The sequence below is a fragment of the Paraburkholderia diazotrophica genome (assembly GCF_900108945.1).
GTDB classification, from domain to species: domain Bacteria; phylum Pseudomonadota; class Gammaproteobacteria; order Burkholderiales; family Burkholderiaceae; genus Paraburkholderia; species Paraburkholderia diazotrophica.
The window spans coordinates 1-44,532 of record NZ_FNYE01000053.1 but is presented as its reverse complement, the minus strand read 5'-3'; the positions used below and the strand labels follow the sequence as shown (position 1 = coordinate 44,532).

Sequence of the window (44,532 nt, the reverse complement as noted above, 5' to 3'; positions counted from 1 at the left end):
GTCTGCTGCTTCATTGCCTTTTGCCTTTCTCGTTGCTTGTGCACTCTATAACGCTTGATGCGCACAAGCGGTGGACTTAATCAGCATTGCCTTAACGTATTGGTCGCGCAACTCGGAATATCGGTTCTCTTTGGCGTGCTCGTTCCCGCCACACTTGCATGGTCGACAGAGGCGACGCTCCAGCAAACCACCGAGGCACCGCCCGGTCCCGACGTTCACGTCAGGATCACGGAGCAATATGCCCGGCTGGTGGCCCGCGATGCGTACTTTTGGGCATGGCCGATGGTCAACATCTACAATCGGCGTCTCGCGTTCAAGAAGGCGACCGAACCGGGACTGATCGGCGGAGTTCTTCCATTCGCGCCCCTCAACCGCATGGCAATGCTGAGCGACTATATCGAGCCGAAGCAACGCTGGGGCGCGTGTCCCAATCAGGATGTCGTGTACGGCGCCGGAATATTCGCACTCGATTTAAGTCCTGTGATCGTTCAGGTGCCTGATTTCGGAAAGCGCTTCTGGGTTTATCAATTGACGGACACTCGCACCGACGACTTCGCGCAATTGGGCGCAATGTACGGTAGCAAGCCGGGCTTCTATATGGTGGTGGGGCCGAACTGGAAGGGAGACGTTCCAAAGGGCATCGTACGTGTGTTCCGCGCGAGCACCGATACCGCGATCATCGTGCCGCGTATCTTTCAGGACGATACATCCGAGGACAGGCAGGCCATTCAAGCTGAGATCCGGAACATTGACGCTTATCCGCTTGCCGAATACGACGGCAAAATGAAGAGCCATGACTGGCGCTCGCTGCCCAAATTCCCGAGTCCAGCGGGTTCGGGCAAGGGCGAGACGCGCTGGGTTCGTCCTGAGAACTTCTTCGACGAATTGCCTGCCGTACTGGCGGATGCGCCGCCTCTCCCTGGTGAGCAGGAACGCTACGCCCGGGTACTCGCAGTGATCGCAGCAACCCGACAAGATCCTGAACAGAAGAAGGCGATGATCGACGAGGCGCGAAAGGCAGACGAGGAACTGATTGATCCTCTGCTGCAGTTTCGCAACTGGGGCGTTCAATTGCCGTACAACTGGAGCACTGTCCACAACGGTGCGCGCTTTGGCACGGACTACTTCACGCGGACGGCAGTGGCGAGGTCAAACATTCTTGTCAACGCGCCGAACGAAACAGCGTACTTCTATCAGGACCTTGACGCGTCGGGTGCGCGCCTGAACGGAAGCAATGCGTATACCGTCACCTTCGAGAATGGCCGTTTGCCGCCCACACGCGGTTTCTGGTCGATGACACTCTACGATGAGCATCACTTTTTCGCCCCCAATGTATTGAACCGGTATTCGCTCGGCACGAAGAACAAGGGGTTGAAATACAACGTAGATGGATCGCTGACGATTTATGTGCAGGCCGATTCGCCGGGCGCAGACAAGGAAGCCAACTGGCTGCCCGCGCCGAAAGATCAGGATTTCTCGCTGTTCCTGAGAAACTACTGGCCAGGTGATGCCGCCATGCAAGGCCAATGGTCGCCGCCAGCCGTTGTCAGGATGCCTTGACGATCAACATTTTCATAGCCGCTCATCGGAGCGTGCCTTGGGTTTGAGCGGTTGATCTTCTCCACAAGGGAAAAGGCCGCTGCAAACCTGGCAGTCAACTACAGTAGCACTTTCACTGTGACGCGACTAAACCCCGCGCTGCTCAATATCGAAGACACGCCCTGGATTGAGCACGCCTTTCGGATCGAGCGCTTGCTTGAGCGAACGCATCACGTTCACTTCGGCAGGCGATCGAGACACACCGAGCCACGGCTTCTTTTCGATCCCGATGCCGTGCTCAGCCGACACCGCACTGCGCAACGCCCGCAACGGTGCATAGACGAGCGCGTCGAGTTCGGCTCGCCGTTGAGCGTCCAAATCGGGAACATTCACCGCGAGATGCACGTTGCCATCGCCGAGATGCCCGAAGGCCCACAATCGCGCGCCGGGCCAACGCTCGGCGATCATCGAGCGGACGGTTTCGACGAAATGTCCTGTGTCGGCGAGACGCAGCGAAATGTCATATGCGACGAGCGGTCCAAATCGGCGCAACTGCGCGACGTCATCGCGTAGCGCCCACAACGCCGCACATTCGCGTTCGTTCTTGCAGAATGCCGCGTCGACTACGATACCCGTGTCCAGCGCCGCACCGAGCGTGTCTTCGAATGGATCAGCCCGGCGATCGTCGCCGACACTCGCCTCCACCAGCACATAGAACGGATAGTGCTGCGGCAATGGCGCTCTTGCGAGTGCCGGTGGCGTCGTCACCGCATGGTAAAAGTCCTGCCACATGACTTCGAATGCGAGGAGCCGGCCGTCCATTGCATGATCGATCTGGCGCAGCACCGTACAGACAGCTGCGAAGTCGGGAACCGCAACGAGCGCCACCCGTCGTCCCGCAGGACGCTCGCACAGATGCAGCACGACTCGGGTCACGATGCCGAGCGTGCCTTCGGAACCGATGAAAAGGTGCTTCAGGTCGTAGCCCGAATTGTTCTTGACCAGCGTGTTCATCGAGTCCAGAACAGTGCCGTCCGCCAATACGACTTCGAGACCCCGCAGGTTGTCGCGCATCATCCCGTAGCGGATCACCCGATTGCCTCCCGCATTGGTCGCTACCATGCCGCCCAGCGTTGCGCTGCCGCGTGCGCCGATGTCGACGGGCAACAACAGCCCCGCCGCCGCGACCGCGTCCTGCGCTTGCTCGAGTATCGCGCCCGCTTCGGCGACCAGTACGCGCTGCGTCGTATCAACCGCCTCGATGCGCTGCATGCGCTCCAGCGACAAAATCACTTCATGTGCTCGCGCATCGGTGCCGTGCACGAGACCCGTTAGCCCGCCGTGCGCAATGACGGACACCCCGGCTGCGTGACAGGCGGCCAGCACGGCACGACCTCGGCCGTGCTGGCGGGACGCACGAGGACGTGTGCCTGTATCGATGCCCGGCTACCCATACCGACATGGCGGGCGCGCACATCGTCTTCCAGCAAAAGGCCAGATGTACCGACGATTTCCCGCAGTACATCGATCAGCGTGGCGAGCGCCGCGCTGGCGTCAGCGCGCGGCTGTTCATTACCCAGCGTTCCCATGGTCGATCGCCCTCGCATCAGGTGATCAGTTCGATCAGGAATGGACCCTTGCGCGCATTGGCCATCGTGAAAAGCTCGTCGAACTGCGCCAGCGTGCCGGCGCGCGCCGCTTCCACGCCCATGCCGTTAGCAATCTTGACCCAATCGAGATCGGGACGCCCGATGCTGAGCATGTCCAGAGCGACCTGACCCGGTGTCGCGCCGACGCTCGCCAGTTCGCCGAGCAGAATCGCGTATTTCCGGTTCGAGAGCAGCACCACGGTCACATCGAGATCTTCGCGGGCGATGCTCCATAGCGCTTGCGGCGTGTACATCGCGGAGCCGTCGGCCTGCAATGCAACGACGCGGCGACCGGGCGCGGCAACCGCCGCGCCGAGCGCGAGCGGAAGGCCATCGCCGATCGCACCGCCCGTCACCTGCAACCAGTCGTGCGGCGCCGCGTGCATCGTGCCTGGGTAGAAGGCATGACCGAACGTGACACTCTCGTCAACGACGATCGCCTGCTCGGGAAGTCGCGCGCACAGGATCTGCGCGGCCGACTGTGAGGTAATCGGCCCGTCAGGAAGCGCGTCGCTCGTGGGGGCTGAGTCAGGCGCCGGGATTCTCGGCACGTCGAGTTGTGCCGCCAGCTGCGCCAGCGCATCAGCGAGGTCCTGCTCTGCCCTCGCGAGCACGTGGACTACGGCATCGTCGGGATAGGGGCGCGAGGACTTGCCCGGATACGCGAAAAACGTCGCCGGCGCAGGCGTGCCGACAAGGATCAAATGGCGGATGCCATCGGTCCTGGCCCGTGCGGGATCGCCATAGTACGGCAGCCGTTCGATCGGAAAGCGTCCACGGCCGCGCGCTACGCGCGCATTGGCTGTCGTACACAAGAGGCGTGCCCCGGTGGCGGCAGCAATGCTGTGCGCGTCGGCAAGCGCGGCCTCATCGAGCGCACGACCCGCAAGCAACAGCAAGGCTGGCTCGCCGGAGCGCAGCACGCGAGCAACTTGCTCCACGATATCCGGCGCTACCTTCGGCGCCGGCAACGGAGCCAGCGGAGCAGCCACCCGGCCGCCGTCGTTCCAGCAGACGTCGGAAGGCAATATCAGACTCGCCACCCCGCGCGGTTCTGCACAGGCGGCCTGCACCGCGGCGGCCGCTGCTGCGCCGACGGAAGCGGCTTCCGTGACCGTGCGCGTCCACACTGAGACGGGACGCGCCCAGCCCTCCGTATCCGAGGTAAGGGGAGCATCAAGCGGCCGATGATAAGTCGCCTGATCGCCGATGATATTGATCACCGGCGATTGGGCGCGGCGTGCATTGTGCAGGTTGGCGAGGCCGTTGGCCAAGCCAGGCCCGCAATGCAATAGCGTGGCGGCGGGCTTCTCCGCGATGCGCGCGTAGCCATCGGCGGCACCCGTCGCCACGCCCTCGAATAGGCCCAGCACACAACGCATTCCAGGAATCCGGTCGAGTGCCGCCACGAAGTGCATCTCGCTTGTACCCGGATTGGCGAAACAGGTGTCGACGCCACATGCGAGCAGCGTTCTCACGAGGCTCTCCGCGCCGTTCATCGTCGCAGCCGTGTCGGTCGGCTGCGTGTTCGACATATGCATGTTGTCCTCAGGATGTTTTCAGCGGTCGGCATTGATGCTGTGCCGTACATCGACGATGCGAAGCTGACTGTGAAACGCCCATTCCGGATGGGGCACGGCATGTCGATGTTCAATAAATCCAAATGCCCCAATCCCATAAGCGTTCGCTCCGTAGCAGCAAGGCCATTCGCGGGAGCCAGCTCTGGTACTCGCCGACCTTACTAAGAATGGCTATTCAATGCCTGCGGTAAATCTCGGGCGGTCGAGCACTCCGCTACAAAGCGGCTCACATGCGCGGCAACGGTTTCCGGAATCTCTATCGGCACGAAGTGGCCAATTCCGGGCAATTCCAGATATTGCGCGTCGGGCATCAGCGCGTGCAGCGCTCGTCCCATCGCGATATTGGCGATGGGGTCGGCGTCGCCCCAAAGAAACTGAACCCGCGCACCCTCCGTCTGGATCGCTCCGACCCAGCGGTCTGTGTGCAGATACCGTTCGCGCACATAGCTGTAGATGTTCGGTATGCGAAGGTTGCCGTTCTTATGGACGAGAAGTTCGGTCATGACCTGCGCATCCTCTGCGCTGATTGCCTCGGCTTTGCCCATATACCGCTTCAGATGTTCAACGTATCCGGATGCGAAGTTGGCCATCATCCGCTTGCCCTCTTCGAGAGTGGCGGGGTTCTCCAGTGTCTTCTGGGTAGCCGTGAGTGTCGCCATCCCTTTGAGGATGCTTCCGTTCAGAAGCGTCGAACTATGAATAGCAAAGGAAAGGCGCCCCTCTTTCTTTCGCGCAAGCAACTCCGCATGAACGCTTGTGCCAACGTCGTGGCTGACCACATGAACCGCCGTCACGCCGAGTTGCTTGAGCAATGCTTCGACGACATCGGCTTGCTGAAAGAGCGAGTATCCCCACGCCTCCGGCTTGTCGGATAGCCCATATCCGACTTGATCGAATGCGATGCAGTCAAAGCGGTTCGCGAGACCGGCAACTGTGTTTCGCCAATCGAAGCACGAAGTGGGGAAGCCGTGGATGAAAAGAACCGACTCACCTACGCCACGCCGATGAATGAAGACCCTATGCTCATCGACCTGAACGAAGTTGCCGGCGCTTTGCCATGCCGTGGTTGCGGCTGAGAAGGAAGATTCAGTGGTCATTTTGTGTTTCCGGGTGTGAGAAGACATTGTCCGTTTCGTGCTGGTCGCATCCCGTGACCGTGCGTTGCCGAACGTGTAAGGGGACAGCGATCACGCAACCAAGGATCATCAGCGCGCCAGCCATGCTCAAAGCCAGCGAAAAACTCCCTGTTTGAGTCCGCACGAGGCCGAACAAATACGGTCCGACTACACCACCCAGGCTGCCCACCCCATGAATCACGCCGATACCCACTCCGAGCCATGTCGGAGGCAATGCCTCCGACGGTAACGCCCACAGCGGTCCAAAACGGCCAGCCAACGCCCCTGTTGCCACCGCAAACAGACATATCGTCGCCAATATGTTTCCGCCATCGAACCGTATCAGCAGCAGCGCGCAACCCGAGATCATCGTCGCGCCAATCATGTGCCACTTGCGCTCACGTCGGAGGTCGGAGCTTCGGGCAACCAACGTCATCGTGAGCATGCCAAGGACAGCCGGCAAAGCGGCCACCAGTCCGACTACTCCGATAGGAAGCCCGGCTTCTTTGAGGACAGTGGGATACCAGACGTGAATCCCCCACTCGCCTACCAGGGCAAAAAAGTTGTAGAGCGAAAGCAGGATGACAAATGGATGCGAGACGACCGACAGGAGGGATGCCTTCACCGGAACAATGTCGCAAACTTCCGCCTCCAGGGTTCCGACGAGTTGTTCACGCTCCGCGCTATTCATCCAGGCTGCTTGTCGTGGATGGTCATCGATGGCGCACCACCATACGATCAGCCATACCAGGCCCGGTATCCCTTCGATGATGAACATCCAGCGCCAGGTCGAGTGCGTCAGAATGAGCCCGGAAAGCGGACCTGTGATGATCGGCGCGATCACGAGGCCCAGCAGAATAATGGCATTGGCACGCGCGCGTTCCGTACGAGTAAACCAGGCACGGATCAGGACCAGCACACTCGTCAGCAAACCGCCTTCCGCGAGCCCCAACATGAACCGGTTGATCGCCAATTCGCGTTCGGTCGTGACGGAGGCCGTGGTCAGCGCAATCACGCTCCACAGCAGCATCAAGATGAAGATGACTTTCTTCGGGCTCCACAGATTGACGATTCGCCCGATCGGCACCTGCATGACGAGATAGCCCCAGAAATAGGCGCCTGCAGCGCGCCCCATGGCGGTTGGCGTCATGCCAAGCTCCTCTCGCATCGAGGGAATGGCCATGCCCAGGTTGCTCCGGTCGATAATCGCGAGGGTGTACATCACCATCGCGACACCGAGGATGCGGACCCAGCGGTTGCCAAACGAAATACCAGGACTCACGACGGACATGATCTCTCCACTTGAGCCGGATTCAGGTGCCATTCTCTGCCCGGCGACCGACGACGAAAACCGGGCCATATGCGCGCTTCGCCGCACTTTTCCGGCCACGACGCTGACTTGACGGCTTAGCGATTCGAACGCGCGAATTGCGATGCGATGTTTTCAGGTACAGGCGTATAAGGTTTTTCAGCAACCATATCGGCCATCACCTTTTCGGGACCGCCGAGGCTCTGGATCAATTCACGCTGCGCGAGGTTGGCGCGTTTGTCGGCGTCCTCGGGGTCAACGATGCTGCGCAAGATCCGCTTGAGTTCCGCGACCACTGATGCGTAGCTCGGGTCATCAGCGAGGTTAGTGCTCTCTTCCGGATCGGTCTCGAGGTCGAACAGTTCCGAAGAAAAGCCGACGTAATAGATGAGCTTGAAGCGTCCGTTGCGGACCATGTAGGAGGCGGACGGCGACCCGCCGGCATGGTATTCGCTGAAGGCGACACGCTCGATGTCGTCCGGCAAGGATGCAAGGTCGAAAAGCGATTGCCCGCGTGTCACCTCCTTACCTTCGAGGGACAACCCCGCGGCTTGAAGGATGGACGGATATGCGTCGATCAGCGTGACAGGCGTATTGCACACTCTTCCAACAGGAACATCCGGGCCCGCCACGATGAGCGGTATAGCGGCGGCTTCCTCGTAGTGATTCGATTTGCCCCAGAGGCCGCGAGCGCCGGCGCTTTCGCCGTGGTCCGAGGTATAGATGATCCGGGTCGAATCCGTGAGGCCGGCCTGTTGCAGCGCGCTCAGCACGCGCCCGATCTGCGCATCCATGAAGCTGCAGAGTGCCAGATAGGCCGCGAAGGCCTTTTTCTGCTGCTCGACTGTCGCGCGCCCGGAAGCAGCGAAGCGTTGCAGCCACGGATGAAGCTGGAAGCCTGATCCTGCCGCACGTTTTCCCTCAGGCATCTCGACCGTCCGATAGAGGTCGAGAAATTCCTTCGGTGCGCATAGTGGATAGTGCGGCGTAACGAAGCTCACAAACAGCACCCAGTTGCCATCTTCGTTTGCGGCACGCTGCAGCCAGTCACATGCGGCGTCGGCGATACGCCTGTCGTATCTTGTGTATTCGCTCTCGCCTTCGGCTGCGGACATTGGAATGCTCGCAACATGGCGAGCCTCCGTCACGAAATCGGGAAATTGCCGGCGGATAGAGAGGTGCACCATGCCTATGCCATCCTTGATATGCATAGGCAAATGCTGACGGTCAAGTCCAACCGGATCGCTCTGCTTGCGATAGTGGAGCTTTCCAATGGACTCGACGGGAATCTTTGCAGCCTGGAGACGATGCCCCCAGCTTTGCACGCGGCCATCGTAGGCGATGGAATTGTCCCAGTACCCGATTTCGTTAACGTAACGACCCGTCGCGAAACTCGCGCGCGCCGGGACACAGATCGGACAATTCGTGTAGGCGTTGGTGAAACGGGTTCCGCGTGCTGCAAGCGCATCGAGATTCGGCGTTTTTGCCAACGGATGACCTGCGCATCCAAGCATCCTTGCGTTGTGCTCGTCTGCCATCAATATCAGTACGTTGCTCGGCTTCATGCTGGCGTCACCTCCGTTTCTGGTGTATTGCTGAAGCCGAGTCTGTCTGATCCGATCCGTGGCAACAATGCCACGTTCGGCATAAAGTCATTACCATCAGGAATGGGCAATGGAAACCCGTGACCTCGAATTTATCCTCGCCATCCACGCTCACGGCGGAATCGGTCGCGCCGCCGCAGCTCTGGGAATCACTCAGCCTGCGCTGACAAAAGCAGTGAAGCGCCTCGAGGCGGAAGTGGGCTTGCGCCTGTTCGAGCGTAGTGCACGGGGTATGAGTCCGACTTCAGCGGGCGCGCTCTTTATTGAACGGATCCGCGCTATCCATCGTGACTATGAAGATGTGCTCACGCAAATGCGGGCGATCCAATCGGGGACGCAGGGCATTTTGAGCCTGGGTTATTCACCCTCTGTTTCCGACGCGATCGTGTTGGACGCCTGTCGGCAGTTGATACTCGATCGTCCAGCAGCCCAGATTCGTCTCCGACGCATGCTAGCGCCTGATCTTCTTGATTTACTCACGGAAGGATCGCTTGATCTCGTGGTGGCGCCCGTGCCAAAACAGCGCGCAGAAGAGTTCGTTGTGCGTGAGCTTTTTACCGACGTACTCACCGTCATCGCTGACGAGAAGCATCCGCTGCTGCGCAAGCGAAAGCCAAAGCTCGCCGATCTGATTGGACATGACTGGCTTTTACCAGGCTCTCATGTCGCCGTGCGGCAACATGTGGAAGCCGCGTTTCGCAAACAGAACCTACCGCCCCCCGTCTTGCGGATCGAGACAGACTTCAGCAGCCGCTCGTTCATTCATCTCGTTAGGAATACAAAGCTTCTGAGCATCGCAAGTGCCGCGCCGAAGCTGATGACGGAGGGCATTCGGTCGATCAGGCTGGACCCGCAGGAACTGGATCTGCGAAGGCAGATCGCGATTATGTCGAGAGCGGGAGCCTATATGTCACCATTGGCGCAGCGGATGATCTCCATCGTGGAACAGCATTCAAGGAGAGTCCGCCCCACTTGGCGAGGTCGGTCAGAATGAACCGTGTCGTGGGGCCCGAGGCGATTTGGGCCCTATGAAAATGAGGGCCGGCCGGCCCGGAGTGTCGGGCCCATTCGAGAGTGATGTGCGGCGAACGGATGCCTGTGGGCACAACACTAAAGTCCTGATTTGGCATTGAACTGGCCACAAGCGGCTTTGCGCCGCCTTGGCCGGATGCTCGTGTTCGCCACAGCTGCAAACACTCGACAACAAACAAACTCAAACGTCAATATTCCCTGCCCGCAACGCATTGCTCTCGATAAACGCCCGACGCGGCTCCACTTCATCGCCCATCAGCGTCGTAAAGATTCCATCCGCCGCAATCGCGTCCTCGATCTGCACGCGCAACAGACGTCGCACGTTCGGATCCATCGTCGTTTCCCAAAGCTGTCCGGGATTCATCTCACCGAGTCCCTTGTAGCGCTGCTTCGACACGTTCCGTTCTGCATCGGCGATCAGCCACTTCATCGCGCTCTTGAAGTCGCCCACGGCCATGCTGCGCTCGCCGCGCTTGATCACTGCGCCCTCGCCGATCAAGCCCTTGAACGTGTTCGCGGTATTGACCAGTTGCTGATAGTCGGCCGTCAGCTGGAATTCCTCGTCGATGACGGTGACCTTCACATTGCCATGATGACGGCGCTCGACGCGCAGCGATCGCAGTTCGCGCACCGGGTCGTACATCGCGATCACGTTGATCTCCGGCTTGAGCGGATCGTCGCGCAATTTGGCTTCGAGCGCGCGCGCTGACGCTTCCGTCGATTCCTCGCTCGACAAATCGATCGTCGCGCCATCCATCACGGCTTCGAGCGCAGCTTCGTCGTAAAGCTTGCTCAGACGGTCTACGACAGCCTGCGCCAGCAGATAAGAACGAGCCAGTTCGCCCAACGCATCGCCTGCAATCGGCGTTGCGCCTTCGGCCGCTATCAGTTCAGATCCGTTCAGAGCCAGGCGCAGCATATGCGCGTTCAACTCCGCGGTGTCCTTAAGATAACGCTCGTCCTTGCCCGCCTTCACCTTGTACAGCGGCGGCTGCGCGATGTAGATGTACCCGCGCTCGATCATCTCCGGCATCTGACGATAGAAGAACGTCAGCAGCAGCGTGCGGATGTGCGCGCCGTCAACGTCAGCATCGGTCATGATGATGATGCGGTGGTAACGCAGCTTGTCGAGGTTGTAGTCGTCCTTGCCAATACCGCAACCGAGCGCGGTAATCAGCGTCACAATCTGCTCCGACGACAGCAGCTTGTCGTAACGCGCCTTCTCGACATTCAGCACCTTGCCACGCAACGGCAGAATGGCCTGGAATTTTCTGTCGCGACCTTGCTTTGCCGAACCGCCCGCCGAGTCACCCTCGACGATATAAATCTCAGACTTGGCAGGATCTTTCTCCTGGCAGTCTGCTAGCTTGCCCGGCAGACCGACGCCGTCCAGCACGCCCTTGCGACGCGTCATCTCGCGCGCCTTGCGTGCTGCGTCGCGAGCACGCGCCGCATCGACGATCTTGCCGCAGATGATCTTCGCGTCGATCGGCGTTTCCAGCAGGAATTCTTCGAGCGCTTTCGCGACCACTTCTTCCACGGGCGCGCGCACTTCGGACGAGACGAGCTTGTCCTTCGTCTGCGAACTGAACTTCGGCTCCGGCACCTTCACCGACAGTACGCACGACAGCCCTTCGCGCATGTCGTCGCCGGACGTCTCGACCTTCGCCTTCTTCGCGATTTCGTGATCGGCGATGTACTTGTTGATCACGCGCGTCATCGCCGCGCGCAGGCCCGTCAAGTGGGTGCCGCCGTCGCGCTGCGGAATGTTGTTCGTGAAGCACAGCACGTTTTCGTTGTAGCTGTCGTTCCACTGCATCGCAACTTCGACGCCCACGCCGTCCTTCTCGCCGACGATATGGAAAATCGTCGGATGCAGCACGGTCTTCGTCTTGTTGATGAACTCGACGAAGCCCTTCACGCCGCCGACGAACGCGAAATCGTCTTCCTTGCCCGAGCGTTGATCGGTGAGACGAATCCGCACGCCGTTGTTCAGGAACGAGAGTTCGCGGATACGCTTTGCCAGAATGTCGTAGTGGTATTCAACGTTGCCGAAGATCTTCTCATCGGCCATGAAGTGCACTTCGGTGCCGCGATTTTCCGTGTCGCCGACGACGGGAATCGGCGACAGACGCTCGCCGTCCACTTCTTCGATCACGCGGTTCTGCGGCACGCCACGATGAAATTCCATGAAGTGCTTCTTGCCGTCGCGGCGCACGGTGAGGCGCAGCCACGACGACAGCGCGTTGACGCACGACACGCCCACGCCGTGCAGGCCGCCCGACACCTTATAGCTGTTCTGGTCGAACTTGCCGCCCGCATGCAGTTCGGTCATCACGATTTCGGCGGCGCTGCGCTTTGGATCGTGCTTGTCGTCGCGCTTGATGCCCGTCGGAATGCCACGGCCGTTGTCGGTCACGGAAATCGAGTTGTCGGCGTGGATGATGACCTGAATGTCGTCGCAATGACCGGCGAGCGCCTCGTCGATCGAATTGTCGAGCACCTCGAACACGAGGTGATGCAGACCGGTCCCGTCCGACGTATCGCCGATATACATACCCGGCCGCTTGCGCACGGCCTCCAGACCTTCGAGGATCTGAATGGACGAGGCGCCGTAGCTGTTATCGGGTTGCGAATTGTTCAGTTCAGTCATGGATTTCTTCCGGTTCTGCGTTACTGCTTCGTTGCTGCTCGAGGCTTTTCAAAACACCATAAAAACACCAAAGGGGCGCTGCGCCCCTTGGTGTGTTCTTCGTGTTGGACGCGTCAGATGCGCATCGGCATCACCACGTATTTGAACTGGTCGTTCTCGGGAATCGTGATCAGCGCGCTCGAACTGGCGTCGCCGAGGCTCACTTCCAGCATGTCGACCTTCAGGTTCGCGAGCACGTCGAGCAGATACGTGACGTTGAAACCGATGTCGATGCTGTCGCCCTGGTAGGCGATTTCGAGTTCTTCCTGTGCTTCTTCCTGGTCCGCGTTGGTGGACATGATCTTCAGCTGGCCCGGCTCGACGATGCAGCGCACGCCTTTGAACTTGTCCGAGGTCAGAATGGCCGCGCGTTGCAGCGAGCGCTGCAACTCTTCGCGGCCGATCACGAACGTGTTCTTGTGCGACTTGGGAATCACGCGCTGGAAGTCCGGGAACTTGCCTTCGACCAGCTTCGACACCAGCTCGACGCCGCCGAACGTGAATTTGACCTGCGTCGGCGCAATGTCGATCTTGAGTACGTCGTCGATGTCTTCCAGCAGGCGTTGCAGTTCGAGAATCGTCTTACGCGGAATGATCACTTCCTGGCGCGCGAACGAGCCTTCGATCTTCATCGACGAAAAAGCGAGACGGTGACCGTCCGTCGCGACAGCCATCAGCTGGTCCCCATCGACCACCAGCAGCATGCCGTTCAGGTAGTAACGGATGTCCTGCTGCGCCATCGCGAAGTGAACCATGCCGAGCAGCTGGCGGAACGTCTTTTGGGGAACCGCGAGGTTCGCGCCGAAGTCTTTAGCTTGAGCGACCGTCGGGAACTCGTCTGCCGCGAGCGTTTGCAGCGCGAAACGGCTCTTGCCGGACTGCACCGTCAGACGCTTGTCGTTCAAGGTGAGCGTGACCTGCCCGTCGGGCATCGCGCGCAGAATGTCGAGGAGCTTTCGCGCCGCCACGGTCGTAGCCACCGACTCGCCGCCGACGCCGAAATCGGCATGCGTGGTGATTTGCAGTTCGAGGTCGGTGGACAGGAACGAGACGTCCGGGCCGTTCTTGGTAATCAGCAAATTGGCGAGGATCGGCAACGTATGACGGCGTTCGACAATGCCGCTCACGGTTTGCAGCGGCCTGAGGAGGTTATCGCGTTCGGTCTTGACCAGTTGCATAGAGTTCCTTCGTTGATGTGTCGGCCTGCGCGCCTTACCCGGCAATGTTGAAGCGCGCGGCCCCGGCCCCCCGCCGGCGCCGTACTGCGCCAGTCACGGCGTGAAATCCCGCCCGCTTTTGCCGGGCGGTTAAACCTGTATTGTGCCTGAAAATGGAAGCACTTCCCTAAATTGGGGGTGACTCGCGCAATAAACAGATCAAATTTTCCGACAGGTTCGGGGAACCCTTCGGTCAGATCCGGCCCCTCAGCCCGTTCAGCCTTTCAGCGTCTGTTCCAGCACGTGCAGCTCGTGGTTCAGCTGCGCGTCCTTGCCGCGTTCGTCGGCGATCTTGCGCACCGCGTGCAGCACCGTCGTATGGTCGCGCCCGCCGAACAGCTCGCCGATTTCCGGCAGGCTCTTCTGCGTCAGCTCCTTCGCGAGATACATCGCGATCTGGCGCGGTCGCGCGATGTTGGCCGGCCGCTTCTTCGAATACATGTCGGCGACCTTGATGCTGTAGAAGTCGGCGACCGTCTTCTGGATGTTTTCCACCGAAATCTGCCGGTTCTGCACGGTCAGCAGGTCTTTCAGCGCTTCCTTGGTCAGCTCGATCGTGATTTCGCGGCCGTGGAACTTCGAATACGCGAGAATCTTGCGCAGCGCGCCTTCCAGTTCGCGGACGTTCGAACGCAAATGCTTCGCAACGAAGAACGCAACGTCCTCGTTCAGACTCACGCCCTCCGACTGTGCCTTGCGCATCAGAATCGCGACGCGCATCTCAAGCTCAGGCGGCTCGATTGCGACGGTCAGCCCGGAATCAAAACGCGAGATCAGACGGTCATCGATACCTGAGATTTCCTTTGGATACGTATCGCTGGTGATGATCACCTGCGCCTTGTTGGCGACCAGCGCTTCGAACGCGTAGAAAAACTCTTCCTGCGTGCGGGATTTGCCTGAGAAGAACTGAATATCGTCGATCAGCAGCAGGTCGAGCGAGTGGTAGTAGCGCTTGAAATCGTCGAACGCCTTGCGCTGGTACGCCTTCACCACGTCCGACACGTACTGCTCCGCGTGGATGTAGCGGATGCGCGCGCCGGGCTTGTCCATCAGCAACTGGTTGCCGATCGCGTGAATCAGGTGCGTCTTGCCGAGGCCCACGCCGCCGTAGAGAAACAGCGGGTTGTACGAGATGCCCGGGTTGTCGGCGACCTGGATCGCGGCCGCGCGGGCCAGCTGGTTCGCCTTGCCGGTCACGAAGTTGTCGAAGGTGAGCACGGGGTTCAGCTTCGAGCGCTCGTACATCGAGTCGCTTTCGCTGCTCGCCGCTGGCGCGGCCACACCTGGACGCCACGTGCGGCGCCCCGCCGCGGCCTCGTTGGCGTCGAGGCTGGGCAGATCGAGGTCGGCGGCATCATCGGTCAACTGGGCTGCGTTCGTGGGTGCACCGAGGCCGCCCATGCCGCCCGCGCGGGCCGACTGGGCCGCTTGCACCGCGCCGACAGCGGCATCGACGGCCGCGGCGGCGCCGTTCGCGCCGACCGTCGACGGTCGCGGCGGCGCGACAGGCGCCGTGCGCACGCCGACCTTCGGATCGAGGACGAACTGGACGTCGACGGGGGAATGCCAGAAGTCGCGCGCGAGGTCGGTGATGCGACCGGAAAACTGGCTCTTGACCCAATCCAGCTTGAAACGGTTCGGCGCGGCGATGCTCAGAGTATTCGCATCGGCGTCGAAGGCGACCGGGGCCAACGGTTTGATCCACGTCACGTACTGCTGGGGCGTCAATTCGCGCTCCAGCAGTGCGGAACAGTGTTGCCAGAATTCGTTCATCAAGTTGCTATCGTTATGTTTGCGACGCTTTTCCGCCGGCGCTCTGATCGCGGGATACGCGACGAGGCCCGAAGCTGCCAGGCGGAAAAGCCCCAGACGCTTGTGCCACAAAGGTTTGCGGGGTCAAGCGGGCCGGGGCGGCGTGCAGGATTCTTGGGAAGTAAGGCGAGATTCTACCGCCAAAACGACAGGCCAAGTGAGTTATCCACAGGGCCTGATCATACAACGCGAAATGACGCCGCCTGTGGATCATCCGCCTAAGCTATTGACGAGTCAGAGAAAACCGGTTTAAATAGCGGGTTCCGCGAAAACCAATTTTCGAACCTCCGGCCATTGCACTTTCAGCGATGCTCGCGCGGTTATTTCTCAAACAAGTGAGAGCAACATGAAACGTACTTACCAACCTTCCGTGACGCGCCGTAAGCGCACCCATGGCTTCCGCGTTCGCATGAAGACCGCTGGCGGCCGCAAGGTCATCAACGCACGCCGCGCAAAGGGCCGCAAGCGCCTCGCCATCTAAGGCAGGCGGAAACGCGGTCAAGCCGAGTGCGCGCTGTGTCCGACACCCGCGACGCTGCGGGAACGGCAGACGCGCCGCATCAGAACATCGTTCCGGTGCAGGCGTCCGCAGCCTTTCCCAAAGCCGCAAGGCTGCTGAAAACGGATGAATTTTCATCCGTTTTTCGTTTGCGCCCGTGGCGCCGCACTGCACATTTTGTCGTGTATGCGCGGCCGACAGGCAATGAAGCGCGCCTCGGCCTCGTGATCGGCAAGAAGTACGCGCCGCGCGCGGTCACGCGTAATCTGGTGAAGCGTCTCGCGCGCGAGGCATTTCGCATGCGTCGCGCGGAATTTGGCGGCTGGGACGTGCTGCTGCGTCTACATACGAAATTCGACCGGAAGGCGATGCCCAGCGGATCGTCGCCGCCGCTGAAAGCGTTGTGCCGTAATGAAATCGACGCGCTGCTCGACAAGGTGGCACGCGAAATCGCCCGGCGGGAGGGGGCGGCAACCGGGTCGGCAACGCAACGGGCCGACACGCCGCCCACCACGCCATGACATCCGCACAGCCTCGAAGCGCCGCTGCCGTCCAGCGCTTCACAACGGGCGGTGCAGTCCCGCCGCACTGGTCATGCAAACGGTACTGATCGCTTTACTGCGTTTCTACAAGATTGCCGTGAGTCCCATGCTCGGCAATCGGTGCCGCTTTTATCCCTCCTGTTCGGATTACGCGCGCGAAGCAATCCAGTATCATGGCGCCGCGCGTGGTACTTACCTCGCCGCAAGGCGCCTGTGCCGCTGTCACCCGTTTTCGGCGGGCGGCATCGATCTTGTCCCGCCTCCAACTCCTAAGAAGCGCTGACGCGCTGTGCCATCGACACTGAGACAACGCATGGATATCAAACGCACCGTCCTATGGGTCATCTTCTTCATGTCAGCTGTCATGCTGTTCGACAACTGGCAGCGCGACCATGGACGCCAGTCGATGTTCTTCCCGAGCGCGACGCAGACCAAGACGGCGAGCACCGCAGCACCGGGCTCGTCGACAACGGGAACCCAACCCGCTGAGCTGCCGCAGTCGAACACCGCAGCGCCGGAATCGACCGCATCCGCCGCGCAGCAGGCGCAACTGGTTTCGTTCACCACTGACGTTTACCGCGGCCAGATCGACACGCGTGGCGGCACGCTGTCGAAGCTCACGCTGTACAAGCCGGGCGAGGACAAGCAGCCGGCTCAGGTGATCACGCTGTTCGACCATACCGCCGATCACACGTATCTGGCGCGCACCGGCCTGCTCGGCGGCGACTTCCCGAACCACACCGATGTGTTCACGCCCGTTGCCGGTCAGCCGACCGACATGACGGGCAACACGCTGAAACTGTCGTTCGAATCGCCCGTAAAGGGCGGCGTGAAGGTCGTGAAGACGTACACATTCACGCGCGGCAGCTATGTGATCAACGTCGACACGAAGATCCAGAACGTCGGCTCGACGCCCGTCACGCCGACCGCCTACATGGAACTCGTGCGCGACAGCCAGCCCGTCGAGACGCCGCGCTTCTCGCACACGTTCATCGGGCCGGCTGTCTACACGGAGCAGCATCACTTCCAGAAGCTGACCTTCGAAGACATCGACAAGCACAAGCAGGACTATGCGAACGCCGCCGACAACGGCTGGATCGCGATGGTGCAGCACTATTTCGCGTCGGCCTGGATTCCGCAGCAGGGCGTCAAGCGTGACATCTACGTCGAGAAGATCGATCCGTCGCTGTATCGCATTGGCGTCAAGCAGCCGCTGCAGACCATCGCGCCGGGACAGTCGGTCGACGTGTCCTCCCGCCTGTTCGCCGGTCCGGAAGAAGAGCGCATGCTCGAAGGCATCGCGCCGGGTCTGGAACTGGTGAAGGACTATGGCTGGGTGACGATCATCGCGAAGCCGCTCTTCTGGCTGCTCGAAAAGATCCACAGCTATGTCGGCAACTGGGGATGGGCGATCGTCCTGTTGACGCTGCTGATCAAGGCCGTGTTCTTCCCGCTGTCGGCGGCAAGCTACAAGTCGATGGCGCGCATGAAGGAAATCACGCCGCGCATGCAGGCGCTGCGCGAACGCTTCAAGGGCGATCCGCAGAAGATGAACGCGGCTCTGATGGAGCTGTACAAGACTGAGAAGGTGAATCCGTTCGGCGGCTGTCTGCCCGTCGTGATTCAGATTCCGGTGTTTATCTCGCTGTACTGGGTGCTGCTGTCGTCGGTGGAAATGCGCGGCGCACCGTGGGTTCTGTGGATTCACGATCTGTCGCAACAAGATCCGTATTTCATCCTGCCGGTGCTGATGGCCGTCTCGATGTTCGTTCAGACGAAGCTCAACCCGACGCCGCCGGACCCGGTCCAGGCCAAGATGATGATGTTCATGCCGATCGCGTTTTCGGTGATGTTCTTCTTCTTCCCGGCGGGTCTCGTGCTGTACTACGTCGTGAACAACGTGCTGTCGATTGCCCAGCAGTACTACATCACGCGCATGATGGGGCAGAAGAAAAAGGCTGCCTGATCGGAAGTTGGGATCGGATGTCCGACAGTCCGATCCAATGCCTGCGAAAAAAGAAAACCGCCCGGTTAGCGCCGGGCGTAATGAGATGGTCCCCTCCACCCTACATGCAGATACGCTGTAGGGTGTTTTTACATCTGAGCCGGGAGAACCATCATGCAGGACGTGACGCTGGTAGGTATCGATCGGGGCAAGCACTCGTTTCACCTTCATGGTCAGGATCGTCGAGGCAAGGCGCTGTTTTCCAGGAAGGTGAGCGGCAAACAGCTTTATGAGTTCTTCGCCAGGTTCCATGCTTGCACGGTGATCATGGAATCCTGCGCGGGAGCGCATTACCTGGCGCGCAAGCTGGCCGACTTCGGTCATCAGGTCAAGCTCATCTCACCACAGTTCGTGAAGCCGTTCGTCAAAAGCAACAAAAACGAGTGGATGCCGAGGCGATTTGCGAAGCGGCCTCGCGCCCATCGATGCGCTTCGTGACACCCAGGACGGAATCGCAGCAGACCTTGTCGGTGTTGCATCGGCTTCGGGAGTCGTTGGTGCGCGACCGAACCAGGACGGTCAACCAGATGCACGGCTTCCTGCTGGAATCCGGTATCAGCCTGCCGATCGGGATGGCAGTTATCAAGCACGGGTGGCCGAGCAAATCTGCGGGGTATCAGCAAACGCGGGGACAAGAATCTCCGGCGTCTGCTGGTGCAGTGTGCCAGGGCCTATATGCAACGCCTGGATCGGCAGACCGGACGTTTGGCCGACTGGGTGCGCTCAATGCTCACGCGCCGACATTCCAACGTGGTGGCTTGCGCGCTGGCCAACAAGCTGGCACGAACCGCCTGGGCGCTGGCGACACATCACTCGGTTTTCGAGGCAGGTTACTCTGACCTACCGGTCTGAACCTCCTACCTATTGCAGTACCGACGTATCCATCTGGTTTGCGACGACTGAAATTTGATGACGTGAACGGTACAACGGCCTGATCGACAGCCTGTCAAAAAAATCGACTCTCCAAAGCCGAGGGCGTTTTAAGGACGATCAGGCGCGACTCTCATCGTGGCGCGGGGAGCTATCCCCTCAACGACGCCGGATAGATTTGGGCAAGCCAACCAGTCCATCGAAAATCAGGGTTGCAAAAACGGAGGGGACCATAGATTTTTTATGTCTGGGTTTTTCTTATGAATTGTCGGCGTCGCCGTATAGCTGCGCGATCAATTCCTGTACAAGATACCGATGATGCGGTGTCAGCGATTCGATCTTCGACGCCAATTCGAGCGTCTCCGGCGAAAGCGGATATTTCTCGCCGCGAACCAGAGGCTTCGGAACCGTTCTCGTCGATCCGCTCGGCGAAGGTCCGTAGTGCAGCCAATGGATGTCCACTTCGAACCATTCGGCGAGCGTCCGAAGCTTGTCGTCGGTTGGAATCGTGCGGCCGCTCAGCCATTTGTGTACCGTCTGTGGCGAGACGGGCTGGTCGCCGTGATGGCGCAGATTGAAATGCAGCGCGAGATCGGTCCCGCCCTTGAGCTTTTCCGGGGCGCGTCTCATCGCGAACTTCAGTCGCTCGGCAAAGGCCGCTTTTTCTTCGAGGGTTGGCATCCACAAATTGTGCAGTCCGACGCGCCACAGGTAGACAACCGTACACGCTACATTTAGCGCGTCCTAGATTTGCCTATCTCATGGCAGCACGCGATCGGACTCGTCCCTTTGAAGATCTGCAGACCCGTAAGGCCTTTAACTGTAAGGATGAGACTACATGAAGAGTCGGAATTTTTCTATATGACGCTGAATGTGGCTTATCTCATTTGAGATAAGCTCCGGATCGCGATTTGAGCGGGTGCGGCGGCAAGTGCAGCGCATGTCTGCGCGAGGCCACTTGAGGCGCGCGTTACAATGCCAGGCGTTCGGCGCACCGTCCGCGCACGTTTTCCAGCAGATTTCTCCCGCTTCCTCGCGTTTTTCACCATGCTCGCCACCGATTCCGATCCCATCGTCGCCATTGCTACTGCCCCCGGCCGAGGCGGGATAGGCGTCGTGCGGATTTCGTTCGGCCGCGCAGGAGAAGCGGCCGCGCAACCGATGATGCAGGCGCTGACGGGACAAACGCTCGCACCACGTCATGCCAGCTACGTGCCGTTTCTCGACGACGGCGGCAACGCACTCGACCGCGGGATCGCGCTGTATTTCCCTGCGCCGCATTCGTACACAGGCGAGCATGTGCTGGAACTGCAGGGGCACGGCGGTCCCATCGTGCTTCAGCTGATTCTGCAACGATGCATCGACGCGGGTCGCGCATTCGGCCTGCGTCTCGCGGAGCCGGGCGAATTCACGCGGCGGGCGTTCCTCAATGACAAGCTGGACTTGGCGCAAGCCGAGGCCGTCGCCGATCTGATCGAGGCGAGCACGGAAGCCGCCGTGCGCTCGGCAGGGCGCTCGCTGGAAGGCGCGTTCTCGCGCGACATTCACGCGCTCGTCGAAGAGGTGATCACGCTGCGAATGCTCGTCGAGGCGACCCTCGATTTCCCCGAAGAGGAAATCGATTTTCTCGAAGCGGCAGACGCGCGCGGCAAGCTCGCGCGCATCCGCGAGCGTCTTGCGCTCGTGCTAAGCGAAGCGCGACAAGGGGCGCTGCTGCGCGAAGGGTTGTCGGTCGTGCTGGCCGGGCAGCCGAACGTCGGCAAATCGTCGCTGCTCAACGCGCTCGCCGGCGCCGAGCTAGCAATCGTCACGCCGATCGCGGGCACCACGCGTGACAAGGTTGCGCAGACGATCCAGGTCGAAGGCATTCCGCTGCATGTGATCGACACGGCTGGCTTGCGCGAGACGGAAGACGAAGTGGAAAAGATCGGCATCGAGCGAACCTGGGGCGAGATCCAGCGCGCCGATGTCGTGCTGCATCTGCTCGACGCGCGCTCGGGCGTGACGCGCGACGACGAATCGATCGCCGCACGTTTTCCGTCAGGCGTGCCTATCGTACGCGTGCTCAACAAGACGGATCTGACGGACGTCGCGCCGGGCGTGATTGGACTGAACGGCATCGGCGATGCCGACTTGTGCGAGGTTCGTCTCTCGGCAAAGACGGGGAACGGAATCCACCTGCTGCGCGGCGAACTGTTGCGCATTGCGGGTTGGCAGGCTGGCGCCGAGAGCGTCTATCTGGCACGGGAACGACATCTGATCGCGCTTCGAGCGGCGCAGGAAAATTTGAGACTGGCCGCAGAACATGCCGATCAGAATTCGCAGGCGCTCGATCTTTTCGCGGAAGAGCTGCGGCTGGCTCAGGAGCAGTTGAACTCGATTACCGGCGAGTTCACGTCGGATGATTTGCTCGGTGTGATTTTCAGCAGGTTCTGCATCGGCAAGTAGACCGAGACGCGCGTATTCGTTGGCACTGGGCGTTATGGTGACCTTCCGATCAGCTGTAACGCGGCGCGTAAGCGCCTCACGGACCACATTTTTGAGTACACAAACAGGTAAACTGCGTTTTGAAAATGCCCTGTGTACCCAAATAAGATCGATGCCGAAACTCGCGACACCACTCAGCGAATCCCAGATCCGTGCCTTGCAGCCACGCGAGACACGCTACAGCGTGGCCGACGGCAAAGGACTCATCCTTGAAATCATGTCGACCGGGAAGAAGGTCTGGCGTTTCCGCTACACACTGAACGGGCGCCGGCAACCGATGGTGACAATAGGCGACTACCAGTTGATGTCGCTGCGCGTCGCCCGGGCGCGGGCGCAAAAGTACGCGGAGATGGTTGCGAAAGGTCTTTCGCCCGTATCGATGGCGAGACAGGATCGAGGCGCCGAAAAGCGTGTCGACATATTGCGCGATGCTGCCGAGCTTTACGTAGCATCCGACATCGCCCGCAAGTCCGAAGAGTATCGGCGAACCACGCAGCGCGCGCTCGACAAGGACATCCTGCCCGCGATCGGGCACAAGCCGATCGCACAGGTCACGACGGAGGATATCCAGTCGATTTGCGACGCCGTCAAGCGCCGAGGCGCGCCACAGATGGCGCTACACATACGCAACGTCGTCAAGCGCCTGTACGCATTCCTGATCGCGCGGCACCTCGCCGACGCCAATCCTGCCGAGTCCATTCCGGCCCGGACGGTCGCCAGCCAGGACGGCCGTACTCGCGTGCTTTCCGCCAACGAGATCGGCGTCTTGCTGCGCGCCATTTACACCTCGGACATACGACGGCCGCTGAAGCTAGCCCTGCATCTGCTTGTGCTGACAATGGCCAGCAAATCGGAATTGATCGAAGCGATATGGCGCGAAATCGATCTCGATGCCAGTACCTGGACGATTTCCGCCGCGCGCGCCAGCAACGGTCGCGAACGCCGCATTTATCTCTCGGCGCAAGCGGTGACAATGCTGCGCGAACTGCGTGAATCGAAGGCGAGCCGCACCTACGTCTTCCCGTCGACTCGCGGAGACAAGGATCGTCCGATTGCAAAGGGGACATTGAATCAGGCGGTCAAGACGCTGGGATTGCAGGGCGAGCATTTCGTGCTGCACGATTTTCGCCGCACCGCTGCGAGCCATCTTCGTGCTCTGGTGCAATCGACAGTGCGCGATCAGAGCCAATCGGCTGACGTTTCAACGCAAGAGCGCAATGTTAGCGATCCGAGTCAACAGGAGATGCAACTGTGGGCGGATTTCGTGGATGCGCAGTTCGCCGGAAAAACGCATGCGTCGGTGGGACTGCTTCGGGCGGCGCCGGGCGTCGAATAGTTGCGCGGTGCTATTGGTACACAAAATGCGCGGCTAGGTATGGTGAGTGCCGTGTGGAGGCGGAAGCGCCAAACTGGGCGTGGTTCTAACCCGGGCGGCTCTAGTTGGGAGCTAGAAATTGAAACGCCGCCAACGTAGCCGCACTTTAGGTACACAAGTAAACGAATATACGGCTGAGTTCCCTGATCTATAACAATTAGCGCGCTGCATGCGAGGTTTCGCAATCAACCAAAGGGCTCGCCGAATTGTCGACGTCCTTCATTCCTGAACGGCGACCGGCTCGGAGCCCTGCTCCTCGCGGGCGTCCGTCGACTGGTCGGTGACTGGTGCCGAATACGCGCGAAGGGATCGCCGCTCGTAATCGTCAAGTTGGAGCAGCAGGCTATCGAGGGCGCAAAGCTGAGCTTTGCTAATCGCGGGAGCGTCCAGCAGTGCATGCAGACGCTTGCGCCAGTAGTCGGAAGAAAGGATGGGGCCGCCCAGATCGCCCAGCAGCGCCGGCCACATGACGCGCGAAATATGTGCGATTTCCTGATCGATTAGTCGGTTCATGCTGTCCCCCGGCAAGGTCCGGACAAGGAGAAGATTTACTTACATCTGATTATTTACTGTAGCCGCATTTTAGCCAGTCGTTGCCTACGAAAACAAATAGGGTTTGACGCGATGTCGAGCGCAAAAAAGGCGACGTCGCATAAGCGTACGCATGCGCGTCGCATGAGAATCGGGCGAACAGAGCGATGTTTTGGCGTCTTTCCGAGTACGCGCGGCAAAAGGACGGTAGGCCATGCCGCGGATCGACGGCGCTCACACAGCTGCGAGGGGAGAAGAGGTAGAGCGCGCGCTCAAGGGATCAGGCTACGTATCGTCATCATGCGGTTCCGGCGCGCGCGGCACCGAACCGCACAGGGCAGTCAGCACGACGCTGATCAGAATCAGCGCGAGCATGAACAACCAGTACTCCGTCCACGAAAAGGTGAAGGTCAGCATGACAGCCTTCTTCCGCTCGCGTCGCCCGTGATCCGATCAATGGTGAAGCAGGCTGCGTATCGGATGCCGCCAGTCCATCCGCCGGTGGTGCTCCTCGTCGTGCAGCGCCTGGCGATGCTCCTGCCAAAGCTCGTCGGAAAACAGAAAGGCGGCGATGAGAAGCGGCACGATGAGGAACGCGCCCAGAATCAGATGCTCGATCACAGTGTCCTCCAGATCGATGGAACAGCGACCACGATTTCATTGTAGGCGTGTTGCGCGCCGCTGCGTGTGATCCACCGCGCACACCATGTGCGCGCTTCTCGCCGCGCAAGACGCGCGCCCGCTTCATCCCTTTCGCGCATCAGGTTGCGCTCAGGCAGTCGCTTTTTTCCACGCAGCCGCCAGGAGTCCAGCGCCGATCAGCAGCGTTCCGCCCGTACAGTTGACGCCGCGTTGCACGCGCGGGCTGCGAATCGCGCGCCGCGCCGCCGATGCGAGCAGCGCATACCCGAGCGCATTCAATGTCGCGATCGCGACGAAAGTGGCCTCGAAAATCGCGATCTGGGACCACGTAGCGACCTGCGTATCGATGAACTGGGGAACGAAGGCCACGAAGAACACAATGCTCTTCGGATTGAGCGCCGTCACCGCGTATGCGTGCGCGAAGATGCGGCCCGTACGCGTTTCTCCCGTGGGCCAAGCCTCGCCCGTTGCGACGGGTGCGCGCCATAGCTTGATGCCGAGATAGATCAGATACGCGGCGCCAATCCACTTGAGCGCCGTAAAGAGCGTCGCCGATGCAGCGAGCACGACGCCGAGTCCGAGCATCGACGCGGTCATCGACGTCAGATCGCCCAGTGCGACGCCCGCCGTCGTGACCAACGCATAACGCCGGCCGTGGCCGAGCGCGTAAGAAATTACAAGCAGCACCGTTGGCCCGGGAATCGCAACCAGGATCGCGGACGCGATGGCGAAGGGAAGCCAGTGAGCGAGTGTCATGAAAAGTCTCCTGTGTGGCCGTCGATTTATCCACGAACGTCGCGTCTGCGCAAGTCGCCGCCATTACGTTTGCCTGCATGTGCTTTTGAATGTGCGAAAACGCATCCAGGCATCCTTTTTATTCTGCAGTCGCTTCAATCCGTCACAGCATTTGATGAATTAGACGAATGACTTTGTGTGCAATGCATCAACATGCAAAATGCCTCATCGCGAATCGCTTAAAACCCTTTAAGCGTAAACGCGAACTCCACCTGCAAATGGTTATCCAAAGACGCTCTCCGCTCACCATTTCTATCTGCCATCCGCTGAATATTTGCCTCATAGCCGCATGGGGACGGCATTCAAACGGCCGCTCGACCGCTGCGACAATTCGCCGCTGCTGCGAGCGCACACAAGATGTGCTTGCCCTTCAAAGCAGTTCTCCTAGATTTTTAGCTGTGCGTCTTTTTCGGCAGTTAAACACATAGCTAACCGAGCAGTAACCCGCGGAGATAACCATGAAAAAGCGAGTCGCCATTCTTTTCGCATTGACGGGTTTAGTCGTGGCAGCAGGCGCGCAGGCACAGGATGTCGTGATCAAGCCCCTGCAAACGGTGCAATTCAAGGCGAATGCGTACGGCTGCCTGTCAAAGGATAAGCTCGACGCCGTCACCCAGCACGCACAGGCGGGCGAGCAGCAGCAAATGCAGGAGTTCTTCTCGGGTTATCAATGCATCTCCACGCCGGAGAATTCGGATTTCCGCGTCGTTCGTGTAGTCGGCCATGACGTCGAATTCGTGAATGCCGGCAATAGCGACACCCAGGGTCTTTGGACTAACGATCGCTTTATCAAGCAATAGGGCATTGAAGTTGGATTTCACCCGACATTGATTGTCGGGTCATAGCAGACATCTGAACGAAAGAACGTCTTTCGTGATTTAACATGGCCAGACTTTTGTCTGGCCATTTTCATTTTTTCGCCGCTTTGAGCCGGCTTCTCGCTCTCTCCCGCTCCCGTCTATTCGGCGCAAAGCCATTCGTCTCTCCGCTTCAAGACATCGCGGGCGCTGCCTAGGCGCGCCTCATCAGACTGTCATACCGCCCCAGCATATTCGGTATCATCACGGTCCCACCTTGCGGCAGGCCGCATTGCTCGCCCGACGGATCAACGGCACGTCGGTTCGGCACACATGTTGCTGCTTTCAATGTGAAGCGAAAGCAGTAGCGCGGTTGACGCGACAAGGCCTTGTAGTTCGGCCCAGCGGCAACCGCCAGTGTGTTCAACGGCGAGACGCGCGAACCGAGGCGTGACCGCTGCAAGGCAGGGAACGATCATGGCAAGGTACGCAGACTCTCTATTCACTATCCGGTCCGCTTTCGCTGGACCAGGTTGCAGCATGGCTCTGAAATCGACAATTTATAAGGCTGAACTCCAGATCGCCGATATGGACCGGCACTACTACGCCGACCATTCGCTGACGATCGCGCTACATCCGTCGGAAACCAACGAGCGGATGATGGTCCGCGTGGCCGCGTTCGCGCTGTTTGCGCAGGAACGCCTCGAATTCTGCAAGGGCCTGTCGGATATCGACGAACCCGACCTGTGGGCCAAAGACCTGACGGGCGCGATCGACACATGGATCGAAGTCGGTCAGCCGGACGAGCGCCGGATCGCCAAGGCGAGCAGCCGTGCAAACGAAGTGATCGTGATCGCCTACGGCGGCAAGACCTCCGACATCTGGTGGCAGGGCGTACGCAACAAGGTCGAGCGTCTGCGGAACGTGACGGTGTGGTCACTGGGAGAGAACGTCGCGCCAGAGCTTGCTGCGCTGGCCGAACGGACGATGCGCCTGCAATGCACCGTGCAGGACAACGCCGCGTGGCTCGGCAGCGAAACCGCCGATGCCGTGCCGGTCGAATGGACGGTTCTCAAAGCCGGCGCCGACGCACGCCCCGCCGCGCACGGCGGACGCTGAGCCGATTGGCCGCTCTGTGTACCTAAAAATCCCGTCTTCCGCTCATGCCGTCGCGTCCGGTGGCCCTTTGAGCTCGACCATGTTGCCCTCGGGATCGAACAGATACAGCGACGGACCATAACCATCCGCACCGTAGCGCGTCGCCTGTTCGCCGATCCGGACACCCTGCTCGATCAGCCATGTTTTCAGCGCATCTGCGTCGAAGGGCTCCACGCGCAGGCAGACGTGATCCATGTTTCTTCCTACGCCGGGCACACCGCTTTCCGGCCGATCGATCTTCCCGCCGACCTGCAACAGATCGATCAGCGAGCGTCCCGCCCGAAGCTGGATCAAGCCGAGGTCGCGCTGTTCCTTCTCCAGCGCGCAGCCCAGCACCTCGCGGTAGAAGCGCGTCATCGCCTCCAGATTGGCGGCGCGGATGACGACGTGGTCAATATCGAGAATCTGGAATTTCATGGCACGGCGTCCGTTCTTGCAGTTCGTGTCGAAGAACCCAGTTTAGAAGGAAACGCGTGTAAGGGCTGAGGCCCGGGCGACTCTTACGGCCCAGCAAGGGACCAAGAGTGAAAAATCGCGGACGAAAAAAAGCCCGCTCTTGGAGCGGGCTGAATCCATATCAGGAGGAGACATGGAGGAGACAGAAACCACTATACACGCCGGCTTGATGCGACGCAATAATTTTTTAGGGGAAAACCCGAATTTTTTCGCCGGCCTGTTTTGTCCCGAAATCTGGGAATTCACCCGCCGCAGCCGACCACGAGCCAAATGACAGAGCAAGAACCGGAGCGTAGTGTGTAAGCGTGCTCGCTAAAGTGGTAACCATCGAAACCGTCCCTCGGGGCAAACGATGAACACAGCTTTCTCCAAAGCCGCTCCCGCCGCATTCGCCACTGACGACGAACGCTGGGCGGCCGTTCTGAACCGCGACGTATCCGCCGACGGCGCCTTCTTCTACGGCGTCCGGACGACGGGCGTATTCTGCCGTCCGTCGTGCGCGTCGCGGCTGCCGCGGCGGGACAACGTCGACTTTTTCGACTCGACCGACGAAGCGCGCGCCGCCGGCTATCGCGAATGCAAGCGCTGTCAGCCGGGTGGCTTGCCGCGCGAACTCGACATCGTCAATCGCGCGTGCGCCGCGCTCGACGCCGATCCGCAGCAGCGCCTCACGCTCGCGCAGTTGGGCGAGGCCGTGCACGTCAGCCCGTTTCACTTGCAGCGGCTCTTCAAGCGCGTAGTCGGCGTGTCGCCGCGCCAGTATCAGGCGGCGCAACGCGGCGCCGCGCTGCGCGACGCGTTGCAGCGCGGCGCGGACGTCACCCGCGCGACCGTCGATGCGGGTTTCGGCTCGCCATCGCGCATGTACGATACGGCGGCAGCCGAGCTCGGCATGGCGCCCTCAGAATATCGGCGCAAGGGCGCCGGACTGCGCGTCCACTACGCCAGCGCGCAGACTTCGCTCGGCCTCGTGCTGGTCGCGACGACCGACAAGGGCATCTGCAAGATCGCCTTTGGCGACGACGAAGCGCCGCTCGCGGACGCCCTGCGCAAGGAATTCGCGAGCGCGGAACTGATCGCCGACCCCGCGCGGCTCGCGCCGTTTATCGAACAGATCGATGCGTATTTGCGCGGCAAGCGTCAGCGCTTCGATCTCCCGCTCGACATTGCCGCGACCGCCTTCCAGCAGCGCGTGTGGGAAGCGCTGCGACGCATCCCCTACGGCGAGACGCGCAGCTACTCGCAGATCGCCGAAGCGGTCGGCTCGCCACGCGCAGTACGGGCCGTCGCAAGCGCTTGCGCATCGAATCCCGTCGCGCTCGCGATACCATGCCACCGCGTCGTGCAGAAAGGCGGCGCGCTGGCGGGCTATCGCTGGGGCGTCGCGCGCAAGGCGATGCTGCTCGACGCGGAAGCGCGCGGCGAAGCGAAAGCCGACCACGAAGCGAAAGCCGACCACAAAGCCGCCCACCCCATCGCCGACGTGGATCACGCCGCTTGAGCACCACGCCGACCGCAACCGCAACCCTTGAGCTGCCGTTCAAGGCACCGTACGACTGGCCGCGCATCCTGCGCTTTTTTGCGGGCCGCGCGACGCCAGGCGTCGAAGCGGTTGAAGACGGCGTATGGCGCCGCGCGATCGACTGGAACGGCGACGTCGGCACGCTTGCCGTGCACAAGCATCCAAAGCGGCGCTGCATTGTCGCCACGATCGACGGCGCGGCGAGCCGTCACGCGGACGCGCTCACAGCGCCGATCGCGCGCATGTTCGACCTGCATGCCGATCCGAAGACAATCGGCGCGAGCCTCGGCGCCGATCCCTGGCTTGCGCCGCTCGTCGATGCGGTGCCGGGTCTGCGCGTACCCGGCGCGTGGTCCGCGTTCGAGCTCGTCGTGCGGGCGATCGTGGGCCAGCAGGTCAGCGTAAAAGCCGCGACGACGATCATCGGACGAATCGTTCAGCGCGCCGGCGAACGGATCGAAGATCACTCGCATGAAACGACGGCATGGCGCTTCCCCACACCCGCCGCGCTCGCCGCCGTCGACCTTTCGAAGATCGGCATGCCGAGCAAGCGCATCGAAGCCCTGCAGGGCTTTGCGCGCGCCGTCGCGTCGGGAGATGTGCCCGTCGACAGCGTCGCCGGCGTCGATAATGTCGGCAATGCATCGGTCGATGTCGCGCAATTGCGCGCGTCGCTGCTCGCGCTACCGGGCATCGGTCCGTGGACGGTCGAATACGTCGCGATGCGCGCGTGGCGTGACGCCGACGCATGGCCCGCATGGGATCTCGTGCTGATGCAGGCGATTGCCGCGCGCGACCCCGCGCTCGTCCGCCCCAACCAGCAACGCGCGCGCACCGACGCATGGCGGCCGTGGCGCTCGTATGCGGCGATGCATCTGTGGAACGAAGTCGCCGATCGCGCGGGCGCGGCACGCGGCGGCTAGCGGCCTTCCGCACACTTGTGCATATACCGTCAATCGACTTCGTGCCCTTGCGCGGCGTAGAGTGAAGGAAGCGGACCGGACATCGCGGACAAGCGCGGTTACGAGTCGCGCGAGCGCAGTGACGTGCAGCGCACGAGCGCCGTCACGTGCCGCGCGCGAGCGCGACAAGCCGCTCGAAACGGCGGCAAGCAGCCGTTTTGGCGAGATGTTAAAGTGCCCGCTACCGAAAATTCCGCCGAACGTTGTCGACCGCGCCGAGCAGCACCGTGCGACGCATGGCGGCCGACGATGATCGACCCGCATCAATGCCAAACACGACACTCTCCCGCACGACCGACGCGCTGTTGCACCGCCTGTCCGTGCTGACATCCGGCCCGCAGCGCGACGCGCTGACGACCGGTTTGCGCGGCATCGAAAAGGAAAGCCTGCGCGTGACGGTGGACGGCCGTCTTGCGATGACGTCGCATCCGCGCACGCTTGGCTCGGCACTCACGCACCCTTCGCTGACCACAGACTATTCCGAAGCGCTGCTCGAGCTCATCACGCCAGCCGAGCATGACGCTTCGACCACGCTCGAGCGTCTCGACACGCTGCATCGCTTCGTCTATTCGGCGATCGGCGATGAACTGCTGTGGAACAACTCGATGCCGGGCCTGCTGCCCGAGGACGACGAAATTCCCATCGCGGACTACGGCACGTCGAACATCGGCAGGTTGAAGTACGTGTACCGCGTCGGCCTTGCGCTGCGCTACGGACGCACGATGCAGTGCATCGCAGGCGTCCACTACAACTATTCGTTGAACGAAGAAGTGTGGCGGCTCCTTCGCGCCGACCAGCAATCGACTGCGAACGCCGTCGACTTTCAGTCCGAGCGGTACCTCGCGCTGATCCGCAATTTCCGGCGCACGAGCTGGCTGCTGATGTATCTGTTCGGCGCGTCGCCGGCGCTCGATGCGCGCTTCCTGCGTGGCCGTCCGCACACGCTCGAAACGTTCGACGCCGACACGCTCTATCGTCCATACGCGACAAGCCTGCGCATGAGCGATCTCGGCTATTCGAACACGACCGCGCAAGCCGCGCTGCATGCCGACTACGACACGTTGCAGGGCTATCTCGACGCGCTCGCGAAAGCCGTCAGCCAGCCGTATCCGCCGTACGAGGCAATCGGCACGCAGCGCGACGGCGAATGGGTGCAGATCAACACCAACGTGCTGCAGATCGAAAACGAGTTCTACTCGACGATCCGCCCGAAGCGCGTCACGTATTCGGGCGAGCGTCCGCTGCATGCGCTCGCTGCGCGCGGCGTGCAGTACGTCGAAGTGCGCTGCATGGACATCGATCCGTTCGAGCCGACGGGCATTTCACTCGAGACGGCGCGTTTTCTCGATGCCTATCTGCTCGTCTGCGCGCTCGACGACAGCGCGCCGCTGCCGCCGCCGGCATACACGGAAGCGAACCAGAACTTCGGCCGTGTGACGATGGAAGGGCGCAAGCCTGGCCTCGAACTGATCCGCGATGGGCAACCCGTCAAGATGCTCGACTGGGCCAATGAACTGCTCGCGAAGATCGATCATGCAGCCGCCGCGCTCGATCAGATTCGCGGCGACGACAGCCACGCGCGCTCGGTCGCCGTGCAACGCGCGAAGCTCGCGGACGCGTCGCTGACGCCGTCGGCCCGCGTGCTGCAAATCATGCGCGACAAACAGCAAGGCTTTCTCGCATTCGGCCTCGCTCAAAGCATCGCGCACGCGGAGTATTTCCGCGCGCGTCCGCTGGACCAGGCGCACGCGCAGGAATTCGCTGCGCTGGCCGTCGAATCGCTGACCCAACAGCAGAAGCTGGAGCGCGAAGAAATCGGTTCGTTCGACGCGTTCGTCGCAGCGTATCGCGCTTACACGCTGAACCGCTTCAGCGTGTAACGGGAAAGACCGCGAGCGTCCGGGTCCGAGTCTGAGTCGCGCAGCAAAAAGGCAGCCTCATGCTGCCTTTTTTGTGGCTGCATCAAATCCCGTCTGGGCCAGAAATTGCTGCGCGTCGATGTTGCGCCGCCTCAATGCCAATCGGCTCGCGTGCGGCATGCTCGCCTGATGAAACATGCCGCTGCGACTGCGGTCCAACTTTCATAACGCAGCGCTTTAGCGCTCGGCCAATACAAATGGGAGAAAGTCCGGTTATGAGAAAAGGTCTGATGGCCGTGCTCTGCGCGCTGGCCGCTGGCTGTTCGACGCAAGGGCAGGTCAATCCCGATGTGATGCAGATCGCGACCGCGCCGCTGACCTGTACGAGCAAAGCCCAGTGCGACGCCTGGTGGCAGCGCGCGCACTCGTGGGTCACGACGCATTCTCGCTATGAGGTCACGACCGCAACGGACGCGCTAATCCAGACGACGGGCCCCGAGGGTGGCACGCGAGCGCTCGCCTTCGAGATCACCAAGACGCCGAACATCGACGGCACGTCGACGATCGGTTTCGCCGCGCATTGCGACAGTTCGCTCGGATGCAAACCGAATCCTTGGGAAGCCGGCGCCGATTTCAAGCAGTTCGTACGGGGAAGCTCGCCGAATCTGGCGGCGCCGTCGACGTCCGGTCAATCGGCCGGAACGAATGGGCAATCGACATCGTCGCCAACAGGGGAGCCAGTCTCTCAATAAGAGCACTCAAGAGTCGCCAACGCATCTTTAAGACTTCTCCGATTGGGAATTCGCCTCGCAACACTCATCGTCTCGCAGGCTTATTTTCATCATCGGGAAAGTCTTTATGTTTATTCGTACGTTGACGGCAGTTGCATGCGCTGTGGGTATCGCGGGCTGCACGTCGTATTCAGGTCCAACCCACAACACCGACATCGTCACGCTCTCCGACGGAACGCAGGCGTATCGCGTGCAGTGTCTCGGTCTTGCAGAAGGTATTCAGGCCTGCATGGCCGAAATCAAGCGTCTTTGCGGGGACAAGCAGGTCAAACGCATCGATCCCGCCGATCCCGAATCGACAGATTTCGTGTGGCTGAACGAGCGCCGCGAAATCACGTTCCAGTGCGAAACACCCGTCGTCGCGACGTCAGCGCCCGCAGTCGTAGCAACGCCTGTCGCCGCGCCCGTCGTAGCGCCTGTGCGCAAAGTGACGTTGCAGTCCGACGCAAACTTCGCCGTCAATAGCGCCGTGTTGATGCCCGCAGCAACCGCGAAGCTCGACGGCTTCATCGCGCAGAATCGCGACGTCGGTATCGAACGCCTGACGATCGCCGGCTACACCGATTCCACAGGCTCGGCGAAACTGAATGAGCGTCTGTCGGCGGCACGCGCCCGCTCCGTGCAGCGCTATCTCGCGACGGCCGGCGTGCGTGCTTCCATGTGGGACGTGCAGGGCTACGGCGCCGCGTCGCCCGTCGCGCCGAATACCACCGCAGTCGGACGCGCGAAGAACCGTCGAGTCGAGATTCAGATCGACGGCAAGTAATCCTCGCTCTCGCAGCAAAGTGGTCGGGAGCGATCAAGCGTCCATTCCAGCGGCGGCGTCAATGTCCCATCGACGCCGCCGCGCCTTTTTGGGGCTTCGTAATCCACACGAGACACGCGAGCACGATGAAACACGCAAACGAAATGCGAAAGAAATCGTTGGTCGCCATCATGTAGCCCTGCTGTGTGACGATCTCATTCAGTTGCGCCGTCACGGCCTGCCCCTTAAGACCCAACGACGCCAGCAAATCGCTATAAGACGTCGTATTCGCCGAATAGGCGCTCACCGATTCCGACAACACCGCATGGTGATAGATCGCGTCGTTTTCCCAATACGTCGTGCTGATCGCCGTACCGATTGCGCCTGACAAGGTCCGCAGAAAATTCGATAACCCGGAGGCACTCGCCAGACGCTCGTCCGTGATGCTGGACAGCGTGATCGTCGTCATCGGCACGAAGAAGCACGCGACGCCGATGCCCTGCACGAGGCGCGGCAGGATCACCTGGTTGAACGGCGCATCGAGCGTGAACGTCGAGTTCCACAGCGACACGAACGCGAACACGACGAACGCGAAGCTCGCAATGATCCGCAGATTCAGCCGATGCATGTTGCGCCCGATCATCGGCGACAGCACGAGCGCGAGCAGGCCGACAGGCGCCGTCGCGAGCCCGGCGAGGCCCGCCGTGTAGCCCATCACCGTCTGCAGCCACAGCGGAAAGATCACCACCGAGCCGAAGAACGCCATGAAGCCGAACGAGATGATCAGCGCGCCGAGTGCGAAATTGCGGTCCTTGAAAAGCGTCAGGTCGACAACCGGCTCTTTCTCCGTCATCTCCCACACGAGCATGAAGGCGAGCGACGTCACCGCGATGATCGCGAGCGCGACGATGAACGTCGAGTTGAACCAGTCGCGGTCCTTGCCGAGATCGAGCACCATCTGCAGACACGCGACGCCGATCACGAGCAAACCAAGGCCGACGCCGTCGATGCGCTGTTTCGTCGTCTGCGTTTCGCGCCCGCGCAGCAGCACGAACGCGCATGCCGCCGAAAACAGACCGATCGGCAGATTGATGTAGAAGATCCACGGCCACGTGTAGTTGTCGGTGATCCAACCGCCCATCACAGGACCGAAGATCGGCGCGACGATCACCGTCATCGCCCACAAGCCGAGTGCGAGGCCGCGTTTTTCGAGCGGGTACGAACGCATGAGAATCGTCTGCGACAACGGCACCATCGGCCCGGACACGAGTCCCTGGATCAGACGGAACGCGATCAACGATTCGAAGTTCTGAGCAAAGCCACAGGCGGCGGATGCAAGCGTAAACAGCAGCACCGACAGCGTGAACAGCCGCACTTCGCCGACGCGCCGCGCGAGCCAGCCCGTCAGCGGCACGGCGATCGCCGACGCCACCGAATACGACGAAATGACCCACGTGCCTTCGCTGGTCGCAACGCCGAGGCTGCCGGAAATCGTCGGCACGGCGACATTGGCGATCGACGTGTCGAGCACTTCCATGAACGTGCCCAACGCGAGGCCCACGGTCAACAGCGCCAGCGTGCCGCCGGCAAGCGGGGCGGGGGCTGGTGCAGCGGGGTTACCGGGCACGGACGCGCCGGGTAGCGCGGCGTCGGACGTGGGCGCGTCGGAGGATGCCGGCAGTTCAGCCGTCGTATCGTTGGAAGCGGAAGCCGATGCGCTCATTCGCTATTCTCCCTGTCCCGGCAGAAGAACTTGCCGCGACATGAAAATGCGGGCCACATATGGCCGCACTTCCATGTCCCGACACTCTCTGCCCAGACAGCTATATGTTCAAAACAAAGCCGCGCTTGATGCGGCCGCTTACACGTCGTCGCTCGGAGCGGACGACCCGCATTCTTCTTCCTCGCGTTCGCCGCCAGCGCCACATCCGCCGGCGCCGCTTCCTGCATCAATGCCGTTGGCGATGAACCGGCTCAGCAGACTGATCAACGTCGCCAGATCCGCTTCCGAAAAACCACGCAGCTGTTCGTTGAGCACGGCTGCGCCGATCTCCGGTAATTGCGACGCGGCGTGAAGGCCCTGCGACGTGAGTTCCAGCTTCACGATGCGCCGGTCCTTGTCGCTGCGCGATCGCGCGATCAGCCCTTTCTTTTCCAGGCGGTCGAGCATCCGCGTCATCGACCCGCTGTCATACGACATCGCCCGCGACAGTTCGAACGGCGTCGTCGCGCGACCGCACGAAAGCAGCAGGATCACGCCGATCTGCTGCGTCGTCAGCCCGAGGTGCGCGACCGCCCGATCAGTGCGGTCGACCAGCACGTTCCGCGCTTTGGTCAGGTAGTAGCCGAGACTCGATTCGAGGTGAATCGACTCCGGCTGATACGGGCCGTCTGTCATTAGAGCTCTGATGAAAACCGCAGCGCGGATATGCGCCGCATGGACTTCGAGGATTCTATCTGCCCAGGCAGCGAAGTCAAACGCGTTCGCGGTGTGCGAGAAACGCGATCCCAAAAACAAAACAAGACCATGTTGCAAAGCACAGTATCTTGAAAATTAATTGCATAGTCAATATTATTGCAGGCAACGAGTTACGCGATCCGCGTCATCGGAGACCATGTTCTGACCGCACTTGCGTGCGCCTTCCTTTGCCGGCGCACAGAGGATTCCCGCGATGCTGTACCTGAAAAATACCCTCGGCGGCTGGAGCCGCTCATTGACCGAGTCCGCGCTACAAACACTTCAAGGGGCCAGCCGCTGGTGGAAAGTGGCCCTATATGCGGTGATCTTCGTTTTGCCGGGTGGGTCCCTTGGGGTATTGCTCTTCGCGTGGATAGAACGGCGGCGCTCGCGCAAGGCGAGAACGCAAGCCGCGCAGGCCGTCAGGCCCGTCGCGCTGCTGGCTGCTTCGCCCAAAGCCCGTTCCACGGCCAACCATCAGACGATCGCGCCCGCCGCGTCTATCTGCCAGACGCGTCCCGATGCGCCGCCTTGCCGCGCCGCCGCAGGCAAACAGGCGCGGCAGACGACGGCTGATCCGCGCGTCTAAAGAGCCCATCCGCTGTTTCTCGACCCGGGCCGCCGCGACAGGCGGCCCTCGTTTTGCCGCGTCCCAGCGGGCCTTCCCGTAACGGCGCGTAACCGTCGACTCATCGTCGGTAACACACGTTAAGTGCTTGCCGCATTACTCTTCTGTTTTCGTCGCAGGCGACGCGTAAGCTACCATTCGAGCCATCGCGAAGACGCGCCGGTTGTCGCGCGGGCGGCCGTTCCGCGGCAGCGTCGGCGCGTTGCGCCATCCGAATCGACAGGAATTCATTTGCATGCAGTTTGATCGAACTTCGCGCGCCCGCGCCGCAGTCGCGAACGTCGCGCGGCCACGCGTGATGAGCGTGGCCGTCGCCGCTGCGCTGGCGGTAGCGCTTGCCGGCTGCGCCGTCGGTCCCGACTACAAGCGGCCGTCCGCCGACGTTCCCGCTTCGTACAAGGAAGCAGCCGATGGCTGGAAAGTCGCGCAGCCCGCCGACCAGCAGGATCGCGGCAGCTGGTGGGGCATCTACAACGATGCGCAACTGAACGCGCTCGAGGACAAGCTCAACGCGTCGAACCAGAGCATCGCGCAGTTCGCCGCCGCGTACCGCCAGGCGCGCGCGCTCGTCGGCGAAGCGCGCGCCGCGTATTTCCCCGTGATCAGCGCGTCGGGAGACGCCACGCGTTCGCGCTCGCCGAGCCGCAACTTCAGCGGCTCCGTGACAGGCGGGGGCGGCGGCACGACGTCATCGCTGAGCAGCTCGGGCACGATCAGCAACAGCTACAACCTGTCGCTCGACGCGACCTGGGAACCGGACCTGTGGGGCAAGGTCAGCCGCACCGTCGCCGCACAAAAGGCCGGCCAGCAAAGCGCTGCCGCCGATCTGGCGAACACGCGCCTTTCCGCACAGGCGACGCTCGCGCAAACCTATTTCAATATCCGTTCGCTCGACGCGCAGCAAAAGCTGCTCGACGACACGGTCGCTGCTTATCAACGCACGCTCACGCTCACGCAGAACCGCTATGCGCAAGGCGTCGCCGCGCGCTCGGATGTGATTCAGGCGCAAACGCAGCTGCAATCGGCGCAAGCCGCCGCCATCGACAACGGCGTCGCGCGGGCGCAGAACGAGCACGCGATCGCCGTGCTGATCGGCGAACCGGCTTCGACCTTTTCGCTGCCGCCCGCGCCCCTCGACGCCGTGCCGCCCGCCGTGCCCGCGCAGTTGCCGTCCGCGCTGCTCGAACGGCGGCCGGATATCGCGTCGGCGGAACGCAAGGCCGCAGCGGCGAACGAGCAGATCGGCGTCGCGATTTCCGCGTTCTTCCCGACGCTGACGCTATCCGCGAGCGGCGGCTTCGAAAGCTCGGTGTTCTCGCAACTGCTGACCGCACCGTCGCGCTTCTGGACGCTCGGCCCGCAACTGGCCGCGACGATTTTCGATGCAGGCCTGCGCAGCGCTCAGACGGAAGCGGCGCGCGCCGCATACGACCAGGACGTCGCCACGTATCGGCTGACGGTGCTGACGGCGTTCCAGGATGTCGAGGACAATCTCGCATCGCTGCGCATCCTCGAACGGGAGATCACGGTTCAGCAGGCAGCCGTGCAGTCCGCGCAACAGGCACTCGACATCGTCACCAATCAGTACAAATCCGGCACCGTCGGTTATCTGAACGTGCTGACCGCGCAAACCACCGCGTTCACGGCCGAGCAGAAGCTCGCGAGTATCGCGGGCCAGCGGATGGTGTCGTCGGTGGGTCTCGTGAAGGCGCTGGGCGGCGGCTGGGATGCATCGCAGATGGACCGCGAGACAGGCGGCGTCGCCGCGCCCGCGCCGGCATCGGCGCCTGCTGCTACACCCGCCACGCCTGTCGCAAAGGCGGCCGCAGCCGGCTGAACCCAAGGCTGAGCCTCAGTTACGCACGCCTCGAACGCAACGCAAACGCAAACGGCCGCCATGCGCAAACATGGCGGCCGTTGTGCTTGTGATCGTCTGTGACCGCTGTGACCCGCGCGCGTGAAGCTCAGTGGGTGAAAGACAGCGCGACCTGTCCGGGGCCCGTCGGGCGTCCGAGCACATTCAGCAATCCGGCGAGATTGTCGGCGGCATCGGGCGTCGCGCTCGCCTGCCCGTTGAACGACGTCGAAGCTTCGCTAAGCGTGCCGTGCCCCGTGAGCAGCAACGGTCCCTTCGATGTCGTCAGGTCGAGCGTGCCCGCCGCCCCCTGCGCCTGAAACACTACCCGATACGACCCGAGCGGCTTCACGCGCGAGACGCGCGAGCTCATGTCGTTGAGCGTGACGATCAGCTGGCCGTACGTCTGCCGGTTGAAGCTGCGCCAGTCGGTCCATGTGAGGCGCACGTCGCCTTGAAGATCGAGCGTATTGAACGGCGCGCCGAGGCCCGCGAGCAGCGAGGCCGGCACGGCAATCGTGCCGCCCGAAAGCGTCGCCGTGCGCAGCGTAGCGTCGACGGTGACAGGGTCGGGCATCGCTTCGCTTTGCCGCATCTGCATGCGCACGCGGCCCGTGAAAAGCGGCCAGAACGACGTATGCCATTCGATGCGCCCCGGCAGCAGCGTCGCCGCTTCGGCACCGGGCCCGGCCGCGAGCATCAGTGAAGCGGAGCCATGCCACAGCGACCCCGATGGATCGATGAGATTCACATGTCCTTGCGTGGCCTTCGAGAACTGCGGCGTGATCCACGCGGCAGGCGCCATCACGAGCACAACGATGAGATTCGCGATCACCGCGACGACGATCCAGGGCAGCGCGACGCGCAATCGCCGCATCCAGACATTCATGCGTGGTCCCGTGGCAGCGCCGTCATTTGATGGTCGCGGGTTGCAGCGACGCCGTCAGGTCCACCTGGCCGTCCGCCTTCAGCCCCGTCACGTGCGCCTCGGACACCTGCACCTTGAACTGCCGGCGCGCGTCGTCGAGCCACTGCGTCCATGTCGGAAACGACGCGTTCTTCAGCTGGATCTGCACCGCGTTGCCGAGCACCTGCACCTGCGTCGGCGCGAGACCGTGATCGTTCAGCGACGCCGTCAACGCATCCTTGAGCGCGCCGCCCGTCGGCGCAGCGCCTTGGGCCGCCGCCGACAGCGTGCGCGCCTCGTTGGCTTGCGCGGTCATCTGCGAGAGCTGACGCTGCAGGCCGGGAATCGATTCGCGCAGCCGCGCGCGGCCTTCCTGCGCGGGCGCCCACAGCACCGACCACACGATCACGACGGCCAGCACCGCGCTGCCCCACGTCAAAAGACCCTTTTCACGCGCCGTGCGTGCTTCCCAGAAACCGACCCACGCATTCAAGAGTTCTGCTTTCATTGTCCGTTCCTGATGGTCCACTTGCCGGTGTTGCTGTCGATCGCACCGTTCAGGCCATTGCGCGTCAGCCGCTGCTGGAAATCGGCATCGACCTTCACTTCGGGCTTGAACGTCACGTCGAGCCGCCGGTCGTGATACTCGAGCGCAGCAAGTCCGTTGACGGGCACAGGCCCGAGCGAGCGCGCGAGGCCGTCCGCGAGCGAGAGGAAATCATCCGGCGACAGCTCGCCCGCCGCCACACGCAGCTGTTGCAACTGGCGCGCCATCTGGTCCGGCGCGTCGAGTACAACCGTCGTCTTCGGAAACGTGTTGAGCAGCAGCTCCGCCATCTGCGCGTTAAGCGCGTCGCGCTGGCGCGACAGCATCAGCCACTGCACGTTCGCGCCGATGATCGCGATCAGCACGGTCCCTGCCAGCAGCCACAGCGGCAGGCGCAGACGGCGCAGCGTCGCGCGATCGAGTCGCCACGGCTGCACCGCAAACTCGAACTGGCAGAGATCGAAGCGGCACTGGATCGCGTTGCGCGCGAGCGTCTCGAACGACAGCGGCAGCGCACCGGTAATCGGCGAGCCACGGCCGGACTGAGCGGTCGACGACAGACGCGGCTCGCTGCCGGGCAAATCGACGAGCGTATAGAGCGTAACGGGCGCATTCCCCGCGAGCGCGGCCACCGTCGAATTCACGGCCGATTCGGGCAAGGCGAGCCCTTCGCCGAGCGGACCGCGCGTGAGCGCGAGTTCGACGCGCGGCGGGGCCGCATCGACGATCGCTTCTTCGCCGAGTACTGCGACCGTCGATGACACCACGCTGCCCAGCACCGCCGCGACGACGGGCGTGATGTCGTCGGCCGCCCGTTCCGCGCGCGGTGACGACGACTCTGCATCCGCGCCCGTCGCGACGGCCTTTTCCGCATGCACTTCCGGCGCAGGTGCAGCGGCCGTCGCGGCGGCAGGCTGTGGCAGACAGCGCGCGACAGGCACCGCCTTCACATTGCGATGGCCCGCCGCCATAAAGCCTTCGACGATAAAGCGGAACCAGCCGCGATCGACGATCGCGAGCACATGGCGATTGCCCTCGAGCGCCTGTGGGTCGAGTGCAATGTGCGTGGTCTGCGGGTCTTGGATCAGCTGGTCCTCGACGACGTTCGGCAGCGCCTGGCGCAGGCGCGGGCCCTTGAGCGGCGGGACCGTGGCGGCGAGCATCAGGCAATCGCGCGCGCCGATCATCAGAACGGTCGACGACGCGCGCGGCAGCAGCCCCGGCGCCGAGCGGCCGGCGCGCTGGATGCGGCCCGACTTGTCGAGCAGCAGGAACGGCAGGTCGGGCAGTTGCCATTCCTGCGACGGCACCGCCGGATCACGCGGCGGCAAAAGAACGATCAGCGTGCTCAATGGCCACTCTCTCGGGAAATTGCAATGTTCATAGCTGGTCTCGTCCCCATACGATACGCGTCGTGTGCGTGAGCGCGTCGCGGTAGATGAGGGTGGTGCGGTCGACCTCGGCGCGTTCGTGCTCGACGCGGCCGTGGACAAGGAAGTAGCTGGTATTCACATCCATCTGGTTCGGATCGAACACGAGTTGCTGGGCGCCCGTGCCGCGCACCGCCAGTTGCACATCGCCGACGTTGCGAAAGAACACTGTCTCGCGGCGCGCGACCAGAGCCTGCGCGCTCGACAGGCTCATCCCCGGCACGATGGCCGCGATCACCTCGGCGGGCGCCGTGTTCATGTTGACGGCCGTAGCCGTCGGCAGCACGGTCACGAACGGGCGCAGCCGCGCGATCATCTCGGGCGTGAAGCCCGGCACGTCGAGCAGCGAATCGACGCCCGTCATCTGGATCGGCGCGACGGGCGCATTCTCGTCGGTGTCTTCGAGGCCGGGCTGATCGGTATAGTTGCCGCCGCCGACAGCGCCGCCCTGCAGCGCTGTCTGCGGGCTCTGCTGCGAGGCACCCGTCAGCGGATTGGTCGGCGTCTGGAACCGCGTCGCCGACATCCGCAGCCCGGCGCGCAACTGGAGCGCGGTGGTCTTCGCGAGCTGGCCGTTGATGCCGAGCAGTTGCAACAGCCGCTGGAACGCCTGGACCTGCTGGATGTTCAGCGTGAGCGCGCCGGGCACGGCTGTCGACACGAGATTGCGCAGATTGAATTTCGCCTGCGCGTCCTCGATCGCCCCGGAAACATACGTCGCCGCGCCTTCTTGCGCGCGCACCTCGCCGATCTGCCCGAGAAAGTCGGACAGGCGCGTGCGCGCAATCGGCACGCCCCACACGCCGCCGAGGTACGTGATGCCCGCGGACGTATCGCCTTCGGAGCGCAGAATGAGGCGCGTCCAGTCGAGCGCGCCACGCGACACCCATTGCGCCTGCGCGAGCAGCCGCTGGTTTTCGATGCGCCGGATCTGCACCTGCTGCCGCCATAGCATGCCGGCGACGAGAATCGCCGACAGCGCGACGACCAGCAGCGCGCTGATGATGGCAGCGCCGCGCTGGCTGCTGCGTTGACGAGAGGGCAAGACGACACGGCGAGCACGCATATCACTCCCCCACAAGAAATACCCGGACGACAGGCCGCGCCAGCGAACTGGCCCCGACACTCACCTCGAGTCCCGTCACGGAGCGGGGCAACGGCGCATTGCCCAGCTGTGGAACCTTGAGGTTATTGTCGTTCTCGGTGATCGCCGACTGCACGTCTTTCATCTGCATCGTCCAGCCGACCTTCGGCACATACAGTCTGGCCGTGATCGCGCCGACGCCGCCCATCAGCGGCACGGAACTCCAGTTTTCGTTCTCGCCGCCGCCCAGCGCGCGCCGCACCTCGCCGACATTCGACAGCGGCGGCGACGCATAGCGGATGATGCGTCCGCTCGTGATCCGGTAGCGCACGACCACGAGTCGCGGCGCCGTGCCCGGCGCGTGCATGTAGCGCACGATCTGCAGCGCATTACCGTTCACGGCGACGGCCGGTTCGCCCGCTTCGTCGTCCGATGCGGCGTTGCGCGCATCGATGCGCATCTGGTCGAACAGCTGCGCGAACACGCGCTCGTCTTCCATCGCGTTGGTGATGGTCTGCCGTCCGCGGATGATCTGGTCGAGTCCGCGCCACGATAGCACCGCGATCACGGCGAGAATCGCAATCGCGACGAGCAGCTCGATCAGCGTGAAGCCGCCCGCCGTCTTCGTGAGCAGCAGTGAACGGCGAGCGCGCGCGGCGCGGGGTCTAGAGAGAACGGTTCGTTTCATTCCCGATCACCGTTACCAGCTGTGCCAGATTGCCCGGATGTCCGGGCGTCGTCACCGAAAGCTCGACGCGCCTGAATATCGGGTTCGGCGTCGCGCTCACGCGTTCCGTGCAGATCAGCTGCAGGTTGCCCTGCGAGCAGTCGAAGCTCTGCGTGCCGACGTCGGGCCACGTATGCGCGAGATGCAGTTGCGCGAGCGCATTGTCCGCGCTCCAGCCGGCCAGCAGGCGCCGGTGCAGGTCCGCTTCGCCCGTCGCGAGACTGCCGACTGCGCGCAGCGATGCCGCCAGCGCCACCGCGATGATCGCCAGCGCGACCAGCACTTCGATCATCGTGAAGCCTTCGACAAAGGCGTTGTTCACAGCGCCGCGCGAACGGCGCACACGAAGCGCGCGCATCATCAGCGCACCTCGTAACGGCCGTTGCCGGTGCCGACGATCGTCGCGCGGCCGACAGGGGAAAACAGCGTGACTTGCACGGGCGTATCGATGCTCTCAGTGCCGAACACAACGCGTTCCGAATGCGTATCGGAGCCCGGATAGTCGATCGCGACGCCCGTCACGCCGCCTTCCCACTGACGCGGCCCGAGCAGATCGTCGTCGCGCAGTGGACGCCAGCCGTCGTTCGTGTGGATATCGAAACGAAAGCCGCCTTCGACGGGCAGCCACGCAATCGGCCGCGCGCGCACCTGCGCCTCGTCGCCCGCCGATTCGAACAGCAGCGCCAGACGCTGCGCCTCTTCGTTAAGATCGGTGCGCGGATTGCGGGTCATCGTCAGCGCCGCGAGTGACACCAGCAGCCCCGCGATCACCAGCACCACGAGCATTTCGAGCAGCGTGAAGCCGCGCTCCCGTCCGTGCGAAATCGCGCGCGGCGCATCCCCGTGAGCGATCACGCGCAATGCATGCGCGCGCGTGCCGTCAGCGCATGCATTGCGCGTGGTGGCCGCGCGTGATGACGATGCGCGAAGCGTGCAGTCGGACGGTCGCATGATGCCGGTAACGATCAACGTCAATATCAGGGTAGCAAACGAAGCCTACTGCCACGAACCGACGTCGGCATCGTTGCCTTCGCCGCCCGGCTTGCCGTCCGCGCCGTAGCTGAACACGTCGATCTCGCCGTGCACGCCCGGATTCAGGTACTGATACGTGTTGCCCCACGGATCGTTCGGCAGACGCTCGAGATAGCCGCCGTCCTTCCAGTTGTTCGGGATCGGGTCCGTGGTCGGTTTTTCGATCAGCGCGCGCAGGCCCTGCTCCTGGGTCGGATAACGGCCATTGTCGAGCCGGTACAGCTTGAGCGACTGCATGACGGTGCCGATGTCCTGCTTGGCGGCCACGCGGCGCGCTTC

At 62.0% G+C, this 44,532-nt stretch carries 43 protein-coding genes and 1 pseudogene; 19 read left to right on the top strand and 25 right to left on the bottom strand.

The window, feature by feature from the left end; translation table 11 throughout:
• The first annotated feature begins 99 nt into the window (after window positions 1–99).
• Window positions 100–1,560, top strand: coding sequence for a DUF1254 domain-containing protein (locus BMW76_RS36470; RefSeq protein WP_245763539.1), 1,461 nt, complete (start codon window positions 100–102; stop codon window positions 1,558–1,560).
• A 126-nt stretch (window positions 1,561–1,686) separates the two neighbouring features.
• On the opposite strand, the gene BMW76_RS36465 is transcribed toward BMW76_RS36470, so the two are convergent.
• The 6 genes from BMW76_RS36465 to BMW76_RS36445 all read right to left on the bottom strand — a co-directional run bounded on the left by BMW76_RS36465 (window position 1,687) and on the right by BMW76_RS36445 (window position 8,757).
• Complete coding sequence (locus BMW76_RS36465) at window positions 1,687–2,898, bottom strand: FAD-binding oxidoreductase (RefSeq protein ID WP_177200605.1); 1,212 nt, start codon at window positions 2,896–2,898, stop codon at window positions 1,687–1,689.
• Complete coding sequence (locus BMW76_RS40750; RefSeq protein WP_143062412.1) at window positions 2,871–3,128, bottom strand: hypothetical protein; 258 nt, start codon at window positions 3,126–3,128, stop codon at window positions 2,871–2,873. The genes BMW76_RS36465 and BMW76_RS40750 overlap by 28 nt, the downstream gene beginning before the upstream one ends.
• 17 nt (window positions 3,129–3,145) lie before the next feature.
• The gene (locus BMW76_RS36460; protein ID WP_090873637.1) at window positions 3,146–4,687 is read right to left on the bottom strand and encodes an acetolactate synthase large subunit; all 1,542 of its coding nucleotides are present in this window, start codon (window positions 4,685–4,687) and stop codon (window positions 3,146–3,148) included.
• 242 nt (window positions 4,688–4,929) lie between these two features.
• Window positions 4,930–5,865 (bottom strand): alpha/beta fold hydrolase, encoded by a 936-nt coding sequence (locus tag BMW76_RS36455; RefSeq protein WP_177200604.1) that lies wholly within the window; start codon window positions 5,863–5,865, stop codon window positions 4,930–4,932.
• Window positions 5,855–7,174, bottom strand: coding sequence for an MFS transporter (locus BMW76_RS36450; protein WP_177200603.1), 1,320 nt, complete (start codon window positions 7,172–7,174; stop codon window positions 5,855–5,857). The genes BMW76_RS36455 and BMW76_RS36450 overlap by 11 nt, the downstream gene beginning before the upstream one ends.
• Before the next feature lie 116 nt (window positions 7,175–7,290).
• Entirely contained in the window at window positions 7,291–8,757 is a 1,467-nt protein-coding gene (locus BMW76_RS36445) for a sulfatase-like hydrolase/transferase (protein ID WP_090873628.1), read from the bottom strand.
• A gap of 109 nt (window positions 8,758–8,866) precedes the next feature.
• Between BMW76_RS36445 and BMW76_RS36440 the strand changes: the two genes are divergently transcribed.
• Window positions 8,867–9,790 (top strand): LysR family transcriptional regulator, encoded by a 924-nt coding sequence (locus BMW76_RS36440; protein ID WP_090873627.1) that lies wholly within the window; start codon window positions 8,867–8,869, stop codon window positions 9,788–9,790.
• 219 nt (window positions 9,791–10,009) lie between these two features.
• Here BMW76_RS36440 and gyrB read toward each other — a convergent pair whose 3' ends face one another.
• From gyrB to dnaA, 3 genes are all read right to left on the bottom strand, one after another.
• Entirely contained in the window at window positions 10,010–12,481 is a 2,472-nt protein-coding gene (gene gyrB / locus BMW76_RS36435; RefSeq protein WP_090873626.1) for a DNA topoisomerase (ATP-hydrolyzing) subunit B, read from the bottom strand.
• Window positions 12,482–12,594: 113 nt separating this feature from the next.
• Window positions 12,595–13,698: a DNA polymerase III subunit beta gene (gene dnaN, locus BMW76_RS36425; protein WP_090873625.1), complete on the bottom strand. Its 1,104-nt coding sequence runs from the start codon at window positions 13,696–13,698 to the stop codon at window positions 12,595–12,597.
• 255 nt (window positions 13,699–13,953) lie between these two features.
• The gene (gene dnaA / locus BMW76_RS36420; RefSeq protein WP_218162584.1) at window positions 13,954–15,510 is read right to left on the bottom strand and encodes a chromosomal replication initiator protein DnaA; all 1,557 of its coding nucleotides are present in this window, start codon (window positions 15,508–15,510) and stop codon (window positions 13,954–13,956) included.
• Between the two features lie 385 nt (window positions 15,511–15,895).
• Between dnaA and rpmH the strand changes: the two genes are divergently transcribed.
• The 5 genes and pseudogenes from rpmH (at window position 15,896) to BMW76_RS36395 (ending at window position 19,447) form a co-directional block, all read left to right on the top strand.
• Complete coding sequence (gene rpmH / locus BMW76_RS36415) at window positions 15,896–16,030, top strand: 50S ribosomal protein L34 (protein ID WP_004198824.1); 135 nt, start codon at window positions 15,896–15,898, stop codon at window positions 16,028–16,030.
• A gap of 26 nt (window positions 16,031–16,056) precedes the next feature.
• Entirely contained in the window at window positions 16,057–16,569 is a 513-nt protein-coding gene (gene rnpA / locus BMW76_RS36410) for a ribonuclease P protein component (RefSeq protein ID WP_407669074.1), read from the top strand.
• Between the two features lie 73 nt (window positions 16,570–16,642).
• Entirely contained in the window at window positions 16,643–16,873 is a 231-nt protein-coding gene (yidD, locus tag BMW76_RS36405; RefSeq protein ID WP_090873624.1) for a membrane protein insertion efficiency factor YidD, read from the top strand.
• Between the two features lie 30 nt (window positions 16,874–16,903).
• The gene (yidC, locus tag BMW76_RS36400; RefSeq protein ID WP_090873623.1) at window positions 16,904–18,556 is read left to right on the top strand and encodes a membrane protein insertase YidC; all 1,653 of its coding nucleotides are present in this window, start codon (window positions 16,904–16,906) and stop codon (window positions 18,554–18,556) included.
• Between the two features lie 153 nt (window positions 18,557–18,709).
• Window positions 18,710–19,447: pseudogene (locus tag BMW76_RS36395) on the top strand (IS110 family RNA-guided transposase).
• Window positions 19,448–19,723: 276 nt separating this feature from the next.
• Here BMW76_RS36395 and BMW76_RS36390 read toward each other — a convergent pair.
• Complete coding sequence (locus BMW76_RS36390; RefSeq protein ID WP_090873622.1) at window positions 19,724–20,146, bottom strand: transcriptional regulator; 423 nt, start codon at window positions 20,144–20,146, stop codon at window positions 19,724–19,726.
• Between the two features lie 366 nt (window positions 20,147–20,512).
• On the opposite strand from BMW76_RS36390, the gene mnmE reads away from it, so the two are divergent.
• Together mnmE and BMW76_RS36380 are read left to right on the top strand one after the other, a co-directional pair.
• Entirely contained in the window at window positions 20,513–21,913 is a 1,401-nt protein-coding gene (mnmE, locus tag BMW76_RS36385; protein WP_090873621.1) for a tRNA uridine-5-carboxymethylaminomethyl(34) synthesis GTPase MnmE, read from the top strand.
• 151 nt (window positions 21,914–22,064) lie between these two features.
• Window positions 22,065–23,288 (top strand): tyrosine-type recombinase/integrase, encoded by a 1,224-nt coding sequence (locus tag BMW76_RS36380; RefSeq protein ID WP_090873620.1) that lies wholly within the window; start codon window positions 22,065–22,067, stop codon window positions 23,286–23,288.
• Between the two features lie 258 nt (window positions 23,289–23,546).
• On the opposite strand, the gene BMW76_RS36375 is transcribed toward BMW76_RS36380, so the two are convergent.
• From BMW76_RS36375 to BMW76_RS36370, 4 genes are all read right to left on the bottom strand, one after another.
• Window positions 23,547–23,840, bottom strand: coding sequence for a hypothetical protein (locus tag BMW76_RS36375; RefSeq protein ID WP_090873619.1), 294 nt, complete (start codon window positions 23,838–23,840; stop codon window positions 23,547–23,549).
• Between the two features lie 303 nt (window positions 23,841–24,143).
• Window positions 24,144–24,275, bottom strand: a complete 132-nt coding sequence (locus BMW76_RS42555; protein WP_281248587.1) for a hypothetical protein — start codon at window positions 24,273–24,275, stop codon at window positions 24,144–24,146.
• 36 nt (window positions 24,276–24,311) lie between these two features.
• Entirely contained in the window at window positions 24,312–24,479 is a 168-nt protein-coding gene (locus tag BMW76_RS41510) for a hypothetical protein (protein ID WP_162849289.1), read from the bottom strand.
• 150 nt (window positions 24,480–24,629) lie between these two features.
• Window positions 24,630–25,256, bottom strand: coding sequence for a LysE family translocator (locus BMW76_RS36370; protein ID WP_090873618.1), 627 nt, complete (start codon window positions 25,254–25,256; stop codon window positions 24,630–24,632).
• Window positions 25,257–25,753: 497 nt separating this feature from the next.
• Here BMW76_RS36370 and sap1 point away from each other — a divergent pair, with 497 nt between their 5' ends.
• Together sap1 and BMW76_RS36360 are read left to right on the top strand one after the other, a co-directional pair.
• Entirely contained in the window at window positions 25,754–26,095 is a 342-nt protein-coding gene (gene sap1, locus BMW76_RS36365; protein WP_090873617.1) for a surface attachment protein Sap1, read from the top strand.
• Between the two features lie 537 nt (window positions 26,096–26,632).
• Window positions 26,633–27,211 carry a YaeQ family protein gene (locus tag BMW76_RS36360; RefSeq protein ID WP_090873616.1) on the top strand — a complete coding sequence of 193 codons (579 nt, stop codon included), beginning with the start codon at window positions 26,633–26,635 and terminating at the stop codon, window positions 27,209–27,211.
• A gap of 42 nt (window positions 27,212–27,253) precedes the next feature.
• Here BMW76_RS36360 and BMW76_RS36355 read toward each other — a convergent pair whose 3' ends face one another.
• Entirely contained in the window at window positions 27,254–27,667 is a 414-nt protein-coding gene (locus BMW76_RS36355) for a VOC family protein (protein WP_090873615.1), read from the bottom strand.
• Between the two features lie 172 nt (window positions 27,668–27,839).
• On the opposite strand from BMW76_RS36355, the gene BMW76_RS41505 reads away from it, so the two are divergent.
• The 6 genes from BMW76_RS41505 (at window position 27,840) to BMW76_RS36330 (ending at window position 33,606) form a co-directional block, all read left to right on the top strand.
• Window positions 27,840–27,980: a hypothetical protein gene (locus BMW76_RS41505; RefSeq protein WP_177200602.1), complete on the top strand. Its 141-nt coding sequence runs from the start codon at window positions 27,840–27,842 to the stop codon at window positions 27,978–27,980.
• Between the two features lie 78 nt (window positions 27,981–28,058).
• Window positions 28,059–29,207, top strand: a complete 1,149-nt coding sequence (gene ada / locus BMW76_RS36350) for a bifunctional DNA-binding transcriptional regulator/O6-methylguanine-DNA methyltransferase Ada (RefSeq protein ID WP_090873614.1) — start codon at window positions 28,059–28,061, stop codon at window positions 29,205–29,207.
• The gene (locus BMW76_RS36345) at window positions 29,204–30,151 is read left to right on the top strand and encodes a DNA-3-methyladenine glycosylase family protein (protein ID WP_090873613.1); all 948 of its coding nucleotides are present in this window, start codon (window positions 29,204–29,206) and stop codon (window positions 30,149–30,151) included. The genes ada and BMW76_RS36345 overlap by 4 nt, the downstream gene beginning before the upstream one ends.
• Window positions 30,152–30,456: 305 nt before the next feature.
• Window positions 30,457–32,070 carry a glutamate--cysteine ligase gene (gene gshA, locus BMW76_RS36340; protein ID WP_090873633.1) on the top strand — a complete coding sequence of 538 codons (1,614 nt, stop codon included), beginning with the start codon at window positions 30,457–30,459 and terminating at the stop codon, window positions 32,068–32,070.
• Between the two features lie 254 nt (window positions 32,071–32,324).
• On the top strand, window positions 32,325–32,801 hold the full coding sequence (locus BMW76_RS36335; RefSeq protein WP_090873612.1) for a hypothetical protein: 477 nt from the start codon (window positions 32,325–32,327) through the stop codon (window positions 32,799–32,801).
• A gap of 106 nt (window positions 32,802–32,907) precedes the next feature.
• Window positions 32,908–33,606 carry an OmpA family protein gene (locus tag BMW76_RS36330; protein WP_090873611.1) on the top strand — a complete coding sequence of 233 codons (699 nt, stop codon included), beginning with the start codon at window positions 32,908–32,910 and terminating at the stop codon, window positions 33,604–33,606.
• A gap of 58 nt (window positions 33,607–33,664) precedes the next feature.
• Here BMW76_RS36330 and BMW76_RS36325 read toward each other — a convergent pair whose 3' ends face one another.
• Both BMW76_RS36325 and BMW76_RS36320 read right to left on the bottom strand, forming a co-directional pair.
• On the bottom strand, window positions 33,665–35,308 hold the full coding sequence (locus BMW76_RS36325) for a DHA2 family efflux MFS transporter permease subunit (protein WP_090873610.1): 1,644 nt from the start codon (window positions 35,306–35,308) through the stop codon (window positions 33,665–33,667).
• A 138-nt stretch (window positions 35,309–35,446) separates the two neighbouring features.
• Entirely contained in the window at window positions 35,447–35,983 is a 537-nt protein-coding gene (locus tag BMW76_RS36320) for a MarR family winged helix-turn-helix transcriptional regulator (RefSeq protein WP_090873609.1), read from the bottom strand.
• 274 nt (window positions 35,984–36,257) lie between these two features.
• Between BMW76_RS36320 and BMW76_RS36315 the strand changes: the two genes are divergently transcribed.
• Both BMW76_RS36315 and BMW76_RS36310 read left to right on the top strand, forming a co-directional pair.
• Complete coding sequence (locus BMW76_RS36315) at window positions 36,258–36,632, top strand: hypothetical protein (protein ID WP_090873608.1); 375 nt, start codon at window positions 36,258–36,260, stop codon at window positions 36,630–36,632.
• 274 nt (window positions 36,633–36,906) lie between these two features.
• Window positions 36,907–38,508, top strand: a complete 1,602-nt coding sequence (locus tag BMW76_RS36310; protein ID WP_090873632.1) for an efflux transporter outer membrane subunit — start codon at window positions 36,907–36,909, stop codon at window positions 38,506–38,508.
• A gap of 127 nt (window positions 38,509–38,635) precedes the next feature.
• On the opposite strand, the gene BMW76_RS36305 is transcribed toward BMW76_RS36310, so the two are convergent.
• From BMW76_RS36305 to gspG, 8 genes are all read right to left on the bottom strand, one after another.
• Window positions 38,636–39,415, bottom strand: coding sequence for a type II secretion system protein N (locus BMW76_RS36305; RefSeq protein WP_090873607.1), 780 nt, complete (start codon window positions 39,413–39,415; stop codon window positions 38,636–38,638).
• 22 nt (window positions 39,416–39,437) lie between these two features.
• Complete coding sequence (gene gspM, locus BMW76_RS36300; protein ID WP_090873606.1) at window positions 39,438–39,941, bottom strand: type II secretion system protein GspM; 504 nt, start codon at window positions 39,939–39,941, stop codon at window positions 39,438–39,440.
• Window positions 39,938–41,332: a type II secretion system protein GspL gene (gene gspL, locus BMW76_RS36295; RefSeq protein WP_090873605.1), complete on the bottom strand. Its 1,395-nt coding sequence runs from the start codon at window positions 41,330–41,332 to the stop codon at window positions 39,938–39,940. Before gspL ends, gspM begins: the two co-directional genes overlap by 4 nt.
• A gap of 28 nt (window positions 41,333–41,360) precedes the next feature.
• On the bottom strand, window positions 41,361–42,476 hold the full coding sequence (gene gspK / locus BMW76_RS36290) for a type II secretion system minor pseudopilin GspK (RefSeq protein WP_090873604.1): 1,116 nt from the start codon (window positions 42,474–42,476) through the stop codon (window positions 41,361–41,363).
• Window position 42,477: 1 nt separating this feature from the next.
• Entirely contained in the window at window positions 42,478–43,182 is a 705-nt protein-coding gene (locus BMW76_RS36285) for a PulJ/GspJ family protein (protein ID WP_090873603.1), read from the bottom strand.
• Window positions 43,160–43,582 (bottom strand): type II secretion system minor pseudopilin GspI, encoded by a 423-nt coding sequence (gspI, locus tag BMW76_RS36280; protein WP_090873602.1) that lies wholly within the window; start codon window positions 43,580–43,582, stop codon window positions 43,160–43,162. Before gspI ends, BMW76_RS36285 begins: the two co-directional genes overlap by 23 nt.
• On the bottom strand, window positions 43,582–44,172 hold the full coding sequence (locus BMW76_RS36275; RefSeq protein WP_090873631.1) for a GspH/FimT family pseudopilin: 591 nt from the start codon (window positions 44,170–44,172) through the stop codon (window positions 43,582–43,584). The genes gspI and BMW76_RS36275 overlap by 1 nt, the downstream gene beginning before the upstream one ends.
• A 45-nt stretch (window positions 44,173–44,217) precedes the next feature.
• Window positions 44,218–44,532, bottom strand: a 315-nt coding sequence (gspG, locus tag BMW76_RS36270; protein WP_090873601.1) for a type II secretion system major pseudopilin GspG, incomplete at its 5' end; no start/stop codon positions are given.

What these genes read in the sequence shown, in the direction of transcription:
- BMW76_RS40750 (WP_143062412.1), bottom strand. Translation starts at nt 3,128, where the DNA reads ATGGGAACGCTGGGTAATGAACAGCCGCGCGCTGACGCCAGCGCGGCG.
- BMW76_RS36460 (WP_090873637.1), bottom strand. Translation starts at nt 4,687, where the DNA reads ATGAACGGCGCGGAGAGCCTCGTGAGAACGCTGCTCGCATGTGGCGTC.
- BMW76_RS36455 (WP_177200604.1), bottom strand. Translation starts at nt 5,865, where the DNA reads ATGACCACTGAATCTTCCTTCTCAGCCGCAACCACGGCATGGCAAAGC.
- BMW76_RS36450 (WP_177200603.1), bottom strand. Translation starts at nt 7,174, where the DNA reads ATGTCCGTCGTGAGTCCTGGTATTTCGTTTGGCAACCGCTGGGTCCGC.
- BMW76_RS36445 (WP_090873628.1), bottom strand. Translation starts at nt 8,757, where the DNA reads ATGAAGCCGAGCAACGTACTGATATTGATGGCAGACGAGCACAACGCA.
- BMW76_RS36440 (WP_090873627.1), top strand. Translation starts at nt 8,867, where the DNA reads ATGGAAACCCGTGACCTCGAATTTATCCTCGCCATCCACGCTCACGGC.
- gyrB (WP_090873626.1), bottom strand. Translation starts at nt 12,481, where the DNA reads ATGACTGAACTGAACAATTCGCAACCCGATAACAGCTACGGCGCCTCG.
- dnaN (WP_090873625.1), bottom strand. Translation starts at nt 13,698, where the DNA reads ATGCAACTGGTCAAGACCGAACGCGATAACCTCCTCAGGCCGCTGCAA.
- dnaA (WP_218162584.1), bottom strand. Translation starts at nt 15,510, where the DNA reads ATGAACGAATTCTGGCAACACTGTTCCGCACTGCTGGAGCGCGAATTG.
- rpmH (WP_004198824.1), top strand. Translation starts at nt 15,896, where the DNA reads ATGAAACGTACTTACCAACCTTCCGTGACGCGCCGTAAGCGCACCCAT.
- yidD (WP_090873624.1), top strand. Translation starts at nt 16,643, where the DNA reads ATGCAAACGGTACTGATCGCTTTACTGCGTTTCTACAAGATTGCCGTG.
- yidC (WP_090873623.1), top strand. Translation starts at nt 16,904, where the DNA reads ATGGATATCAAACGCACCGTCCTATGGGTCATCTTCTTCATGTCAGCT.
- BMW76_RS36390 (WP_090873622.1), bottom strand. Translation starts at nt 20,146, where the DNA reads ATGCCAACCCTCGAAGAAAAAGCGGCCTTTGCCGAGCGACTGAAGTTC.
- mnmE (WP_090873621.1), top strand. Translation starts at nt 20,513, where the DNA reads ATGCTCGCCACCGATTCCGATCCCATCGTCGCCATTGCTACTGCCCCC.
- BMW76_RS36380 (WP_090873620.1), top strand. Translation starts at nt 22,065, where the DNA reads ATGCCGAAACTCGCGACACCACTCAGCGAATCCCAGATCCGTGCCTTG.
- BMW76_RS36375 (WP_090873619.1), bottom strand. Translation starts at nt 23,840, where the DNA reads ATGAACCGACTAATCGATCAGGAAATCGCACATATTTCGCGCGTCATG.
- BMW76_RS42555 (WP_281248587.1), bottom strand. Translation starts at nt 24,275, where the DNA reads ATGCTGACCTTCACCTTTTCGTGGACGGAGTACTGGTTGTTCATGCTC.
- BMW76_RS36370 (WP_090873618.1), bottom strand. Translation starts at nt 25,256, where the DNA reads ATGACACTCGCTCACTGGCTTCCCTTCGCCATCGCGTCCGCGATCCTG.
- sap1 (WP_090873617.1), top strand. Translation starts at nt 25,754, where the DNA reads ATGAAAAAGCGAGTCGCCATTCTTTTCGCATTGACGGGTTTAGTCGTG.
- BMW76_RS36360 (WP_090873616.1), top strand. Translation starts at nt 26,633, where the DNA reads ATGGCTCTGAAATCGACAATTTATAAGGCTGAACTCCAGATCGCCGAT.
- BMW76_RS36355 (WP_090873615.1), bottom strand. Translation starts at nt 27,667, where the DNA reads ATGAAATTCCAGATTCTCGATATTGACCACGTCGTCATCCGCGCCGCC.
- BMW76_RS41505 (WP_177200602.1), top strand. Translation starts at nt 27,840, where the DNA reads ATGGAGGAGACAGAAACCACTATACACGCCGGCTTGATGCGACGCAAT.
- ada (WP_090873614.1), top strand. Translation starts at nt 28,059, where the DNA reads ATGAACACAGCTTTCTCCAAAGCCGCTCCCGCCGCATTCGCCACTGAC.
- gshA (WP_090873633.1), top strand. Translation starts at nt 30,457, where the DNA reads ATGCCAAACACGACACTCTCCCGCACGACCGACGCGCTGTTGCACCGC.
- BMW76_RS36335 (WP_090873612.1), top strand. Translation starts at nt 32,325, where the DNA reads ATGAGAAAAGGTCTGATGGCCGTGCTCTGCGCGCTGGCCGCTGGCTGT.
- BMW76_RS36330 (WP_090873611.1), top strand. Translation starts at nt 32,908, where the DNA reads ATGTTTATTCGTACGTTGACGGCAGTTGCATGCGCTGTGGGTATCGCG.
- BMW76_RS36325 (WP_090873610.1), bottom strand. Translation starts at nt 35,308, where the DNA reads ATGAGCGCATCGGCTTCCGCTTCCAACGATACGACGGCTGAACTGCCG.
- BMW76_RS36320 (WP_090873609.1), bottom strand. Translation starts at nt 35,983, where the DNA reads ATGACAGACGGCCCGTATCAGCCGGAGTCGATTCACCTCGAATCGAGT.
- BMW76_RS36315 (WP_090873608.1), top strand. Translation starts at nt 36,258, where the DNA reads ATGCTGTACCTGAAAAATACCCTCGGCGGCTGGAGCCGCTCATTGACC.
- BMW76_RS36310 (WP_090873632.1), top strand. Translation starts at nt 36,907, where the DNA reads ATGCAGTTTGATCGAACTTCGCGCGCCCGCGCCGCAGTCGCGAACGTC.
- BMW76_RS36305 (WP_090873607.1), bottom strand. Translation starts at nt 39,415, where the DNA reads ATGAATGTCTGGATGCGGCGATTGCGCGTCGCGCTGCCCTGGATCGTC.
- gspM (WP_090873606.1), bottom strand. Translation starts at nt 39,941, where the DNA reads ATGAAAGCAGAACTCTTGAATGCGTGGGTCGGTTTCTGGGAAGCACGC.
- gspK (WP_090873604.1), bottom strand. Translation starts at nt 42,476, where the DNA reads ATGCGTGCTCGCCGTGTCGTCTTGCCCTCTCGTCAACGCAGCAGCCAG.
- BMW76_RS36285 (WP_090873603.1), bottom strand. Translation starts at nt 43,182, where the DNA reads ATGAAACGAACCGTTCTCTCTAGACCCCGCGCCGCGCGCGCTCGCCGT.
- gspI (WP_090873602.1), bottom strand. Translation starts at nt 43,582, where the DNA reads ATGATGCGCGCGCTTCGTGTGCGCCGTTCGCGCGGCGCTGTGAACAAC.
- BMW76_RS36275 (WP_090873631.1), bottom strand. Translation starts at nt 44,172, where the DNA reads ATGCGACCGTCCGACTGCACGCTTCGCGCATCGTCATCACGCGCGGCC.